Annotated in this window: 53 protein-coding genes, 1 other RNA gene and 1 pseudogene (1 of these 55 running past the window's edge); 38 read left to right on the top strand and 17 right to left on the bottom strand. The window is 70.6% G+C overall.

The annotated features are described in order from the left end of the window. Window positions 1-434, top strand: partial view of a sulfite exporter TauE/SafE family protein gene (locus FIF60_RS10370; protein WP_158639160.1) — the 3' portion only. It extends 310 nt beyond the left edge of the window; only the last 434 of its 744 coding nucleotides appear in the window; its start codon lies beyond the left edge, outside the window; it ends in the stop codon at window positions 432-434. Window positions 435-707: 273 nt separating this feature from the next. Here FIF60_RS10370 and FIF60_RS10365 read toward each other — a convergent pair whose 3' ends face one another. Beyond that, window positions 708-1484 carry a DUF2189 domain-containing protein gene (locus FIF60_RS10365; RefSeq protein ID WP_144186001.1) on the bottom strand — a complete coding sequence of 259 codons (777 nt, stop codon included), beginning with the start codon at window positions 1482-1484 and terminating at the stop codon, window positions 708-710. Window positions 1485-1685: 201 nt separating this feature from the next. Between FIF60_RS10365 and ccoN the strand changes: the two genes are divergently transcribed. From ccoN to FIF60_RS10305, 12 genes are all read left to right on the top strand, one after another. Then, the gene (ccoN, locus tag FIF60_RS10360) at window positions 1686-3179 is read left to right on the top strand and encodes a cytochrome-c oxidase, cbb3-type subunit I (RefSeq protein ID WP_239451584.1); all 1494 of its coding nucleotides are present in this window, start codon (window positions 1686-1688) and stop codon (window positions 3177-3179) included. Window positions 3180-3194: 15 nt separating this feature from the next. Then, window positions 3195-3911, top strand: a complete 717-nt coding sequence (ccoO, locus tag FIF60_RS10355; protein WP_144186000.1) for a cytochrome-c oxidase, cbb3-type subunit II — start codon at window positions 3195-3197, stop codon at window positions 3909-3911. 10 nt (window positions 3912-3921) lie between these two features. Then, entirely contained in the window at window positions 3922-4095 is a 174-nt protein-coding gene (locus FIF60_RS10350; protein WP_144185999.1) for a cbb3-type cytochrome oxidase subunit 3, read from the top strand. Further along, a complete protein-coding gene (gene ccoP / locus FIF60_RS10345; protein WP_144185998.1) occupies window positions 4095-4964 on the top strand; it encodes a cytochrome-c oxidase, cbb3-type subunit III in 870 nt (289 codons plus the stop codon). The genes FIF60_RS10350 and ccoP overlap by 1 nt, the downstream gene beginning before the upstream one ends. An 18-nt stretch (window positions 4965-4982) precedes the next feature. Next, on the top strand, window positions 4983-6479 hold the full coding sequence (ccoG, locus tag FIF60_RS10340; RefSeq protein WP_144185997.1) for a cytochrome c oxidase accessory protein CcoG: 1497 nt from the start codon (window positions 4983-4985) through the stop codon (window positions 6477-6479). 8 nt (window positions 6480-6487) lie between these two features. Continuing rightward, window positions 6488-6976: a FixH family protein gene (locus FIF60_RS10335; protein WP_239451583.1), complete on the top strand. Its 489-nt coding sequence runs from the start codon at window positions 6488-6490 to the stop codon at window positions 6974-6976. Next, the gene (locus FIF60_RS10330) at window positions 6973-9336 is read left to right on the top strand and encodes a heavy metal translocating P-type ATPase (RefSeq protein ID WP_144185995.1); all 2364 of its coding nucleotides are present in this window, start codon (window positions 6973-6975) and stop codon (window positions 9334-9336) included. The genes FIF60_RS10335 and FIF60_RS10330 overlap by 4 nt, the downstream gene beginning before the upstream one ends. Beyond that, window positions 9324-9530, top strand: a complete 207-nt coding sequence (ccoS, locus tag FIF60_RS10325; protein ID WP_144185994.1) for a cbb3-type cytochrome oxidase assembly protein CcoS — start codon at window positions 9324-9326, stop codon at window positions 9528-9530. The genes FIF60_RS10330 and ccoS overlap by 13 nt, the downstream gene beginning before the upstream one ends. Continuing rightward, window positions 9527-9730, top strand: a complete 204-nt coding sequence (locus tag FIF60_RS10320) for a hypothetical protein (protein ID WP_144185993.1) — start codon at window positions 9527-9529, stop codon at window positions 9728-9730. The genes ccoS and FIF60_RS10320 overlap by 4 nt, the downstream gene beginning before the upstream one ends. A 113-nt stretch (window positions 9731-9843) precedes the next feature. After that, window positions 9844-10845: a TRAP transporter substrate-binding protein gene (locus FIF60_RS10315; RefSeq protein WP_144185992.1), complete on the top strand. Its 1002-nt coding sequence runs from the start codon at window positions 9844-9846 to the stop codon at window positions 10843-10845. A gap of 10 nt (window positions 10846-10855) precedes the next feature. Beyond that, window positions 10856-11386: a TRAP transporter small permease gene (locus tag FIF60_RS10310; RefSeq protein WP_204251162.1), complete on the top strand. Its 531-nt coding sequence runs from the start codon at window positions 10856-10858 to the stop codon at window positions 11384-11386. Between the two features lie 6 nt (window positions 11387-11392). Next, window positions 11393-12724, top strand: a complete 1332-nt coding sequence (locus tag FIF60_RS10305; RefSeq protein ID WP_144185991.1) for a TRAP transporter large permease — start codon at window positions 11393-11395, stop codon at window positions 12722-12724. A 42-nt stretch (window positions 12725-12766) separates the two neighbouring features. Here the strand turns inward: FIF60_RS10305 and FIF60_RS10300 are convergent, their stop codons facing one another. Beyond that, on the bottom strand, window positions 12767-13183 hold the full coding sequence (locus FIF60_RS10300) for a VOC family protein (RefSeq protein ID WP_144185990.1): 417 nt from the start codon (window positions 13181-13183) through the stop codon (window positions 12767-12769). Window positions 13184-13257: 74 nt separating this feature from the next. Here FIF60_RS10300 and FIF60_RS10295 point away from each other — a divergent pair, with 74 nt between their 5' ends. Both FIF60_RS10295 and FIF60_RS10290 read left to right on the top strand, forming a co-directional pair. Further along, entirely contained in the window at window positions 13258-14595 is a 1338-nt protein-coding gene (locus FIF60_RS10295) for a TAXI family TRAP transporter solute-binding subunit (RefSeq protein WP_144185989.1), read from the top strand. Between the two features lie 11 nt (window positions 14596-14606). Continuing rightward, window positions 14607-15290 (top strand): RraA family protein, encoded by a 684-nt coding sequence (locus tag FIF60_RS10290; RefSeq protein WP_144185988.1) that lies wholly within the window; start codon window positions 14607-14609, stop codon window positions 15288-15290. Window positions 15291-15333: 43 nt separating this feature from the next. On the opposite strand, the gene radC is transcribed toward FIF60_RS10290, so the two are convergent. Next, window positions 15334-15975 carry a RadC family protein gene (radC, locus tag FIF60_RS10285; protein ID WP_144185987.1) on the bottom strand — a complete coding sequence of 214 codons (642 nt, stop codon included), beginning with the start codon at window positions 15973-15975 and terminating at the stop codon, window positions 15334-15336. Window positions 15976-16539: 564 nt separating this feature from the next. Here radC and FIF60_RS10280 point away from each other — a divergent pair. After that, a complete protein-coding gene (locus tag FIF60_RS10280) occupies window positions 16540-17916 on the top strand; it encodes a TIGR03013 family XrtA/PEP-CTERM system glycosyltransferase (protein WP_144185986.1) in 1377 nt (458 codons plus the stop codon). 3 nt (window positions 17917-17919) lie between these two features. Here the strand turns inward: FIF60_RS10280 and FIF60_RS10275 are convergent, their stop codons facing one another. The 4 genes from FIF60_RS10275 to FIF60_RS10260 form a co-directional block, all read right to left on the bottom strand. Then, entirely contained in the window at window positions 17920-18606 is a 687-nt protein-coding gene (locus FIF60_RS10275) for a Crp/Fnr family transcriptional regulator (RefSeq protein WP_144185985.1), read from the bottom strand. Window positions 18607-18676: 70 nt separating this feature from the next. Next, on the bottom strand, window positions 18677-20050 hold the full coding sequence (locus tag FIF60_RS10270; protein ID WP_144185984.1) for a TRAP transporter large permease: 1374 nt from the start codon (window positions 20048-20050) through the stop codon (window positions 18677-18679). A 21-nt stretch (window positions 20051-20071) separates the two neighbouring features. Beyond that, window positions 20072-20674 carry a TRAP transporter small permease subunit gene (locus FIF60_RS10265; protein WP_158639159.1) on the bottom strand — a complete coding sequence of 201 codons (603 nt, stop codon included), beginning with the start codon at window positions 20672-20674 and terminating at the stop codon, window positions 20072-20074. 46 nt (window positions 20675-20720) lie between these two features. Then, window positions 20721-21794, bottom strand: coding sequence for a TRAP transporter substrate-binding protein (locus tag FIF60_RS10260; RefSeq protein WP_144185982.1), 1074 nt, complete (start codon window positions 21792-21794; stop codon window positions 20721-20723). A gap of 151 nt (window positions 21795-21945) precedes the next feature. Here FIF60_RS10260 and FIF60_RS10255 point away from each other — a divergent pair, with 151 nt between their 5' ends. Continuing rightward, window positions 21946-22407: a YybH family protein gene (locus tag FIF60_RS10255; RefSeq protein ID WP_144185981.1), complete on the top strand. Its 462-nt coding sequence runs from the start codon at window positions 21946-21948 to the stop codon at window positions 22405-22407. Window positions 22408-22411: 4 nt separating this feature from the next. Here the strand turns inward: FIF60_RS10255 and FIF60_RS10250 are convergent, their stop codons facing one another. Next, complete coding sequence (locus FIF60_RS10250; RefSeq protein ID WP_144185980.1) at window positions 22412-24019, bottom strand: thiamine pyrophosphate-binding protein; 1608 nt, start codon at window positions 24017-24019, stop codon at window positions 22412-22414. A gap of 186 nt (window positions 24020-24205) precedes the next feature. Here FIF60_RS10250 and mscL point away from each other — a divergent pair, with 186 nt between their 5' ends. The 4 genes from mscL (at window position 24206) to FIF60_RS10230 (ending at window position 33172) form a co-directional block, all read left to right on the top strand. Continuing rightward, window positions 24206-24667, top strand: a complete 462-nt coding sequence (gene mscL / locus FIF60_RS10245) for a large conductance mechanosensitive channel protein MscL (RefSeq protein WP_144185979.1) — start codon at window positions 24206-24208, stop codon at window positions 24665-24667. A gap of 102 nt (window positions 24668-24769) precedes the next feature. Then, entirely contained in the window at window positions 24770-29926 is a 5157-nt protein-coding gene (locus tag FIF60_RS10240) for an alpha-2-macroglobulin family protein (protein ID WP_144185978.1), read from the top strand. A gap of 4 nt (window positions 29927-29930) precedes the next feature. Then, the gene (pbpC, locus tag FIF60_RS10235) at window positions 29931-31898 is read left to right on the top strand and encodes a penicillin-binding protein 1C (protein ID WP_144185977.1); all 1968 of its coding nucleotides are present in this window, start codon (window positions 29931-29933) and stop codon (window positions 31896-31898) included. Then, complete coding sequence (locus tag FIF60_RS10230) at window positions 31811-33172, top strand: patatin-like phospholipase family protein (RefSeq protein ID WP_144185976.1); 1362 nt, start codon at window positions 31811-31813, stop codon at window positions 33170-33172. The genes pbpC and FIF60_RS10230 overlap by 88 nt, the downstream gene beginning before the upstream one ends. A 10-nt stretch (window positions 33173-33182) precedes the next feature. Here the strand turns inward: FIF60_RS10230 and FIF60_RS10225 are convergent, their stop codons facing one another. Further along, a complete protein-coding gene (locus tag FIF60_RS10225; protein ID WP_158639158.1) occupies window positions 33183-37550 on the bottom strand; it encodes a DUF3320 domain-containing protein in 4368 nt (1455 codons plus the stop codon). Between the two features lie 423 nt (window positions 37551-37973). On the opposite strand from FIF60_RS10225, the gene recA reads away from it, so the two are divergent. Further along, complete coding sequence (gene recA, locus FIF60_RS10220) at window positions 37974-39008, top strand: recombinase RecA (protein ID WP_144185974.1); 1035 nt, start codon at window positions 37974-37976, stop codon at window positions 39006-39008. A 5-nt stretch (window positions 39009-39013) separates the two neighbouring features. Then, window positions 39014-39763 (top strand): type I methionyl aminopeptidase, encoded by a 750-nt coding sequence (map, locus tag FIF60_RS10215; protein WP_144185973.1) that lies wholly within the window; start codon window positions 39014-39016, stop codon window positions 39761-39763. A gap of 59 nt (window positions 39764-39822) precedes the next feature. Here the strand turns inward: map and FIF60_RS10210 are convergent, their stop codons facing one another. From FIF60_RS10210 to FIF60_RS10200, 3 genes are read right to left on the bottom strand one after another with little or no spacing between them, the layout of a single operon-like run. Continuing rightward, window positions 39823-40530, bottom strand: a complete 708-nt coding sequence (locus FIF60_RS10210) for a lysophospholipid acyltransferase family protein (protein WP_239451582.1) — start codon at window positions 40528-40530, stop codon at window positions 39823-39825. Beyond that, a complete protein-coding gene (locus FIF60_RS10205) occupies window positions 40527-41504 on the bottom strand; it encodes a phosphatidate cytidylyltransferase (RefSeq protein ID WP_239451581.1) in 978 nt (325 codons plus the stop codon). The genes FIF60_RS10210 and FIF60_RS10205 overlap by 4 nt, the downstream gene beginning before the upstream one ends. Then, window positions 41501-42145, bottom strand: a complete 645-nt coding sequence (locus FIF60_RS10200) for a CDP-alcohol phosphatidyltransferase family protein (RefSeq protein WP_144185971.1) — start codon at window positions 42143-42145, stop codon at window positions 41501-41503. Before FIF60_RS10200 ends, FIF60_RS10205 begins: the two co-directional genes overlap by 4 nt. A gap of 226 nt (window positions 42146-42371) precedes the next feature. On the opposite strand from FIF60_RS10200, the gene alaS reads away from it, so the two are divergent. Further along, window positions 42372-45023, top strand: coding sequence for an alanine--tRNA ligase (gene alaS / locus FIF60_RS10195; protein ID WP_144185970.1), 2652 nt, complete (start codon window positions 42372-42374; stop codon window positions 45021-45023). Window positions 45024-45026: 3 nt separating this feature from the next. On the opposite strand, the gene FIF60_RS10190 is transcribed toward alaS, so the two are convergent. The 5 genes from FIF60_RS10190 to FIF60_RS21565 form a co-directional block, all read right to left on the bottom strand. Further along, window positions 45027-45578 (bottom strand): hypothetical protein, encoded by a 552-nt coding sequence (locus FIF60_RS10190; RefSeq protein WP_144185969.1) that lies wholly within the window; start codon window positions 45576-45578, stop codon window positions 45027-45029. Continuing rightward, complete coding sequence (locus FIF60_RS10185) at window positions 45575-46120, bottom strand: hypothetical protein (RefSeq protein ID WP_144185968.1); 546 nt, start codon at window positions 46118-46120, stop codon at window positions 45575-45577. Before FIF60_RS10185 ends, FIF60_RS10190 begins: the two co-directional genes overlap by 4 nt. After that, window positions 46117-46785 (bottom strand): thiamine phosphate synthase, encoded by a 669-nt coding sequence (gene thiE, locus FIF60_RS10180; RefSeq protein ID WP_144185967.1) that lies wholly within the window; start codon window positions 46783-46785, stop codon window positions 46117-46119. Before thiE ends, FIF60_RS10185 begins: the two co-directional genes overlap by 4 nt. Window positions 46786-46788: 3 nt before the next feature. Next, entirely contained in the window at window positions 46789-47709 is a 921-nt protein-coding gene (locus tag FIF60_RS10175; RefSeq protein ID WP_144185966.1) for a class I fructose-bisphosphate aldolase, read from the bottom strand. A 64-nt stretch (window positions 47710-47773) separates the two neighbouring features. Beyond that, window positions 47774-48214: a hypothetical protein gene (locus FIF60_RS21565; protein ID WP_158639157.1), complete on the bottom strand. Its 441-nt coding sequence runs from the start codon at window positions 48212-48214 to the stop codon at window positions 47774-47776. A 29-nt stretch (window positions 48215-48243) separates the two neighbouring features. On the opposite strand from FIF60_RS21565, the gene FIF60_RS10165 reads away from it, so the two are divergent. The 14 genes and pseudogenes from FIF60_RS10165 to FIF60_RS10100 form a co-directional block, all read left to right on the top strand. Continuing rightward, the gene (locus tag FIF60_RS10165) at window positions 48244-48459 is read left to right on the top strand and encodes a hypothetical protein (RefSeq protein WP_144185964.1); all 216 of its coding nucleotides are present in this window, start codon (window positions 48244-48246) and stop codon (window positions 48457-48459) included. 33 nt (window positions 48460-48492) lie between these two features. Then, window positions 48493-48810 carry a cell division protein ZapA gene (locus FIF60_RS10160; protein ID WP_144185963.1) on the top strand — a complete coding sequence of 106 codons (318 nt, stop codon included), beginning with the start codon at window positions 48493-48495 and terminating at the stop codon, window positions 48808-48810. 7 nt (window positions 48811-48817) lie between these two features. Next, window positions 48818-48973, top strand: a non-coding RNA gene (ssrS, locus tag FIF60_RS10155) — 6S RNA. A gap of 8 nt (window positions 48974-48981) precedes the next feature. After that, window positions 48982-49575: a 5-formyltetrahydrofolate cyclo-ligase gene (locus FIF60_RS10150; RefSeq protein WP_204251161.1), complete on the top strand. Its 594-nt coding sequence runs from the start codon at window positions 48982-48984 to the stop codon at window positions 49573-49575. Then, complete coding sequence (locus FIF60_RS10145; RefSeq protein ID WP_144185962.1) at window positions 49572-50384, top strand: TIGR00282 family metallophosphoesterase; 813 nt, start codon at window positions 49572-49574, stop codon at window positions 50382-50384. The genes FIF60_RS10150 and FIF60_RS10145 overlap by 4 nt, the downstream gene beginning before the upstream one ends. A 354-nt stretch (window positions 50385-50738) precedes the next feature. Further along, window positions 50739-51161, top strand: a complete 423-nt coding sequence (locus FIF60_RS10140) for a type II toxin-antitoxin system VapC family toxin (protein WP_144185961.1) — start codon at window positions 50739-50741, stop codon at window positions 51159-51161. 125 nt (window positions 51162-51286) lie between these two features. Beyond that, the gene (locus FIF60_RS10135; protein ID WP_144185960.1) at window positions 51287-52036 is read left to right on the top strand and encodes a YebC/PmpR family DNA-binding transcriptional regulator; all 750 of its coding nucleotides are present in this window, start codon (window positions 51287-51289) and stop codon (window positions 52034-52036) included. Between the two features lie 5 nt (window positions 52037-52041). After that, the gene (gene ruvC, locus FIF60_RS10130; RefSeq protein WP_144185959.1) at window positions 52042-52539 is read left to right on the top strand and encodes a crossover junction endodeoxyribonuclease RuvC; all 498 of its coding nucleotides are present in this window, start codon (window positions 52042-52044) and stop codon (window positions 52537-52539) included. After that, window positions 52536-53150 (top strand): Holliday junction branch migration protein RuvA, encoded by a 615-nt coding sequence (gene ruvA, locus FIF60_RS10125; protein ID WP_144185958.1) that lies wholly within the window; start codon window positions 52536-52538, stop codon window positions 53148-53150. Before ruvC ends, ruvA begins: the two co-directional genes overlap by 4 nt. Window positions 53151-53153: 3 nt before the next feature. Continuing rightward, the gene (gene ruvB / locus FIF60_RS10120; RefSeq protein WP_144185957.1) at window positions 53154-54188 is read left to right on the top strand and encodes a Holliday junction branch migration DNA helicase RuvB; all 1035 of its coding nucleotides are present in this window, start codon (window positions 53154-53156) and stop codon (window positions 54186-54188) included. A gap of 2 nt (window positions 54189-54190) precedes the next feature. Continuing rightward, complete coding sequence (ybgC, locus tag FIF60_RS10115) at window positions 54191-54628, top strand: tol-pal system-associated acyl-CoA thioesterase (RefSeq protein ID WP_144185956.1); 438 nt, start codon at window positions 54191-54193, stop codon at window positions 54626-54628. Window positions 54629-54646: 18 nt separating this feature from the next. Then, window positions 54647-55372: a protein TolQ gene (gene tolQ, locus FIF60_RS10110; protein WP_144185955.1), complete on the top strand. Its 726-nt coding sequence runs from the start codon at window positions 54647-54649 to the stop codon at window positions 55370-55372. A 1-nt stretch (window position 55373) separates the two neighbouring features. Further along, entirely contained in the window at window positions 55374-55865 is a 492-nt protein-coding gene (tolR, locus tag FIF60_RS10105; protein WP_144185954.1) for a protein TolR, read from the top strand. A 24-nt stretch (window positions 55866-55889) separates the two neighbouring features. After that, window positions 55890-56174: pseudogene (locus FIF60_RS10100) on the top strand (hypothetical protein); the annotation flags it as partial.

The raw sequence follows: 56174 nt of genomic DNA, 5'->3' as shown, positions 1-56174 counted from the left end.
CGGTCCTGCTGGGCTTCGGCGCGCTCGTGATGCTCGCGCAGGCCTTCGGACATGCCGTGCCGTTTCTCTCGCGCGTCGGCGTGTCGATGCCTGCCGGCGTCGTCGATGCCGTGATCCGGCGCGCCGCACCGCTTCTGTCCGACCCGCGGCCGCTGCATCGCTTCGGCCTCGGCGTGCTGCTCGGCTTCCTTCCCTGCGGCCTTCTCTATGGCGCGCTCGCGGCAGCGGCCGCGTCAGGCTCGGCGCTAGGCGGCGCGCTCGGAATGGCGGCCTTCGCGGCCGGAACCGTTCCGGCGCTGATCGGCGTCGGGCTCGCCGGCGCGTTCTTCGGGAGGCGCTTCGGCCCTGCGCTTCGGCTCGTCGCCGTGCCGCTCCTGCTTCTGAACGCTGCGGTGCTCGCCGCGCTGGCGCTGCGCGCGGCGCGGATCGCCTGACCGTTCGGCAAACAGGGGGCGAGGGTGGGCGCATCACCGTCGCCCGCGACGGCATCGCGCGCGACCATCTCACCACCACGGGAATCCCCGCCCATGCCGGCGCCTATAATGCGAAAGACCGCAGCGCGATGTCCTTGGCATCCTCCCGCGCGATGGGCTCGGCGTGATCGGCGAGGGGCGCCGAGCACCTTCGTCTGTGCCTGGTGCCCCCGCACGCGCCTCTGAGTTCGCCTCTACGAGACGCTCGGCCCCGACCTTCTGCCCGGCCGATCCTTACTCGACGAGATCCTTGTAGGCATGCCAGGTGGCGTGGCCGATCAGCGGCATCGTCACCGCAAGGCCGAGGAAGAGCGGGATCAGCCCGAAGGCGGTGAACGCAACGATCAGCCCGGCCCAGAGCGTCATCGCAGGCCAGTTCTCCCTCACCGCCGTGAACGATGTCGCCACCGCCGTGAACACGTTCACGTCCCGGTCGAGCAGCATGGGGATGGAGATGGCAGAGATCGCGAACACGATCGCTGCGAACGCCGCGCCCACCGCCGTGCCGACGGCCCAGAACGGGATCGCCTGCGGCGCCATCAGCTTCAGGACGATGCTCTCCCAGGTCGGGTTGAAGCCGATGCCGAAGAACACCGCGAAGATCAGCAGCGCGACGCGGATCCAGCCGAGATGGAACAGGCCGAGGATCACGCCCATGAAGGAAAGCTGCGTCGCGTTGCGCTTGTAGGCCGCGAAGGCGTGGCCGAGGCTGACGGGCTCGCGCGCCGCAAGCCGCCTGCTCGTCTCGTAGAGGCCGACGGCGAGAAGCGGGGCGGTGAAGAAGAAGCCGGCCGAGAGCGGCAGAACCAGCCAGAACACGCCGACCTGAACGAGCACGAGAAGCAGGAGGTAGGTCAGCGCCACCATCAGCGCGCCATAGGCAAGACTCACGGACGGGGCTGCGAGCACGTCGCGCCAGCCCGCGGCAAGCCAAGTCCAGGGACGGTCCACCGCGACGCGCCTGATCCGCGGCGTTGCGTCGGCGAAAACCGGGACGGCGTCATCTGTCATGCGCATCCACCCATCTCATTCCCGCATGGCCGGCGCGCGGACCGCTCGTCCCGCCTCCCGCATGCTTCGGCCATCTCTGCACCGGTCGGCGTCACCGCACCTTGATTCATATCAATGCTGCGGCGCGGCAGCCCGCGCACCCTCCGCACCGTCTGGAGTGCCAGAGGGGCGGCCGTCGCCGCCCAGACTGTCGGAGGGACCATGTCGGGTGACGTCGCAGCAGCGGTCACGGGAGAGGGGACGCTGAGCCACGCGCGAACGCGCGCCCCCGCCTACGTCGAGGATGTCGTGCGCGCCTTCATGGTCGCGACCATCTTCTGGGGCGTCGTCGGCTTCCTGATGGGAACGCTGATCGCCTGGCAGCTCGCCTTCCCGCTGCTCAATCTCGATCTCGAGTACACGACCTTCGGCAGGCTCCGCCCGGTGCACACCTCGGCGGTAATCTTCGCCTTCGGCGGCAACGCGCTGATCGGCACGAGCCTGCATGTCGTGCAGCGCACCTGTCGGGCGCGGCTGTTCGGCGGGCCCGAGGCGGGGTGGTTCCTGTTCTTCGGCTACCAGACCTTCATCGTTCTCGCCGCGCTCGGCTACGTCATGGGCGTGACCTCGAGCAAGGAATACGCCGAGCCCGAGTGGTTCGTTGACCTGTTCCTGACCCTCGTCTGGGTCGTTTACCTCGTCGTGTTCATGGGCACGCTCATGAAGCGGCAGGAGCCGCACATCTTCGTCGCCAACTGGTTCTACCTCGCCTTCATCATCACCATCGCGATGCTGCACATCGGCAACAACCTGCAGCTTCCGGTGAGCTTCGGCGGATCGAAGAGCTATCTCGTTCCGGCCGGCGTGCAGGATGCGATGATCCAGTGGTGGTACGGCCACAACGCGGTGGGCTTCTTCCTGACGGCGGGCTTCCTCGGGATGATGTACTACTTCATCCCCAAGCAGGCTGACCGGCCGATCTACTCCTACCGGCTGTCGATCGTGCATTTCTGGTCGCTGATCTTCCTCTACATCTGGGCCGGCCCGCACCACCTGCACTACACAGCCCTGCCCGACTGGGCACAGACGCTCGGGATGATCTTCAGCGTGATGCTGTGGATGCCGTCCTGGGGCGGCATGATCAACGGCATCATGACGCTCTCGGGCGCGTGGGACAAACTGCGCACCGACCCAGGGCTCCGCTTCTCCGTCACCGCCGTCGCCTTCTACGGCATGAGCACCTTCGAGGGGCCGGTGATGAGCGTGAAGGCGGTGAACGCGCTTAGCCACTACACCGACTGGACGATCGGCCACGTGCATTCGGGCGCGATGGGCTGGGTGGGCTTCATCACCTTCGGCGCGCTCTACTACCTCGTGCCGGTGCTGTGGAAGCGGGAGAGGCTCTACTCGACGAAGCTCGTCGCCTGGCATTTCTGGATCGCGACGCTCGGCATCGTCCTCTACATCAGCGCGATGTGGGTCTCGGGCGTCATGCAGGGGCTCATGTGGCGCGCCTATGACGAGCTCGGCTTCCTGCAGTACTCGTTCATCGAAACGGTCGCGGCGATGCACCCCTACTACGTGATCCGCGCGATGGGCGGGGTGCTCTACCTCACCGGGGCGCTGATCATGGTCTACAACCTCTGGAAGACGGCGACGGGCGCCGAGCCCCGCCTCGCCGCACGGCCCGCACTGACCGCTCAGGCGGCGGAGTGAGGGGAGGAACGCGCCATGCGCCATGAAGTCATCGAAAAGAACGTCATCCTGCTCGCGGTGCTCACGCTGATCACCGTCTCGATCGGCGGGCTCGTGCAGATCGTACCGCTGTTCACGATCGAAACGACCATCGAGCGCGTCGAGGGCATCCGCCCCTACACGCCGCTCGAGCTCGCGGGGCGGAACATCTACGTGCGCGAGGGCTGCTACACCTGCCACAGTCAGCAGGTCCGCCCGTTCCGCGACGAGCTCGAACGCTACGGCCACTACTCGCTCGCAGCCGAGAGCATGTATGACAGGCCCTTCCAGTGGGGCTCGAAGCGCACGGGGCCTGACCTCGCGCGGGTCGGCGGCAAGTACAGCAATGAGTGGCAGCTTCAGCACCTGGTCGACCCCCGCTCGGTCGTGCCGGAGAGCATCATGCCGCCCTATGCCTTCCTGCAGAGGCCGCTGCGCTCGGCCGACATCGCCGACCATCTGCGCACGCTGAAGGCGCTCGGCGTTCCCTACTCCGACGAGATGATCGCCAATGCCATGGCCGATCTCCGCGCCCAGGCAAACCCCGACGCGGACGGCGCCGGCCTCGCGGCGCGGTATCCGAAGGCGGCGCAGGCCTCGTTCGACGGCAACCCGGCCGTGGTGACCGAGATGGATGCGCTGATCGCCTACCTGCAGATGCTCGGCACGCTCGTCGACTTCGCCGACGTCACACCCGAGCAGCTCAGGCAGTAGGAGAGGCGCGATGGACTGGCTCGCAGCCAATTACCCGCTTCTAAAACAGATCTGGGTCGTCTGGTTCCTCGCACTGTTCGCGGGCATCGTCTTCTGGGCGTTCCGCCCCTCGAACAAGGCGCGCTTCGAAGCGCGGGGACGCATCCCGCTCGACGACGACCGTGACGGGAGAGAGGCACGCTGATGCCGACGAAGATCGAGAAGGACGCCGTCACTGGCAAGATGACCACCGGTCATGAGTGGGACGGCATCAAGGAACTCAACACGCCGCTGCCCAAATGGTGGCTCTACATTCTCTACGGCACCATCGCCTGGTCGGTGCTGTGGGCAATCCTCTACCCCTCCTTCCCTGGGTTGTCCGGCCACTTCCGTGGCATCCTGGGGTGGTCGATGCGAAGCGAGATCACCGAGCAGATGGCCGCGGCGCGTGCCGAGCAGGCGCCGTTCCTCGACCGCATCCGTGCCGCGAGCCTCGAGCAGGTACGCAACGACCCCGAGCTGCTCGCCTATGCGATGGCCGGCGGTCGCGTCGCCTTTGCCGACAACTGCGCCGGCTGCCACGGCGCGGGCGGGCAGGGCGCGCGCGGCGGCTTCCCGGCCCTGGTTGATGACGACTGGATCTGGGGCGGCAGCCTCGAGGCCATCCAGCAGACGATCGTTCACGGAATCCGCAACACCCAGGACGCCGACGCGCGCCTGAGCCAGATGCCCGCCTATGCCGGCGTGCTGACACGGCCGCAGATCAACGACGTGGCCGAGCATGTGCTCTCGCTCTCAGGCCGCTCGACCGATGCCGCGGCGGCCGGGCGTGGCGCGGCGGTCTACGCCGAGAACTGCGTCGCCTGTCACGGCGAGAGGGGCGAGGGGGTGCGCGATGTCGGCGGGCCTGCGCTCGCCGATGCGATCTGGCTCTACGGCGGAACGAAGGCCGAGGTCGTCGCGCAGATCACGAACCCGCGCATGGGCGTGATGCCGGCCTGGGGCGGCCGCCTCGACGAGGCGACCATCCGCATGCTCACCGTCTACGTCCACACGCTCGGCGGCGGAGAGTAGCGCAGGCGGACGATGCAGATGGACGCGCCCACGAAGGCGAAGCCGACGCCGGCGCAGGCGAGCCAGCCTGCCTCGCTCTACGCTGCGCATGTGAAGGTGTATCCCGCGCGCGTGCAGGGGCGCTTTCGCTACGCCAAGTGGGTGTTCCTCGTCGTCGCGCTCGGCATCTACTACGGGCTGCCCTGGCTGCGCTGGGACAGGCCCGGCGATGCGCCGGACCAGTTCGTTCTGATCGATCTCGCCGGGCGGCGGTTCTATCTCGGGCCGATCGCGATCTGGCAGGACGAGCTCTACTTCGTCACCGGCCTGCTGATCATCGCGGCCGTCGCGCTCTTCCTCGTCACCTCGCTGTTTGGCCGCGTCTGGTGCGGCTATGCCTGCCCGCAGACCGTGTGGACCGACCTCTATCTCTGGGTCGAGCGCCGCATCGAGGGTGACCGGAATGCGCGCATGCGGCTGGACCAGGGGCACCGCAACGGCGCCTACTGGCGCAGGAAGGTTCTCAAGCACGCCGCCTGGATCGTCATCGCCGCGGCGACCGGCGGGGCGTTCGTACTCTATTTCGGTGACGCGCCGACGATGCTTGCCGACATCGTCACCGGCCAGGCGGGAAGCTGGACGTACTCGTTCCTCGGTATCCTCACCTTCACCACCTACGCGCTGGCCGGCTGGGCGCGCGAGCAGGTGTGCACCTACATGTGCCCCTGGCCGCGCTTCCAGGGCGCGATGCTCGATGAGAACAGCCTCATCGTCACCTACCGCACCTGGCGTGGGGAGCCGCGCGGCAAGCACAAGCAGGGCGAAAGCTGGGAAGGCCAGGGCGACTGTGTCGACTGCCGCCAATGCGTGAATGTCTGCCCCACCGGCATCGACATCCGCGACGGGCAGCAGCTCGAATGCATCGGCTGCGGCCTCTGCATCGATGCCTGCGACGCGATCATGGACAAGGTGGGCCGGCCGCGCGGCCTGATCGCGCTTGATACGCTCGCGCACATGCAGAAGGCCGAGACCGCCTGCGCCGCGCTTCCTCCCGGCCCGGCGCGGCAGCTCGCCGGCGATACCGCGACGGCGGACAGGCGCATCATCCGCCCGCGCACGCTCATCTATGCCGGCGTGCTCGCTGCCGTCTGCCTCGTGATGCTCGCGGCGTTCCTGATGCGCAGCACAACCGAGCTCGCCGTGCTGCGTGACCGCGCGCCTGTCTACATCCTGCTGGCGGATGGCTCGGTGCGGAACGCCTTCACGGTGAAGGTGTGGAACAAGGGCTACGAGGAGCCGCACTACGCGCTTGGCGTCGAGGGGCTCCCGGGCGCGGCCGTCGCGGTGGTTGGCGCCCCGCAGGAGGCTGCGACGATCGCCACGCGGGCCGATGGCGTCGCGACGAACCGCGTGCATGTCACCGCGCCGGCGGGTGCGCGGCTGCCGGAGAGCACCCGGCTCCGCTTCGTCCTGACCGATGAGAATGGGCAGGAGGTCGTGTCGCATGACAGCGTCTTCCTCGCCCCGAAGCGATGAGGAAAGCGATGGCCGCCGGGCGATACGACCGATGGATTCCATGGACCTTCGTCGGCGGCATGGCGCTCGTCATCGTCGTCAACGCCGTGATGGTGTGGTTCGCGCTCTCCACCTTCACCGGAACGACCGTCGACCGTGCCTATGAGCGCGGACGCCTCTACAATACCGTGCTTGCCGAAGCCGAGCGCCAGGCGCGCTTCGGCTGGCGCTTCTCGCTGAGATGGGAGCCGAAGCCCGGCGAGCCGCTCGAGGGCCGTTTCGTTCTCGATGCTGCGGGGCCGGACGGTGCGGGCCTCGACAGGCTCGCGCTTGAGGCCGCCATGGTCCGCCCGCTCGAGGCGCCGGAGCCCGTTCCGCTCGGCTTCACCCAGATCGGTCCCGGGCGTTATGCCGCCACGGTGGTGTTGCCGCGGCCGGGCCAGTGGGAGGTGCGGCTTGCCGCGCAACGCGGCGAAGACGGGCCCGTCGAACACCGGCAGAGGATCGTCGCACGATGACGGCACTCGGCCGCGTCGTCGCCGAAGCGCCGCGTCAGTCGGGCGGGGCGTGCGCGCATTGCGGCGCGGCACTTCCCGCCGGTGCGGCGCGGTTCTGCTGCGCGGGCTGCGAGGCGGCGCACGGCCTTGTCGAGGGGCTCGGGCTTGCCGCGTTCTATGCCAAGGCCGAGCGCAGCGCCCCGCGGCCCGACCCGGATGCCCCGCGCCACGATCTCGCCGCCCGCGCGGTGGCGGACGGCAAGGGCGGGCACGAGATCGCCCTGCTCGTCGGCGGCATTTCCTGCGCCGCCTGCGCCTGGCTGATCGAGCAGGTGCTCGCGCGCGAACCGGACGTGACCTGGGCGCGCCAGTCGCTCGCGACGCGCAGGCTCGTCATTCGCTGGAATGGCCCTGCCGCACGGGCCGACGCGTTCGGCGCGCGTCTCGCAGCGCTCGGCTTCACGGCGGCACCCTTCGATCCATCCTGCCTCGCCTCGCGCGACGACGACGAGTCGCGCCGGCTGCTCCTCTCCATGGGGGTCGCAGCCTTCGCGTCGATGAACGTGATGCTCGTCTCCGTCGCTGTCTGGACGGGACATGGCAGCGGCGACATGGGGCCGGCGACGCGAGACCTGATGCACTGGCTCGCCGCATTGATCGGCCTTCCCGCCATCCTCTGGTGCGGGCTTCCGTTCTACCGCTCGGCGCTCTCCGCCCTGCGGTCGGGGCGGACCAACATGGATGTGCCGATCAGCCTCGGCGTCCTGCTCACAGCAGCGATGAGCCTTTCGGAAACGATCCGGGGCGGGCCCTACACCTATTTCGACAGCGCCGTCTCGCTCGTGTTCCTCCTGCTCGTCGGCCGGTTCCTCGACAGGCGGATGCGGGCGCGCGCACGCCGTGCCGCGAGCCAGCTCCTGGTGCTGAACCGAGCCCCCGTCTCGGTGATCGGAGAGGACGGTTTGGCGAGGCCACGCGCGCCGGATGCGGTCCGCATCGGTGAGCGCGTTCTCGTCTCGGCCGGGGAACGCATCGGCGTCGATGGCGTCGTCGCCTCCGGGCGGTCGGAGGTCGATCCGTCGCTCGTCACCGGAGAGAGCATCCCGCGCGCCGTCGCCGCCGGTGCGGAGGTGCAGGCGGGAACGCTGAACCTCGCCGCGCCGATTACCGTGACCGTCACCGCCTCGGGCGAAGGCACGGTGCTTGCCGCGATCGTGCGCATGATGGAAGCGGCGGAGCAGGGGCGCGGGCGGCACCGCGCCCTGTCTGACCGTGTGGCTGGCTGGTACACGCCCGTCGTCCACACGCTCGCCGCCGCCACCTTCCTGCTCTGGTGGGGCTGGTTCGGGATCCCCTGGCAGCCGGCTCTGGTCAACGCCGTCGCCGTCCTCATCATCACCTGCCCCTGCGCGCTCGGCATTGCCGTGCCCGCGGTGCAGGTCGCGGCGTCGGGGCTCCTGTTGCGCGGTGGCGTGCTCGTCGCCTCCGGCTCTGCGCTCGAGCGGCTCGCCGAGGCAGACAGCGCGGTGCTCGACAAGACCGGCACACTCACCCGCGGCCGCCCGACGCTTCTTGCCGGCTCCTGGACGGAGGCAGACCTTGCCGAGGCTGGCGCGCTGGCCGCCGCGAGCCGCCATCCGCTCGCCCGCGCGCTCGCCGCGGTGGCCGGCGTCGCGGCAGCGGACGATGTGATCGAGCACCCCGGCGAGGGCCTGTCGCGCGCGGGCGGAACGATCCGCCTCGGCAGCGCGGCCTTCGCCGGTGCCGAGCCTGGCGAAGGGATGGAACTGTTCCTGACCCGACCCGGGCTTGCCCCGGTCGCCTTCCGGTTCGCCGACGCGCCGCGCGCTGATGCGGCAGAGGCGGTCGCCGCGCTCGAGGGGCAGGGACTTCCCGTGTCACTTCTGTCGGGCGACCGGCGCGACGCCGTCGAACAGGCGGCACGTGCCGCAGGCATCGGCACGTGGCAGGCCGAAGCCTCCCCTGCTGCCAAGGTCGCAAGGCTTGCCGCGCTTCGGGGAGAGGGAAAGCGCGTCCTGATGGTGGGCGACGGGCTGAACGATGCCCCGGCGCTTGCCGCGGCGCATGTCTCCGCCTCGCCGGCGAGCGGCGCCGACATCGCCCAGGCCTCGGCCGATCTTGTATGGCAGGGCGAGCGGCTTGCCGCCGTGCCCTGGGCCGTCTCCGTCGCGCGGCGGGCTCAGGCGCTGGTGCGGCAGAACATCGCGATCTCGCTCGCCTATAACGTCGTCGCCGTGCCGCTCGCGGTCGCCGGCCTCGTCACGCCGGCGATCGCCGCGGCGGCGATGGCCGCGTCCTCGATCACGGTCGTGCTGAACGCGCTCAGGGTCGAGCGGGGAGGGGCGGCATGGATGCGCTGATCCTGCTCATCCCCCTCTCGCTGATCCTCGGCGGCCTTGCGCTCGCGGCCTTCCTCTGGACGATGCGCAGCGGGCAGTACGAGGATCTCGACGCGGCGGCGCATCGCATCCTGTTCGACGATGACCGCGCGGAGCCGGGCGAGGTGCACCCGCCGAGGCCGCTTCGCGCCACAGACAAGGAGACCCAGCCATGAACCCATCCTCGGTCGTGTTCGGCACGATCGGCATCCTGCTCGCCCTGACCGGCCTGCTCATGGCGGCAAACGCGAAGGACAGCGGCTTTTACGTGGCCGGGCTGATCCTGTTCGTTGCCTTCGTGCTGTTCCTGTTCACCCTGGTGAAGCGGCACTTCGACACGGCCGATGCCGGGCGGGGCGAAGACGAGCGGCACTGACAGGCCCCCCGCCATGGCCGGGCGCGGTGCCCCTTGCGTTCGGCCCCTCTTTTCTGTGACATGCGCCTGAACGGGGCGTTCGCGCCCGCAACAACGTTTGGGGGCTTCAAGAGATGAATCGCCGCTCGCTTATGCTGGGCGCCGCCGGTGCTGGCGTCGCCGCCTCGCTTCCCTCCCTTGCCTCGGCCCAGGGCGCGCGCTGGCAGTTCGCCACCCCCTATCCCGACGGCAACTTCCACACCCAGAACATCCGCGAGTTCGTCAAGGACGTCGAGGGCGCGGCGAGCGGCTTCAACATCGTCGTGCACTCCAACGCCTCGCTTCTTCGCATGCCGGAGATCAAGCGCGGCGTGCAGACGGGCCAGGTGCAGATGGGCGAGATCCTGCTCTCTGCCTACGGCAACGAGGACCCGATGTTCGAGGTCGACGGCATTCCCATGCTCGTCACCAGCTTCACCGAGGCGCGCGTGCTGAACGGGCTGCAGCGGCCCTACGTGCAGGCGCGGCTCGCCCGGCAGGGCATCACGCTCCTCTACATGGTTCCCTGGCCCCAGTCCGGCTTCTACACCAACACGCCGCTCGCCACGCTCGAGGGGCTGCGCGGCACCAAGTTCCGCACCTTCAACGCCGCGACGCAGCGCTTCGCCACCCTCGTCGGCGCGACGCCGACGCTCGTCCAGGTGGCCGAGCTTGCCCAGGCCTTCGCCACCGGCGTCGTAAACGCGATGGTCACCTCTGCCGCGACCGGCGTCGACAGCCAGGCCTGGGATTACGTGAAGCATTTCGTTCCCGTCGGCTTCACGCGCACGAAGAACGCGGTGTTCTGTTCGACGCGCGCGCTGAACGCGCTTCCCGCCGCCACCCAGCAGGCCATCCGCGGCGCGGCCGAGCGGGCCGAGCAGCGCGGCTGGGACCTCGCCGAGGCGGAAGAGCGCGCGCGCCAGCAGCAGCTGGCAGACCGCGGCATGACGGTGGCCGACCCGCCTCCCGCCACGCTGATGGAGGGGCTTCGGAAGGTCGGCGACACGATGATCGAGGAGTGGGTGCAGAAGGCCGGCGCCGACGGCAAGAAGCTCGTCGAGGACTATCGCGCCGCCATCGGCCGCCAGGCCTGACCGCGCCTCGGTGCTGCGCCGCGCGCTCGACGCCCTCTATCTTCTGAGCGGGATCGCGGGCGCGCTGGCGCTGCTCGCGATCGGCCTGCTCATCCTCGTGCAGGTCGTGCTGCGCCAGGTCGGCGGCATGGTGCCTGGCGGAGATGACATCACGGCCTTCGCCATGGCGGCGTGCGCCATGCTGCCGCTCGCGTATGCCTTCCGCCACGGTGCGCATATCCGCGTCGATCTCGTGATCGGCCGGCTGCGTGGTGCGGCGCGCACCGTGATGGAAGGCCTCGCCCTCGCGCTCGCGGCGATGATGGCGCTGCTCTTCGCGTGGGCCTCTGTCGACCTCGTGTCTGACAGCATCGCGTTCGAGGAGGTGGCGCAGGGCATCCTCGCCGTCCCGCTCTGGATCCCGCAGAGCTTCATGGCGGCGGGTGCGGTTGTGTTCGCCATCGCCCTGCTCGACGACCTCGCGGTGCTGCTCGCCGGCGGCACGCCGAGCTATCGTCGGAGCGGCGGAAGCACCATCGACAAGGCGGCCGAGGAGCTCTGACCGCCGATGGAGATCGCGCACACCGAAGCGGGCCTGATGCTTCTCGCCACGCTGTTCTTCTTCCTCGGCCTCGGGGTGTGGATCGGCTTCTCGCTGATGCTGACGGGGCTCGTCGGCATCGTCGTCCTGCCCGCCCTGTTCCCGGCCTTCAACGCCTTCCCCGTCGAGAAGGTGCTGGGCACCGCGATCTGGCAGGCCATGGCGTCCTGGACGCTCGCCGCGCTGCCGCTGTTCATCTGGATGGGCGAGATCCTGTTCCGGACGAAACTGTCGGAGGACATGTTCCGTGGCCTCGCCCCGTGGGTCGAGCGCCTGCCCGGGCGGCTGATGCATGTGAACGTGATCGGCTGCGGCATCTTCGCCGCCGTCTCCGGCTCCTCGGCCGCAACGGCCGCGACGGTCGGCAAGATGAGCCTGCCGGCGCTACTCGAGCGCGGCTACCACAAGCCGCTGGCGATCGGCTCGCTCGCAGGATCCGGCACGCTCGGCCTGCTCATCCCGCCCTCGATCATCATGATCGTCTATGGCGTCGCGGCGGAGGTCTCGATCGTCCGGCTGTTCATCGCCGGCGTGCTGCCCGGGCTGATGCTGATTGCGCTGTTCTCGGGCTACATCGCGATCTGGTCGATGCTGAACCCGGGCAAGACGCCGCCGCCAGGGCCGCGAATCCCGTTCCGCCAGAAGATCGCCGACAGCGGCGCGCTGATCCCCGTCGTCCTGCTGATCCTCGCCGTCATCGGCTCGATCTATGGCGGCATCGCAACGGCGACCGAAGCGGCTGCGATGGGAGTCGTCGGCTCGCTCATCCTGTCGGCCTGGGGCAGGACGCTGACCTGGACGACCTTCCGCGAGAGCCTGATGGGCGCGGTGCGCCTCTCCTGCATGATCAACTTCATCCTCGCGGGGGCTGCGTTCCTCACCCAGGCGATGGCGTATTCGCGCATCCCCTCGGCGATGGCGGCCTGGGTCGGGGCACAGGGGTTCCACCCCTACATGATCATCCTGATGCTCACCCTCATCTACATCGTGCTGGGCTGCTTCATCGACGGCGTGAGCATGATCGTCCTGACCGTGACGGTCGTGCTGCCGATCATCCAGGGAACGGGGTTCGATCTTCTCTGGTTCGGCATCTTCATCGTCATCGTCGTCGAGATGGCGCAGATCACGCCGCCGGTCGGCTTCAACCTGTTCGTGCTTCAGGGACTGACGGGGGAGAACATCTTCACGGTCGCGAAGAACACGCTGCCATTCTTCCTGCTGATGTGCACCGCTGTCGCGCTCGTCACCGTGTTCCCCGGCATCGCCACCTGGCTTCCCTCTACCATGTTCGCGAACTGAGCGACCGTTCGGTACGACGTCTCGAAGGCTCGCGCGACGCGTTCAGCCGGCGGGGCTCGGCCAGTCGGGCCTGTCGAAGCGCTGGATCTCGAGCGTGTAGCCGGCCGGGTCGTGGAAGAAGAAGTGGTAGACGCGATACTGCTCGCTCGAGGCAGGCGCGTTCGGGATCGCCACGCCATTTTCCTTCAGCTTCTCGTACCAGGCATCCACAGCATCGGTGACGAAGGTGAACACCACGCCGCCGACGACGCGCGGATTGTCCGATGCGCGTGGCGCGCGGGCGCGGCAGATTCCCAGGAAGGCGCGGCTGCCGGGAGCGGCCTCGTAGATCCTGCAGCTTCCCTGGTCCTGGACGAGGGCGAGGCCCATCACCTCCTCGTAGAAGCGCCAGGAGGCTTCGGTGTCCTCGGCATAGAGGAAGGTCACCTGCTGGGAGAGGGCGGGACGGTCTTGTGTCATGCCTGGACTCTAGGCGATCGGCAGCGACGGGGCCACTCGCGCGGGCGCGCCGATCCGGCCTAACCTGCCGGACCATGTGGACTGCCGTCCGTGCCGCGCTGAAGGTCTATGGGATCGTTCTCGTGCTGCTCGTCGCCGCGGGGCTCGTCGGCTGGCAGTTCGTCGCGCCGCCGCCGCCGCGCGACATTACCATCGCCGCTGGGCCGGAGGGCGGCACCTACCTCGCCACCGCGAAGCGCTGGGCGGCGCTGCTCTCCCGCCACGGCATCGAGGCCCGCGTGCTGACGACCCGGGGCTCGGCGGAGAATCTCGATCTCGTCGACGCCGGGCCGCCGCGCGCGGACATCGCCATCGTCCAGGGCGGCGTCGGCGGCGAGGAGCTCCATCCCAAGCTCACGAGCCTCGGCGCGATCGCCTACGAGGCGGTCTGGGTGTTCCATCGCGCCGGGCAGTCCGCCACCCGGCTTGCGGAACTTGCCGGCGCGCGAGTCGCCATCGGTCCTGAAGGCAGCGGCACGCGCGTCCTGGCGATGCAGCTCATCGAAGGCTCCGGGGCGAGCGGCGTCGAGGCGCTGCCGCTTGCCGGCATGGATGCGGCGCAGGCGCTCGCTGCAGGCGAGATCGATGCGGCCGTGTTCGTCGCCGCCACGCCGACGCCGGCGATCCTCTCGCTGCTGCGCGACCCCGCCGTTGCGCTGCTCGACTTCTCCGCCCGTGCGCAGGCCTATCGCACCGCTTTCCCCTTCCTGACCGACGTGCCGCTTCCCGCCGGCAGCGCGAGCCTGAGCGAGGACCTGCCTGGCGAGCCGGTGACGCTGCTCGCGCCCGTGGTGCAGGTCGTTGCGCGCGACGGCATCCACCCGCAGATCGTGACGCTGCTTCTCGAGGTGCTGACGGAGACCCAGCGCGCGCGGCAGTTCTTCGCACCCGCCGGAACCTTCCCCGCCTCCGGCCCGACAGACTGGCCGCTGCACGACGACGCCGAACGGCACTACCGCTTCGGGCCGGGCATCCTGCATCGCTACCTGCCGTTCTGGGTCGCGGTGACGATCGAGCGCACCTGGGTGCTGATCATCCCGCTGCTGACGATCCTGATCCCGCTGTCGCGCATCGCCCCGCCTCTGTTCCGCTGGCAGATCGAGCGCAAGATCTATCGCTGGTATCGCGATGTGCGTACGGTCGAGCATGCGTTCGAGGAGGGCGAGGCTGCTCGCGAAACGCTCCTCTACCGGCTCGATCGCGTCGCCGATCGCGTCTCGTCGACGCATGTGCCGCTGAGCTACGCACGCGCGCTTTATGACCTTCGCCAGCACATCGAGTTCGTGCGCGGGCGCATCGCCGGGACGGACGGGAGCGAGCCCGTGGAACCGGGCCTTCCCGTTGAGACGCCGAGGCACCAGGCGAGAGAGTGAGGAGAGGCGACATGGTGGAGGCCCCGACACTGACGATCCGGCGCGATTGGCCGCGCCCCTCGGAAAGCGAGTGGGCCGCGTTCCGCGATGCGCCCACCGGCTGGGTGGCGGATGCGCAGGCGAGGCGCGGCGCGATCGACCACCGCATTCGCTGCGTGACGAAAACGGCGCACATCCTCGGCGCCGCCCTGCCCGTCTGGTCGCGCGGGCAGGACAACCTGGCCCCCTATGCGGCGCTTGCCTATGCGAAGCCGGGCGACGTTCTGGTCCTTGCGACGGGGGCGTGCGAGGCGGCCGCGGTCGCGGGCGACATCCTCCTCGGCATGGCGCGGAACGCCGGCATCGGGGGCTTCGTCACCGACGGGATCGTGCGCGACATCCCCGGGCTCGACATGCTCGGCATGGCCGTGTTCGCGCGCGGTGTCTCGCCCAACTCGCCGCAGAAGGACGGCCCCGGAACGATCGGGCTTCCCATCGTTCTTGGCGGCGTCGCGGTCGGGCCAGGCGACCTCGTCGTGGCGGATGGCGACGGCGTCGTGATCGTTCCGCGCGAGACGATCGGCATGGTGGCGGCCGCGCTTGCTGAGGTGCGCGAGAAGGAAACGAAGATGGACGCTGCGGTGGCTGGCGGGGCCAAGGTTCCAGCTTGGCTGGAGGCGCGGCTCGCGCGTCCCGACATCGCCTTCGTCGACTGAGCGTTTCCGGAACGTGCCGCCTGCTGGGTGGGGCGCTGTCGCGCTACAGTAGCCCCTCCGCGCGGAAGCTGAGCCACCGTCCGTTGCCGATGATCAGGTGGTCGTGCAGCGTCACGGAGAGGACGGAGGCGGCCTCCTTCACCATTCGCGTCATCTCGATGTCCGCGCGGCTCGGGCTCGGGTCGCCCGAGGGGTGGTTGTGCACAAGAATGATGGCGGTGGCGTGGAGCTCGAGCGCGCGCTTGACCACCTCGCGCGGATAGACCGGCGTGTGGTTGACCGTGCCGCGCGCCTGCGCCTCGTCGGCGATCAGGCGGTTGCGGCTGTCGAGGAAGAGGATGCGGAACAGCTCCGTCTTCTCCCGCGCCATCGCCGCGGTGAGGTAGGCGATTAGCTTGTCCCAGGTGTTCAGGACGGGCTGCTCGAGCACTTCTGCGCGGGCGAGCCTGAGCGCCGCGGCCTCGACGAGCTTGATGGCCGAGACGGAGTGGACGCCAAGGCCCCGTGTGTCGAGCAGCGCCTGCTGGGGGGCGGACAGGACGTTGGCGAAGCTGCCGAAACGGTTGATCAGCGCCTTGGCGAGCGGCTTCGTGTCTCCCTTCGGCATGGCGAAGAAGAGCAGCATCTCGAGCAGCTCGTAATCGGCGAGCGAGTCCGAGCCGCGCTCGAGAAGCTTCTCGCGCATCCGCCCCCGGTGCCCGTGCGGGCCGGTGGAGGCAAAGACCGGCGCGTCGCCGGCATGGTGACACCGGCGTCCGGAAATGGCGTTAGTCGGATTGGGCGATCGGTGCCGTTGGCCAACGGTGCCGTGCCGCGCACGGGAAGAGGCGCGGCGCTCGCCTGTTCGGCGAAGCCGCGCGGACCGTCTGGCTCGACTGTTTTCGCTGTCGAGCGTCGGAGTTTGTTCAGTGGCCACACGGCCGCCGATTTCCTGGCACAGTGTCGGTCGATCTGCCGCATACGGTAGCAGTATGAGGAACGTCACTCTACCTTAAGTTTTGGCTTGGTATATGCAATCGTACCTTGGCTGTGTGGTGGGGAGCTTTCACACTTGAGGCATCGAGACGAGGAGGGCACATCGACCCTGGCTTCCTCGCTTGCCGGCGATGCCGAGCGGGAGTCCGTGGCCGAAACCCCTGTGCACCTCCAGGCGGAACCGCCCCCCCAGGCGCGGCAGCGATCCCGGAAGGACGTCCCAAGCCAGACCGACGCCAGCGGGCCAACGCCTGAAATCCGCCTGGCCGGGCTGATGCTGCGCGCAGGGCCCGTGCTTCTCCTGGCAGACATGCTGGCCGCCGCGCTCGCCTGGCCGCTTGCCGTCTGGCTCGTGGACGAGGCGATCCCCGCCCATGCCCAGCCTGGTCTTCTGCCGCTCCTTGCCTATCCGGCCGCCTTCATCCTCTTCCTCTACGCGCTCGGCCTCTATCGCCGCGAGGCGATGATCGAGCCGCGCCACGCGATCGGGCGCATCCCGCTGGCCGCCGGCCTCGGTGCGGCGACGGGCTTCGTCTCCGCGGCCGTCCTGCCTGAGCCGTTCGGCGCGCCCGGCGCGGCAGCCCTGTTCGGCGCGGCCGTGCTCGCCTTCACTGCCTCCGCGATTGTCGCGCGCGGGGCCTTCTACTTCGCTCTGAAGCGCGGCGCCTTCCGCCGCAGGCTGCTGGTGATCGGCGCAGGCAAGCGCGCGTGGGACATGGTGTGGCTGCTCCGCAACGAGGGCCGCTCGATCGGGCTCGACCTCGCCTTCGTCCACGACCCCCGGATGGGCGAGATCGACCAGCGTCTTGCCGCGGAGAATGCCGGGCGCATCTTCGACGCAGCCGAAGGCTTCCTCGCGATCGCGCGGCGCTTCCGCGCAGAGCAGATCGTCGTCGCCCCCGATGAGCGGCGCGGAATGCCCATGACCGAGCTTCTCTCCTGCCGCACCGCCGGGTTCCCCGTGCGTGAGTACCATCGCTTCCTCGAGGCCGAGATCGGGCGGATCGACCTCAAGCGGCTCGATATCGGCTCGCTCCTCTACGCGGACGGCTTCACCTACTCGGCGATCGACCTGGCCCTGAAGCGGCTTCTCGACATCGTCGCCTCCGCGCTGATGCTGTTCGTCACCGCCCCGTTCCTCGGCGTCGCGGCGCTCGCGGTGAAGCTCGAGGATGGCGGGCCCGTCCTCTACCGACAGGAGCGGGTGACGCGCGGCGGGCGGATCTTCCGCATCATGAAGCTCAGGACGATGACGACCGATGCGGAGCGCGGCGGCGCCGTGTGGGCCGCGAAGAAGGACCCGCGCATCACGCGCATCGGCCGCTTCCTCCGCCGCACCCGGCTCGACGAGCTGCCGCAGCTCGTCAATGTCCTGCGCGGCGACATGTCCTTCGTCGGGCCGCGGCCGGAGCGTCCTGAGTTCACCTGCGAGCTCGCCCGCGAGCTGCCCCTCTACAACGAGCGGCATCTCGTTCGCGCCGGCCTCACCGGCTGGGCGCAGGTGAACTACCCCTATGGCGCCTCGCTGGACGATGCGCGGTCGAAGCTCTCCTACGATCTCTACTACGTGAAGAACTTCTCCGTGCTGTTCGACGTGCTGATCATCCTGCAGACGCTTCGCGTGGTGCTCTGGCCCGGCGGCGTCCGCTGAGGCTCACCCGCTGCGCGAGGCCTGCGCGCCTTCGAGAAGCCTGCGGTCGAGGATCGCGATCGAGGAGCCGGCGGCGGAGATCGCGCCGGCCGCCTCCAGCGCCGCGAGGGCGCGTGAGAAGCTTTCCGGGGTCATCCCGAGGTTCCGCGCGAGCATCGCCTTCGGCGCGGCAAGCTTGATCGCCGTCCCCTGCGTCCCGCGTGCGCTCTCTGCGAGCCAGCGGGCCACGCGGGTACGGCTGTCGTGCAGCTTCAGGTCCTTCATCTGGCCGATCAGCGCGCACCATTGCCGCGACAGCAGCGTCAGCATCAGCCGGGCCAGCGAGGCATCGGCCGCGAGCGCAGTGCGCACGGCGGCCGGGTCGAGCGTCAGTACGCGGGACGGCATGGTGGCGACCGCGCCGACAGGGGAGGGAAGCCCGAGAAGGTTCGATGGCACGGCGACGACATCGCCTTCGCCGAGAAGCGTGATGACCGTCGAGTGCCCGCCTTCGCCGCTCGCCGTCAGCGCGACACGGCCCTCGAGCACGAGATGCACCGGGGCGGGGGCGGCGCCCTCGGTCAGCAGTGCCGTGCCCTTGGGCACGTGGGTGGTGTGGCTGCCCGCGAGAAGCAGCCCGAGCCCGCGCTCATCCACCCCGTCGAGGTAGGGGATCGTGCGGGTCCTGAGGAGAGCTTGATCCTCCGCCATGCCCGCATCGGTAGAGGATCGTGCCGGGGCGTGCGTTGATGCGGATCAACCCGGCCCTTTCGGGCCAGGGCTACCGGGCAGCCCCGCCATAGACCTCCCTCGGCAGCCAGAGGGCAAGTTCGGGGAACTCGAACACCAGGAACACGCAGAGAAGCTGGATCGCGACGAAGGGAAGGATGCCGAGGTAGATGTCCCGGGTGCTGACCTCCTTCGGCACCACGCCCTTGAGATAGAAGAGGCTGAACCCGACAGGCGGGGTGAGGAAGGAGGTCTGGAGCATCACCGCGAACACGACCACGAACCACACGGGGTCGAAGCCGAGCGCCTTCACCACCGGCGCCACGAGCGGCAGGAAGATCAGGCTGATCTCGAGCCAGTCGAGGAAGAAGCCTGCGACGAAGGCGATGCCGAGGATGACGATGATGATCCCCTCGGGCCCGAACGGCAGCGAGCGGAGCATGTGCGCGATGAACTCGTCGCCGCCGAGGTTGCGCATCACCAGGGCGAAGGCCGAGGCGCCGAGGAAGATCGCCATGATAAACGCGGTGGTCGCGGCCGTCTCGTAGGACACGTCCTTGATGCAGCGCCAGTCGAGCCGGCGATTCCAGGCCGCGAGCAGCATCGCCCCGAACGCGCCGACGCCCGAGGCCTCGGTCGCGGTCGCGATGCCGAAGAAGATCGTGCCGAGCACGGCGAGGATCAGCGCCGCGGGCGCTGCCATCGAGAGAAGCGCATCGAGCACGATGCGCGCCGTCATCGGTGGCGCATCCGCCGGCGGCGGGCCCATGCCGGGGAAAAGATGCGTCACCACGATGACGTAGAGCATGTAGAGCACGCCGAGCAGAAGCCCCGGGATCATCGCGCCCATGAACAGGTCGCCCACGCTCATGGCAAGCTGGTCGGCCATGATGACGAGCATGATCGAGGGCGGGATCAGGATCCCGAGCGTGCCGGACGCGGCGATCACCCCGGCCGCGAGGCGCTTGGAGTAGGAATAGGCCAGCATCAGCGGCATCGACAGCGTCGCGAGCAGCACCACCGAGGCGCCGACGATGCCCGTCGAGGCCGCAAGCAGGATGCCGATGCAGCATACCGCGATGGCGAGTCCGCCCTGCAGGCTGCCGAAAAGACGCGTGAAGGACTGCATCAGCCGGTCGGCCACGCCGGACCGGTCGAGCATCAGCCCCATGAACACGAACATCGGCAGGGCGACGAGCACCGAGTTCTGCATCTGCGACCATATTCGGTCGACGATGACGGAGAACCGCGCCCAGCTCGTCAGCAGGTAGGTGTCGAGGTCGGCATACTCGCTGCCGTAGATCGCGATGACGACGAACCAGAACGACACGCCGGCGAGCACCCAGGCGATGGGGTAGCCGGTGAAGATCAGAAGGATGAAGCTCGCGAGCAGGATGATGACGAGAAGCTCGTAGGTTTCGAGCATGGTGTGGGGTCCCTCGCCGCGTCAGGCGGCGCGCTGGCGGAAGAGGAAGTTCGCCACGCGCAACAGCCGCGCGAGCGCTGCGGCGAGCAGGAGCAGGAACGAGACGATCATGAAGCTCTTGATGATCCAGCGCCCCCCAAGCCCCCCCGGCGAAGGCGAGACCTCGTTGAGCGTGATCGAGCGCTCGACGAAGGGAGCGGCATGGATCAGCACGAACACGCAGAAGGGGATCAGGAACAGCAGTGTGCCGAGGAACTCGATCCACGCCTTGCGGCGAAGCGGAAAGTGCTCGGCCAGCACGTCGATCCGCACATGGTTGCCGCGCACCATCGCGAAGGGAATCGCGACGAGGAACCCCGCGGCGTAGAGGTGCCACTGGAGTTCCGTCAGCGCCGTTCCCGGGTTCGAGCCGAAAATCATCGCCATCACCCGCGTGATCGGCGGGGCGTAGCGCTCGAGCACGCCGACCATGATCACCAGCACGAGCAGAAGCCAGGCGAAGGCGAAGATCTTGCCGACGAGCAGCACGGCACGCTCGATCGCATCGGCGGCGGGGCAGGGGGGAAGCCCCGCGAGATATCCTTTTGCCTCGGCGCCCTCTTGCAGTCCGACGAACTGCGTCACGGCCTCCCCCCTTTTCCCTCGGCCGCCCGGGCGTCGCCGGCGCGGCTCAGCGGATCGGCCAGTCGCGCGGGAGGTAGCCGAGCTGCTTCCAGGCCTGATGTTCGTCCTGGAACTTCCGCATGCTGTCGAGAACGCGCTTGAAGTCGGCATCGCGCGCGGCCTGCTCGTCGAGCACCGCGTTGGTCGCTTCCTGCAGCCGCTTCAGCACGTCCTCCGGCAGCCGCGCGACGGTCACGCCCTCTGCCTTGAACTTGGCGAGAACAGCGCCCTGCAGTGCCTCGGCGCGCGCCATCGCGAAGGCGACGCCGGCCTGGCAGGCGGTCTCGATCATCGCCTTGGTGGGCTCCTGCAGCTTGTCCCACACGCCCTTGTTCACATAGAGGAACTGGTTCGTGGTCGGCTGGTGGAAGCCGGGAAGGTGCAGGAACTTCGCCACGCGCTGGAAGCCGAGCTGCTCGTCGACCGTCGGCAGGCTGAACTCGGTTCCGTCGAGCACGCCGCGCTCGAGCGCTTGGTAGAGCTCGGGGCCCGGAATGAGCTGCACCGAGGCGCCGACGCGCTCCCAGATGCGCCCGCCGAGGCCCGCGGCACGGAAGCGCAGGCCGCGCACCTGGTCGAGATTGGTGATCTGCTGGCGGAACCAGCCTGCCCCCTCCGGTGCGATCGCGCCGCAGAAGATCGGAACGATGTTGTGGCGCGCGTAGATCTCGAGCAGCATGTCCTTGCCGCCATGGAACCAATACCAGGCGGAGAATTCGAGCGCCTCCATCCCGAACGGCGTGGCGCCGTAGAGCGCCGAGGACGGCACCTTGCCGATCTCGTAGCCCATCCAGGAATAGCCGGCGTCGACCTTACCTTCGCTCACCGCGTCGAACACGCCGAGAGCCGGAATGACCGAGCCCGGCTCCTGCACGATGAAGTTGATGCGCCCGCCGGACATCCGGTTGAGCTGCTGCGCGACGTAGGGAAGCGTGTCGCCCAGCGCGGTGAGGTTCGATCCGAACGCGATCGGCACGCCCCAGCGCACGCGTTCCTGCGCGCCGGCCGGCGCAGCGGCAAGCGTGGCCGCGACGATGGCAGCGGCGCCGATGCCCCTCACCGCCCGTGACAGATGGACCATTCGCCCGTCCTCCCTGGTTATTTGGGTGTACCGATTAGTGGCACGGCCGCTCGCGGCGCCGCAATGACCACCTTCCTGTCGCGCGGGCTTTGCCGCGGAGCCTCTGGCTGTCATCGTCCCACCCCTCGAAGAGGCGGATGGAGAACCGGGCATGGCGGAAGAGCGTGTGGCGGCGGAGGCGGACCTCGCGGGGGTGAAGGCGTGGTTCGCCGAGCTCGCCCGCCACGTCGAGGCGGTGGACTATGCCGCAGCGCGCCACCTGTTCGCGCCCGACCTGATCGCCTTCGGCACCTTCACCGACTTCATCGATGGCCGCGATGGTGCCGAAGGCGAGCAGTGGCGGAACGTCTGGGGAACGATCGACGGCTTCGCCTGGCGGCTCGACGGCGTGCGCGCGCTCGTCTCGCCCGACCGGCTGTTCGCCGTCGGCATGGGCGTTTGGGATTCGACCGGCTACCGCGAGGACGGCACGAGGTTCGACCGCCGCGGCCGCGCGACCGTTTCGTTTCGCCGCGACCGCCCGGGAGACCCCTGGGTCGCGACGCACACGCATATGTCGCTCTTCCGCGGCACGCCGGACCGGTCCTACGGCACCAAGCCCGCGCGATCCTGACCGGTCATCCGCGGATGGCGGCGATCTGCGCGGGATAGGCCGAGGGGTCGATCCGCACGTCGATCACGCTCGGGCCATCCTGAGCGAAGGCCTCGTCGAGCGCCGCGCGATAGGACTCGGCCGTCTCCACCGTGGCGCCCCGGCAGCCGAGGCCGCGCGCCACCTCCGCGAAGCCGGGATGCGCCCAGCCGAGGCTCTCGTCCGGCACCGGCCTGCCTGCCTTCTTGAGCTCGATCAAGCTCAGCCGCCCGTCATTGAACACGACGACGACGATGGGCAGCCGGTTCTCGACCGCGGTCGCGATCTCGCCGAGGCACATCATCAGCCCGCCATCGCCGGTGAAGGCGACCGTTCGCCGCCCCGGCTCGGCAAGCGCGGCGCCGATCGCCGCCGGAAGCGCGAAGCCCATCGTGGCGAGCCCATTCGAGATCAGCAGGTCATTCGGTTCGCGCGCCGGCCAGAAGCTCGTGGCGCTGAACATGTGCGCACCGGCATCGACCGTCACGCGCGGGTTGATCGAGGCGGCGCGTGCCGCGTCTGCTGCGATCGTGACGACCTCCGAAGGCGCCGGGCGCGGTCCGTTCGCCCGCGTGGCAAGCGCACCGCGCCAGGCCGACACCGAGGCGGCGATCCTGCCGGGGGACCACTCCGAGGGTCGTGCTTCGGGGGCGAGCGCGGCAAGGCTTGCCCCGACATCGCCGATCAGGTCCGCGGCCGGGGTGACGTAGTGCGGGCTGCGCGGGAAGCGCGCGATGTCGATGACCGGCGCGGGGTATCGCCACCGCTGCGGGATGAACTCCACCGGGTCGGCGCCCGCGAGCAGGATCAGGTCTGCCTCGGCGAGAAGTGCTGCCTCGGCGGCCCCGCCGGTGAACACGCCCGCGAACAGCCCGTCCGCGTCGCCAACGACGCCCTTTGCCTTGTAGGTGACGAACACCGGTGCGCCGAGGGCGCGCGCGAGCGTCCGGAGCTCCGGCGCCGCGTCACGCGCCTCGAGGCCGGCGATGATGGCGGGCCGTTGCGCCCCAGAAAGAAGACGGCGTGCCTGCTCAACCGCCTCGCGGGGCGGCGCGGCTGTCGGCGGCGTGGTGATCGCGGCCGGGGCGGCCTGCACCCTGGTCGCCTCGTCAGTGATCTCGAGAAGTGCTGGGCCGCGGCAGGGGCCTTCCATCGCCGCGGCGAGCCGGGCGAGGCAGGTCGCGGCGTCCGGCCCTTCCGCGATGGCCCGGCCGCGCACCAGCGGCGCGGCGATCGCGCCATGGTCGATCACCTGGTGGGTCACGTAGCGGCGCTGGCCGGGCGTGAATCCGTCCGACACCAGGAGGACCGGGCAACGGTCGAGGTCGGCATGGGCGAGACCGGTGACGGAGGCCGCGACGCCGGGCCCGCGCGTGACCAGCACGACAGAGGGACGCCCCGAGACCTCCGCGGCGGCGGCGGCCATGAACATCGCCCCGCTCTCCTGCCGCGCCAGCGTGAAGGCAATGCCCTGCCGCTCGGCCGCGACGATGAGATCGAGGCTTGAGCCGCCGCCCGGCATGCCGAACATCCGCCGCACCCCGAGCGAGGCAAGACCCGCGGCAATGGCATCGGCGGCCGTTGTCGTCTGCAATTGACCAAATCTCCCTGGTGCAGCGGTTGGCCGCGACCATAGCGTTCCCGGCCGCTTCGGGACATCGGCGTTGCCGCAGGGCAGGGCGGAGCGCCGGGGCGGAGCGCGTGCTTGCCGGGCCCGCCGCCCACGGTCTTAACTTGCCCCCAGGCCATCATGCCGGAACAAGAACATCGGGAGAGGGAAATGCAGACTCCCTTGCAGCACCTGCCGTCGCAGCCAGCCTGGGTGAAGGAGTTCAAGGCCTTCATCATGCGCGGCAACGTGATCGACCTCGCCGTCGGCATCATCATCGGGGCGGCGTTCACGGCGATCGTCGGCTCGCTCGTCACCGACATCTTCAACCCGCTCCTTGGCATGCTGTTGGGCGGGATCGACTTCTCCAACCTCTTCATCGTGCTCTCGGGCGAGCGCCAGGCGACGCTGGAGGCAACGCGCGAGGGTGGTGCGGCGGTCATCGCCATCGGCGTGTTCATCAACGCCTGCATCAATTTCATCATCGTCGGCTTCGCGATCTTCTGGCTGATCAAGGTGCTGTCGCGCTTCAAGGAGAAGCAGCCCGACGCACCGCCGCCGGGGCCGACGACCAGCGAGGTGCTTCTGGCGGAAATCCGCGATCTCCTGAAGTCGCGCACGCCACAGCCCTAGGCAGCGCGGGGCAAGCGGGGCGGCGGCGGTGGACGCCGCCTCCCCGCCTCTGCAATCCTTTGCCTCCCAGCACCTTCCGGGTGCCGAACGAGGATGCGTGCCATGCGGAGCCTCCAGCAAGCCGGGCGCCTTGCGCGCCGCCTCGTGCTCGCCTTCCTCGTTCTGCCCCCGCTTCTTGCCGCCCCTGCCGCCGCCTTCGAGATCCCGGGCCTGCAGCGCGATTCCGATGCCTACGCGCAGAGCCTGCGGCCGGCAGCGCCGCCGACCGCCCAGGGCCGCGAGGCGGCCGACCGCCGGGTGGCCGAGGCCGCGGCGCGAAACGACTGGGCCGCTCTCATTCCCGCCCTCGAGGCGCGCATCGCTCTTGGCCAGGCGGGGGAGGCGCTCTGGCTCCGGCTCGCCGAGGCCTGGCAGCGTCGCAGCCCGCCCGATGGCGACCGCGCGCTGCAGGCGGCGTGGCAGGCCTTCATGGACGTTCCCGCCGGCGCGCCGGAAATCCCCTCGCTGCTGCGCATCTCCGATATCCTCGCCACCACGCTGAACCGCCCGGGCCTCGCGGCCGATGCGATGGCGGCCGTGCTCGAACGCGACCCCGGAAACGAAGCGCACCGGCAACGCCTCGCCGCCCTTCGCCGCGCGGCCGGCCTCACCGTCCGGCGCATCGCCGCCGAGCCGGAGAGCGACCCGCCGCGCGCCTGCATCGAGTTCGCCGGCGTTCTCTCGCCGCGGCGCGATGTCGTTTGGGCAGACTGGGTGCGCGCCGACGGTGTGCCCGCGGCTTCCGTCACCCGCGAGGAGCAGCGCCTCTGCGTCGCGGGCCTCGCGCATGGCCGCACCTGGCGCATCACGCTCCGTCAGGGCCTGCCTGGCGAGGACGACGTGCGGCTCGCTCGCGACGTGACGCTCGAGATCGCGATGCCGGACCGCGCGCCGCGCGTCATCCTGCAGTCTGGCGCCTTCATCCTGCCGCGCGGCGATGCCCCGCGCATGACCGTCGGCACCGTCAATCTCTCCGCCGTGGCGCTCAAGCTGTACCGGGTGGGCGAGCGCAATCTCGGCCTCGAGCTTGGGCCCGACGGGCGCGTCCTGAAGCCACTCGGCACCTGGGCGGCGAACGAACTGGCGGAAGGCCGCGGCACGCTCGTCTGGGAAGGCACGCTGAGCATTCCGTCCTGGCAGCGCAACGTCGCCGCGCGCACCACGCTCGACCTTGCCCCGATGCTCGGCAACGCCGCGCCTGGGCTGTTCGCGCTCACCGCGACCGCGGGCGACGGAACGCCCGTCCAGCGCTGGGGCGAGCTCGCAACGCAGTGGCTCGTGGTGACCGATATCGGCCTCACCGCGCTGCGCGGCGCCGATGGCGTGACGGTGCTTGCCCGCGGCCTGGGTGATCCGCGGCCGCTCGAGGGCCTGCGCGTGGCCTTGATCTCGCGCGCCAATGACGAGCTCGCCGCCGTGGCGACCGATGCGGACGGCGTGGCCCGCTTTCCCGCGCCGCTGACACGCGGCCGTGGCGGCGCTGCGCCGAGCCACGTCGTCGCCCGCGCGGAGGGGGGCGACCTTGCCTTTCTCGACCTCGCGCTCGCGGCGTTCGATCTCTCCGATCGCGGCGTCGAAGGCCGGCCGCATCCCGGCCCGCTCGATGCCTGGGCGTGGACCGAGCGCGGCATCTACCGCGCGGGCGAGACGGTGAACCTGCTCGCCCTTCTCCGCACCGGCGCGGGCGCGGTGGCGGACGTTCCCGTCACGGTCCGACTCCGGCGCCCGAACGGAACGATCGCGTCCGAGACGGTTCCGCAGCGCGGGCCCGGCGGGGCGATCCATCTCGCCCTGCCGCTCGCCGCCGGCGCGCCGCAGGGCGGCTGGACGATCGAGCTTCTGGCCGATCCTGCCGCGACGCCGATCGGCCGCGCGTCGTTCCGCGTCGAGGATTTCGTGCCCGATCGCCTCGCGGTCGAGCTTGCCGCGCCCGGGGCTCTCATCCCCGGCATGCCGCTGTCCGTGCCGGTCACCGCGCGTTTCCTCTACGGCGCGCCGGCCTCGGGGCTCGCGGCGAGCGGCGAGCTTCTCGTAGTGCCTGACCCGAACCCCTTCCCCGCGCTGGCAGGGTGGCGCTTCGGGCTCGTGGAGGACGCGCCGGAGCCGCTTCGGACGGATGTCGCGATCCCCGATACCGACTCCGCGGGGCGGACGGCCGCGCCGGTATTGCTGCCGCGCGCGCCCGACACGACGCGCCCTTTGCGCGCGACGCTTTCTGTCGCCGTCACCGAACCGGGCGGCCGGCCGACGCGCACGACCGTCGACTTCCCCGTGCGCAGCCAAGGCCCCTTCATCGGCATCCGGCCGCTGTTCGAGGGCGGCGCGGTTGCCGCCAACACCGAGGCTGGGTTCGAGGTTGCCGCCTTCGACGCCGAGGGAAGGCCTGTCGCCGCGCCGCGGCTCAGGCTGCGGCTCGTGCGCGAGCGCCCGGACTGGCGGATCGTTCTCCGCGAGCGCATCGCCCGCTATGAGACGGTATGGCGCGACGAGCCGGTTCAGGCGACCGAGCTCGCCGTCACGCCAGGCGTGCCGGCGCGCTTCGCTGCGACGCTCGACTGGGGCCGCTATCGCATCGAGGTATCGGACGCCGACAGCCTTGCCGCCACCTCCGTGCGGTTCCGGGCGGGCTTCGTTCCCTCCGCCGGCGCGGGCGATACGCCAGACCTTCTCGATGTGGCAGCGGATCGTTCCCTGTATGCACCGGGCGACGCCGCACGCGTGCGCATCGCCGCCCCCTTTGCCGGGCGCGCCACCCTCACCGTTCTGACCGACCGTGTTCACCTGATCCGCACGCTCGAGGTGCCGGAAGGTGGCGTGACGATCGAGGTTCCCGTCGATGCCGCCTGGGGGCCCGGCGCCTATGCGGCGGTGACACTGTTGCGCGGGCGGGCCGAGGCGGGTACCGGCCCCGTCCGGGCGCTCGGCCTTGCCTGGCTTGGGCTAGACCCTGCGCCGCGCACGCTGCCCGTCGCCATCGAGGCGCCGGACCTTCTGCGCCCGCGCGCCGACGCGACCATCACCGTTCGCGCGGCGCCCGGCGCTCAGGTCGCGCTCGCTGCGGTGGACGAGGGGATCCTTCGCCTCACCGGCCACGCCTCGCCAGACCCTGTCGCGCATTTCACCGGCAAGCGCCGGCTCGGCATCGATATCCGCGACGATTACGGGCGGCTGATCGCGCCGGCGGAGGGAGAAACAGGATTGCTCCGCCAGGGCGGCGACGAGGAGGGTGGCGGGGCTGGCCTGCCTGCGATTCCCCTGCGCATCGCCTCGCTCTTCGCAGGCCCCGTCGAGGCCGGCGCGGACGGCACCGCCCGGTTCCCGTTCTCCATTCCGGATGTGAACACATCGCTCCGCCTCATGGCTGTGGCGTGGGATGCTGCGCGAAGCGGTGCGGCGGCCTCGAGCGTTCCCGTTCGCGACCCGCTTGTTGCCGAACCAGCGCTGCCGCGCTTCCTCGCGCCGGGAGACGAGGCGCGGCTGCTCGTGTCGCTGCACAATGTGGAGCTGCCCGCAGGCGAGGTGCGCCTCTCCTTCGCATCGACCGGGCCTGTCGCGATCGACGGGGGAACGCAGACCGTCACGCTCGCCGAGGGCGGGCGCGGCCGAGCGCTGTTCACCCTGCGCGGGACAGGCGCGGGCGTCTCGGAGGTCAGCCTCCGCGCGGAGGGTCCCGCCGGCTTCTCCGCGACGCGCGTCTTTCCCCTCACCGTGCGCACGGCGCGACCCGCCGTCACCACCGTGTCGCGGCGCGAGCTTCCGCCTGGGCAGACGCTGACGGTGCCAGCCAACGCACTCGGCGCCTACCTCCCGGGAACGGGCCGCGTCACCCTGTCGGTCAACAGCGCCGCGCCGTTCGATGCCGCCGCGCTGATCCGCGCGCTCGAGGCCTGGCCCTATGCGTGCCTCGAACAGGTTGTCAGCGCCGGCCTGCCTCTGGTCTTCCTCGAGGATGAGGCGGTTGTCGGCGCCGATCGCGTCGCGCGCCTACAGGCGACGATCGGCGCGGTGCTCGAGAAGCAGCGCTATGACGGCAGCTTCGGCCTCTGGAGCGCGAACGATGCGCCGGAACCGTGGCTGACCGCCTACGCCACCGAGTTCCTTCTCCGTGCAAAGCGCGCCGGCGCGACGGTGCCGGACGCGCCGCTCGACGCCGCGCTGCGCTACCTTGCCGGAACGACGGAGGACAGCGCGCGCAGGCCCTGGCAGAGGGCTGCGCAGGCCTATGCGCTCTACGCTCTCGCGCTCGCCGGCCAGCCGCGCCCCGGCGCGATGCGGGTGATGGCGGACCAGGGTGCCGCGCTCCTGCCGTCGCCGCTCGCGCGCGCGCAGCTCGGCGCGGCGCTCCTTCTGTCGGGCGATCGCGCGCGTGGCGAGGCGCTGCTGCGCGACGCCGCGGAGAACCCGGCGCGGGACTGGTCGAGCGAGGATTACGGCTCCACCATCCGCGACGCATCGGCCATGATCGTGCTCGCGCGTGAGACGGGCGCGGTGACCGACCGCGTCGCCGCGCTGCTCGACCGGCTGCCTGCCGATGCGGTGCAGCCCGCGCGCACCTCGACGCAGGAGCAGGCCTGGGCGGTCGCCGCCGCCGCGCTTCTCGGGCGCGACGGCCAGCCCGCAGCCGTGACGATCGACGGCACCGAGCGTCCGCCAGCGCCGATCATCGCCGTCACGCGCGACGCGACATCGCTTCCCGTGGCGCTGCGCAACATCGGCACGCGCCCGATCTGGCCGGGTGTCGCGACGATGGGCATTCCCGCCCAGCCGCCGCCAGCAGCGCGCGACGGGCTCGTGATCCGTCGCAACTTCTTCCGACGCGACGGCACGCCGCTCAACCTCGACCAGCTTCGCCAGAACGAGGTGTTCGTGCTCGTGCTCGAGGGGAGGGCGGAGACGCGCATCGCGCACCAGGCCCTGCTCGTGCACGGCCTGCCTGCGGGGTGGGAGCCGGAAGCGGTTCGCCTCGGCCCGGGCGAGGTTCCCGCCTTCCCCTGGCTCGGCGAGTTGACGCGCCCGGTCTACGCCTCGGCGCGGGATGACAGGCTCGTCGCGCAGATCGACCTGACTGAGCGCGAGCCGGCGTTCAAGCTCGCTTTCCTTGTCCGCGCCGTTACCCCGGGGCGGTTTGAGCTGCCGGGCGCCATCCTCACCGACATGTACAAGCCGCGCTTCTTCGCCCGGCAGACGACCGGGCGCATCAGCATCGCGCCGGCCGAGTAGGCCGATGCGTCGGCGCTTCCTCGCCGCCGCGGCCGGGCTTGCCGGTGTGCTTGTCGCGGCCATGGCCGCCGATCGCGCCTTCCCGCCCGACCTGTCGCGGCTCGAAACGGTTTCAGCCGAGCTGCATGACCGGGAGGGCAGGCTGATGGCGGCAAGCCCCGCGCCCGGCGGCGTATGGCGGCTTCGCACCAGCGTCGATGACGTGCCGCCGCTCTTCGTCGAGCTGCTTCTCGCGCGCGAGGACAGGCGCTTCCGCTCCCATGCCGGTATCGACCCCGCAGCGATCGTCCGTGCAGCTGGCCAGGCGGTGGTGAACGGGCGCGTCGTTTCGGGTGCGAGCACCATCACCATGCAGGTGGCGCGGCTGCTCGAGCCGCGGCCGCGCACGCTGGCCGCGAAGCTCGCCGAGATGGCGCGGGCGGTGCAGCTCGAGGCGCGCTTCGGCAAGGACGAGATCCTCGCCATGTGGCTCACCCTCGCGCCGTTCGGGGGAAACCTCGAGGGCGTGCGGGCAGCCTCGCTTGCCCTGTTCGCGAAACCTCCCATGGCGCTCGACCCGGCGGAACTCGCGCTGCTCGTGGCACTCCCGCAGCGCCCCTCCGCGCTGCGGCCTGACCGGTTTCCCGACCCGGCGGGTGCGGCGCGCGCGCGTGTGCTGCGTGACGCCGTTGCCGCCGGCGTTCTGGCCGATACCGAGGCTCGCGAGCTCGGCGCCGCGCCGCTCGGCGCCGCGCGTCACGCACTGCCGAGACACGCGCGCCATCTCGCGTCCGCCGCCGGCGAGGGCGTGACCGCGACGACGCTGTCCCTGCCGCTCCAGGCCGCGCTGGAACGCCTTGCCGATGGCATCGCCGAGGACCTTCCCGACCAGGCGAACCTCGCCATCCTGGTGATGGAGAACGACACGCGTGCCCTCGTCGCTGCCTATGGCGGAGCGGCGGGCGAGCGGCGCGCCGGCGCGCTCGACCTTACCCGCGCGGTGCGCTCGCCAGGCTCGTCGCTGAAGCCTGCCCTGGTTGCGCAGGCTCTTGCCCTCGGCCTCGTCCGGCCGGAGACGCGCATCGCAGACCTGCCGCGACGCTTCGCCGACTATGCGCCGGAGAACTTCGATCGCGGCTTCGCCGGAGACGTGACGGTGGCGCAGGCACTCGTGCGCTCGCTCAACCTTCCCGCGGTCGCGCTGGCCGATGCGGTCCGGCCGGTCGCGTTCCTCTCCTCGCTGAAGGCGGCCGGCATTCTCGCGCGCCTGCCGCCAGGAGCATCGCCCTCGCTTCCTGTCGCGCTCGGCGGGCTTGGGCTCACGCTGCACGATCTCGCCGCACTCTATGGCGCGATCGCAACGGATGGGTCGGTCGCGCAGCCGGTCTGGCGGGATGGCGAGGCGCCGATCCGCCGCCCCTTCGTCGGCGCGGCGGAGGCTGGCGCAGTGCGCGCGATGCTTGCCGCAGCGCAGCCGCCGCCTGGCATCGCGCCGGAACGAGCGCCGCGCATCGCCTGGAAGAGCGGCACCTCCTGGGGCAACCGGGATGCCTGGGCCGTCGGCGTCAGCGCAACCCACACGGTTGCCGTGTGGCTCGGGCGGCCTGACGGCACGCCGATGCCCGGGATCACCGGGCGCGTCACCGCGGGGCCTGTCCTGTTCTCGGTGTTCGGTCTTCTGCCCGATGCCGGGCCGCTGCCTGCCGCGCCGCCTCTTGCGCCCGCGCCTGCGCTCGCGCGTCTGGGTGCCGGCACGGCCGATCGCTTGCGGCTCGTCTTTCCGCCGCCCAACGCCGCGCTCGGGGAGGGGGACGTCACGCTCCGCGCCTCCGGCGGGCAAAGACCCTTGACATGGCTCATAGACGGACAACCGATCCTATCGGACCGTCATCGCCGCGAAACGAGATGGACCCCGCTGGGCCCCGGCTTCTATCGTGTGACGGTGATCGACGCCGATGGGACGGCGGCGGCGACCGAATTGCGCATCCGATGACAATCGAGACAGGCAAGGGCAAGGGGACAGAAATGGCACTGACGGGTGGGCGGGACTCCAGCCGCCGCGGCTTGCTGCTTGGCGGCGCGTCGCTGTCTGCGACGGCTTTTCTTGGAGCGTGCGCCACGCCCATCCGGCAACCCGCCGTTCCACGTGATCTGACCAAGCGCGCAACCGTGCTCGGCCTTCCCAACGAGCGGTTCTTCTATCTGACGGATGTCGTAGAGATCAATGCCGAGTTCGAGGCCGCGGCGGCGCGCCAAGGTGGGCGTCTCGGTGCGCGAGGCGGGCCGCAGCCGGTCTCGAACTTCCTAGCGATCTCGGGCGGCGGCGAGAACGGCGCGTTTGGCGCGGGCCTGCTGAACGGGTGGAGCGAGACCGGCAGGCGGCCGGTGTTCGATCTCGTCACCGGCGTCAGCACCGGTGCGCTGACCGCCCCCTTCGCGTATCTCGGTCCCGAGTACGATCCGCAGCTCCGCAGCGTGTATACCGACATCACGCTCAGCGACGTCGCCATCTCGCGTGGCCTGATCAGCGGTGCTCTCGCCGATGCGTTTGCCGACACGACGCCATTGCTCGCAACGATCACCAAGTATCTCGACGAGAAGATGCTCGCCGGCATTGCTGCCGCCTACGACGCCGGCCGTGTCCTCCTGATCGGCACCACCAACCTCGATGCGCAGAAGCCGGTCGTGTGGAACATCGGTGCGATTGCCAAGAGCGGGCATCCGCGCGCAGCGGAGCTTATCCGCAAGGTCCTGCTCGCCTCGGCCGCGATTCCCGGCGCCTTCCCGCCCGTGATGATCGACGTAACCGTGGACGGAGAGCCGCACCAGGAGATGCATGTCGATGGCGGCGCCTTCGCGCAGGCGTTCCTCTACCCCCCGGCGCTCGGGGAGTTGCGCCGGGCGCGACGACAGCGCGGCGAGCGGGTCCGTGAAGTCAACGCGTGGATCATCCGCAACGCGCGCCTCGACCCTGACTGGGCGGTGGTCCAGCGGCGCACCTTCGGCGTCGCCAGCCGTGCGATCTCGACGATGATCTATGTGAGCGGCTTCAATGATGTGCTGCGTCTCTACATGCGCTCACAGGCGGACGGTCTCGATTTCAACCTCGCCTTCATCGGCTCGGATTTCGACATGCAGCCGCCCGCGCCGTTCGACCAGACGTTCATGCGCGCCCTCTTCGACTATGGGCTCGCGCAGGGGCGAAGGGGCGGTGGCTGGGTGAAGCGTCCACCGATCGCCTCGATCGACCCTCAGGCACCGGTCTGACCCCGTTCGGCTAGGCAGCCGAGACCAGCCCGGCTTCCTCGCGTACCTGACCTTCGCCCTCGAGCAATGCGAGTTGCGCGGCGAGCGCACCGTACCCGCTTGCGCCGATGCCGAGCAGTCGCGCCGCCCCTTCGATGACGCGCTGGCGCGCGACCGCGCCGCCGCTCGCCTCGAGCGTGGCGAGAATCGCCGAGCGCAGCTCCGCAGGCGCGATCCAGGCAGGGCTTCGCCAGGCTTCTGGCAGGCCGGAACGGTCTCTCGGCGAAACGGTCTGCGCATCCTCCGCCCGCCAGAACTCTCCTTCCTGCACGAGGCCAGCGAGCTCCTTCGAAAGCCGCAGCGCCTGCACCACCGCGGCACGCTCCTTCGGCGAGGGTGCCTCGATGGCCCAGAGGGACGCCGCGCGCGCGATCACCGCGTCGGCGTGGATCGGCCCCTCGACGCGCACGATCTCCTCGACCACGGTGCCAAGCCGCGCGAAGGGAACCTCAGCGAGTGGCGTGTCGCGCGGAACCTCCGGAGACGCAACGACATAGGGCGTGGCGAGCGGCCCCGGCGTACGCTCCTTCGGCGCCTCCTCGGCCGGTGCGGCGGTCGCGCCCGCCAGTGCGGCAAGCCGTGCGGCCTCCGCATCGGGCCGCACGAGCCAATCCGCCGCCCAGCTCCGCGCGAGACGCCAGCCCATCATCGCCAGCGCGCTCTCCTGCAGCCTGTCGCGGTCGCGGGCCGAGCGGGCGGAAGCGTAGAAGGCACCGTCCGTGAGAATGCCGAGGCCATAGCCCTCACCGGAGGGCTCGCGCACCGCGACATCCACGAACAGGCCGGCAAGCCCGACGCGGCGCGCGACCGAGAGCCCCGCACCTTCGAGCGCGCCCGCGATCGCATCCGACAGCGCGGCATCGTCGTCGCTTCCCGCGGCAGTCGTGCCGTCGGGCGCGGCGGCGTAGGCGAGGAAGCGCTTGAGCACGGCGGGGCCCCGGCCTGAGGCGCGCGCGAGATCGATGTCGTCCGCCCTCAGGCCGGAGAACACCACCGAGCGCTTCTTCGCGCGCGTGATGAGCACGTTGAGCCGCCTCTCGCCGCCCTCGGCCGAGAGCGGGCCGAACCGCATCGCGAGCCGCCCCTCGCCGTCGCGCGCATAGCCGACGCTGATGAACATCGCATCGCGTTCGTCGCCCTGCACGTTCTCGAGGTTCTTCACGAAGAACGGCTCCGCCGGATGGGCAGCGAAGAACTGCTCGACCGACGGGTCGGCGCGCCGCTTGGCATCCACCGCATCGAGAATCGCATCGCGCTGGCGCACGCTGAACGCGGCGACGCCGAGCGTGTCGCCGGGCGTGTCGCGCGCATGCGCGATCACCGCCTCGGCCACCGCATCGGCCTCGGCGATGTTCGTGCCGGTCCCGCCGCTGTCGAAGCTGCCCGCGACGTGGGCGAGCGACAGGCCGAGCCCCTTGCCGCGCGGGCGCGGCGAGGGGATGACGAGAAGCCGCTTCTCGTAGAACTCCTCGTTCGAGACGGCGATGAGGCTTTCGTGGCGCGAGCGGTAGTGCCAGCGCAGCATCTGCGTCGGCCAGCCGCGGGCGTTGCACAGCGAGAGGATGCTCTCCACATCCGCCGCCTGCACCTCATCCGACGCGTCCTCCTCCTCGCCGTTCTCCCCGGTCATGCGGGCGAAGAAGCGGGTGGGCGGCATCTGCCTGTCGTCGCCGACGATGACCATCTGGTGCGAGCGCGCGACGGCGCCGAAGGCATCGGCCGGTTCCACCTGGCTTGCCTCGTCGATGACCAGGAGATCGAAGGCGATGGCACCGGGGCTCAGGAACTCCGCCACGGCGAGCGGGCTCATCATGAAGACGGGCTTGATCGCCTGGATCGCGTTCGGTGCGCGCGAGAGCAGGGTCCGGATCGGCATGTGCCCACGCTTCTTGGCGAGCTCGCCGCGGATCACGGCCATCTCGCGCAAGCTGTCCGGCCCCTCGGCGATGCGAAGCCGCGCGGCATGGGCGAAGCCGGCCTCCGCCCGGGCGAGGCCGAGCCGCGCCTTGTCCGCCTCGCGGAACTCCTCGACGAGGCGGGAGAAGGCTGGCCCGTCGAACGCGGCGAGCGAGGGGTTGGCGCGCATCGCCGCGGCGAGAAGGCTTTCCGCCAGCGCGCGGCGGAAGCGGGAAGGCGCCTCTTCCGGCGCGATCGACCCGTCGGCGAGACGATCGGTGAACGATCCGATGCCGCTTTCCGCAGCTTCCCGCGCGAGCCTTGCCCAGCCGAGCCAGTCGGCCAGCGCGCCCTGCGGGGCGGCGGCCCACAGGCCCAGCCGCTCGACGAGGGCTGCGATGGGTGCATCGTCCGACCCGAAGGCGGCCGTCAGGTCGAGCGCGAGGTCGCCCAGCAGAGGGTCGAGCGCGTCCGTGCATGCGCCGAGCGCAGCGGCGAGGTACTGCTCCTCGGCTGCGTCGGGCGTTGTTGTCGCGGCATCGGGGTGCGCGGCGAGCACACGCTGCCCCTCGCAAAGCGTGTCGATCAGCGTCGAGGCGTCGGCCGGCAACGCGCCGCCGCACAGCGCTTCCATCCGCGCCCGTGCCTCGCGGTAGGAGGAGGAGAAGCTCGAGAAGAACCCCCCGCCGGCGGCGAGCGGCGCGCGCAGCGCCTCGAGGTCAGGGGCCTGCCAGGCCGCGTTCGTGAGGCCCGGCGCCAGCGCCATGGCGCGCGCGCGGATCGTTGCGAACTCGGCTGCCGCACGCAGCGTAGCGAGCCGCCGCGCGGCCTGGCTCCGTGTCGCCGCACCAGTGGCAGAGAGCGCGCCGAGCGCCCTCAGTGCTGCGGGGATGCGCGCGGCAATCCTGTCTGCCTCGGTTGGCGCGAGCGCGCGTGCCGTCACGCCGCGCCAGGGGTGGCGCGCGGGCGGGCCGATGCGGCGGATGGTCGCTGCCATCTCGCGGACGAGCCGTGTGGTTGCTGCGACCTTTTCCGCGTTCCAGGACGCGGCATCGAGCCTGCCCTCGGGGGCCGCGACGCCCGCGGCCTTGAGCCGCGCCGCCTCGCCGATCGCTCGGAAGGCCGTCCAGCCCGTCTCGCCGATCGGCGCATGCATCGCGGCAGCGTGCCGGTTCAGCCGACCGCGCAACGACCCGAGCGGCGTGACGACGGCCGACCGATCGGGTTCGCGCGCGCGGGGGGCCTTCAGCGTCGTGTCGAGGTCGGCGAGCAGCGCGCGCCGGTTCGCCGTGTCGCCGTGCAGCGCAAGGCAGGCCGCGCCGAGCCCGACGCCGGCGAGCCGCCGCTGCACCACTTCGAGCGCGGCGAGCTTCTCGGCCACGAACAGCACCGTCTTGCCGTCGATCACCGCCTGCGCGATCAGGTTCGTGATCACCTGGCTCTTGCCGGTACCCGGCGGGCCCTGGATCACCAGCGATGCGCCGCGCCGCACCGCCTCGGAGGCCAGCGTCTGGCTGCCGTCGCTGTCGAGGACGAAGTCGAGCTTCTCGACGGTGATGAGGGCGTCGATCTCTGTGTCGTCCGGGAACGTTTCGGCTGCGGGCGGGGGCGTCGCCCCGGCCAGGGCGGAGAGAAGCGGGTGCGCGTCCGGCCGCCACGGCTCGGGCCAGGCATCGGCGTCGAGGTCGCGGTACATCAGGAACTTGGCGAAGGAGAACAGGCCGACGGCGATCGCGTCACGCTCCACCGCGAAGCCTGGCTGGCCTTCGACCGCTTCGGCCACCGCATCGAGCCAGGAGGAGAGGGTCGCCCAGGCCGCGTCGTCCCGCTCGTCGAGCTCGGGGAACGCGGGAAGGCGTATGCCGAAGGTGTCGGCAAGGAAGGCCGCGAGCGTCAGGTTGCCGCCGACCTCGCCCTCGTCCCACGCAAGCCGGAACGGATCGCGCGCCGTGCCGCGCTTCAGCGTCGCGGGCACCATGACGAGTGGGGCGCCGCGTTCCATCTCCGGGGCCTTCGGGTCGCGCCAGAGAAGCTGGCCGAGCGCGGCGGAGAGGATGTTCACGCCCTGCTCCTCGCGCACCGAGCGGCTGTCGCGTTCGAGGCGCGTCAGCACGCGCGCGAGCGCCTCCTCCGTCAGAGGCGCGGAGAGCACCTTGTCGTCCGGGTCCGGCTCGGCCAGGCGCGGGGCGGCGGCAACGGCACGGCGGCGCTTCGGCGCGGCCTCACCCTCCGCGGCCGGTACGGAGGCGACGGAGGGGGCGAAGCCCAGGACGGCTCGGTCGGTGACCAGGAGGCGGAAGACGGCTTCCGACCGTCCGCCCGCGATCGGCACGACACCGGTGCTGCGCCCGGGGCGGGGGAGGGAGAGGAGCCGGTTGCGAGTCGAGAAGTCCAGCAGGCCGCGCCGTGCCGCAAGAAGTGCCTGCCGTACCGGTTCTGCCATGCCGTTCCCTCCGCGTCGTGCGCCGAGTCTGCCCGCGCAGGCGGGCGGGTGGGAAGGGCGGGAAAAGGAAGGGTGGGAAGGCCGGGAAAAGGAAAGGGCTCGCCGGAAGGGCGAGCCCGAGTGGCAGTCTGTTCTTCTGCCGCGTCGGCGTGGCGGGGATAGCCAAGCCGTTCCGCAACGTCGCGGGCTGATGTGCGGGAGCCCGACTGCGCCATCGAACGCCGCCGGCGCCCCGCGCGCATTGCGGTGGATCAACCTCCGATTGCTTTCGCTTCGCGGCGCCGCGCTGTACGAACGAACAGTGAACATGGGGCGGATGGCCGAGTTAGGCGGCTCGCCTCCCCGTATGCTAGAAATGCGCGAGAATCGGCCGGGTGCGGCAACCTGGCGGCGAAAGACCGGAAGCGAGACGAGGCCCCCGACATGGACAAGAACAAGGCGCTCGACCAGGCCCTGCAACAGATCGAGCGCGCCTTCGGCAAGGGCTCGGTCATGCGCATGGGTGGCAAGGACCAGCATGAGCCGATCGAGGTGATCCCGACGGGCTCGCTCGGGCTCGACCTCGCGCTCGGCATCGGCGGCCTGCCGCGGGGGCGCATCATCGAGATCTACGGCCCGGAAAGCTCGGGCAAGACCACCCTCGCGCTCCATTGCGTAGCCGAGGCGCAGAAGCGTGGCGGTACCTGCGCCTTCATCGACGCCGAGCATGCGCTCGACCCCGTCTATGCACGCAAGCTCGGCTGCGACGTCGATAACCTGCTGATCAGCCAGCCAGACAGCGGCGAGCAGGCGCTCGAGATCGCCGATACGCTGGTACGCTCGGGAGCCGTGGATGTGCTGGTGGTCGACAGCGTCGCCGCGCTCGTTCCCCGGGCAGAGCTCGAGGGCGAGATGGGCGACAGCCATGTCGGCCTGCATGCGCGGCTGATGAGCCAGGCGCTGCGCAAGCTCACCGGCTCGGTCTCGCGCTCGAAGACCATCCTGATCTTCCTGAACCAGATCCGCCTCAAGATCGGCGTGATGTTCGGCAACCCCGAGACGACGACCGGCGGCAACGCGCTGAAATTCTACGCCTCCGTTCGCATGGAGATCCGCCGCATCGGCGCGATCAAGGACCGCGAGGAGGTCGTCGGCAACCAGACGCGCGTGAAGGTGGTGAAGAACAAGATGGCGCCGCCGTTCCGGCAGGTGGAGTTCGACATCACCTACGGCGAGGGCATCTCGAAGACGGGCGAGCTCGTCGACCTCGGCGTGAAGGCGGGCATCGTCGAGAAGTCGGGTGCGTGGTTCAGCTTCGACAGCCAGCGCATCGGCCAGGGCCGCGAGAACGCCAAGGGCTTCCTCAAGGAGAACCCTGCGGTGGCGCAGAAGATCGAGGAGCGCATCCGCGGCCAGGCCGGCGCCGTGGCCGACAGCCTGATGGCAGAGGGCGGAGAGGACGCCGAGGCCGCCGAGTAGGCCTCGTGACCGTCGGCACCGACGACGAGCTCGAGGCGCTGCGCGAGATCGGCGCGATCGTCGCGCGCACGCTCCGGCTGATGGCCGTCTCGCTCGAGCCGGGGATGACGACGCGCGAGCTCGATGCGATCGGCGCGGCCGAGCTTGCCTGCCATGGCGCACGGCCTGCCCCTGCTCTCGCGTATGGCTTTCCAGGGGCGACCTGCATCAGCGTCGCGCCGGCCATCGCGCATGGCGTGCCGGGCGAGCGGCGGCTGCGCCCGGGTGACCTTGTGAATATCGACGTCTCGGCCGAGAAGGGTGGGTTCTTCGCCGATACGGGCGCCTCCTACGCGCTTCCGCCGGTCCGGCCTGCCGACAGGGCTCTGATCGCTGCCGCGCATGCGGCGACGACGGCCGGGGTGATGGCCGTGCGCGCGGGCGCGCCATTGCGGGCAATCGGTGCGGCGGTGGAGGCCGAGGCGCGACGCCGGCGCGTCGGTCTCGTGCGCAACCTCGCAAGCCACGGTACGGGGCGTGCTTTGCACGAGGACCCGGAGGCGATTCCGACCTGGCACGAGCCGCGCGAGCGCCGGCGCATCGGCTCAGGGATGGTGTTCACCATCGAGCCCTTCGTCTCGACCGGTGCCCGCCATGCCGAGGAGGCGGGCGATGGCTGGACGCTGGCGCTGCCGGCGCCGCACCGGGCGGCGCAGGTCGAGCACACGGTGGTGGCGACGGCAAACGGCGCGATCGTTCTGACGCTGCCTCGCTGAGGTCAGGGCTCGGGAAGCGGCGTGACGGCTCGGTCGCGGAAGCGCGGCCGTGCCTCGCCTCAGGCGAGGGAGCGGACGGCGGCCTCGCAGCGTCGCGCAACCTCCTCCCACCCCTCGCGCGATGACGGCGCCGCGTCGAAGGTGAGCGACGGGCCGATCGTGAGCCGGAGCCGGCCGGGCCGTGGCAGCCGCCGATGGGTCGGCCAGGCGGCGAAAGCGCCATCGAGCCGGCAGGGAACGACCGGTACCGGCGTCCCGGCGACGAGGGCGCCGATTCCTGGCTGGAACGTCGCCATCACCCCGTTCCGCGACCGCGTTCCCTCGGGGAAGAGAATGTAGACAAGACGATCCTCGAGCAGGCGCTCACGCAGGGCTACGATCTCGCCCGCCCGCGTTCGCCTGCGCCATATCGGCAGCGCATTGACCGTGTAGGCGGCGAAGGCGGATGCGAGGGGCGATCTGAAGAAGGTGTCACCGGCCGCGAGAGCATGCGCCCGCCGTGCCGCGTCTCCGCGCAGGGCAGCCGACAGCGAGAGCGCATCGAGGTGACTGGCGTGGTTGGCGATCAGGACGAAGGGTGGAGCCGGAAGGTTTTCCCGGCCCTGCACCGTCAATCGGTGGAATGCCGCGAGATAGGCGCGAAGCAGCGCCCGCCAGGCGGCGCCGATCACGAGGCTGCCCAGGCCCCGTTCCCGCGACAGGCTCTGGAGGCGTGCTGCCGGGGCAAGCGCGTGATCGCGTGCCGTGCGGAGATGGAACTCCATCATCCCCCCGTGATCAGGCGCGTCGGTGCGCCGAGGCCGAAGCCGACGAAGTAGGCGATGATGTGGAAGGCGGCCGGCGCCACGAGCAGCAGCGAGTTGAACCGGTCGAGCACGCCCCCGTGTCCTGGGATGATCGTTCCCATGTCCTTGATGCCGATGTCGCGCTTCATCGAGGACAGCATCAGGTCGCCCGCCTGCGCGGCGACCCCGATGACGAGCCCGAGCGCAAGCAGCCAATGGGGCTGCCCAAGCGCGGTGCCGGCGAAGATCGACCGCGAGATGCCCGCGACGAGGAGCGTCGTCACCGCAAGCGCCCCGAGGGCGCCGGAGACGGACTTGTTGGGGCTCGTCGCGGGCAGGAGCTTCGGTCCGCCGATCACCTTGCCGAAGGTGAACGCCGCGACATCCGAAAGCGCCGCGGTCATCAGCAGCAGGAGAAGGATCGGCCGGTACCCCGGATCGTTCGCCATGAATGAGAGGTGGGCGAGGCCTGCGCCGAACAGCATGTAGGCGAGGAGGCCGAGCGCCGTGCGCTGGACGTAGCCTGCCGGGCGGTCGAGCGGAATGGTGCCGACGCCGATGACGCCGACCGTGAGCGGCCAAAGCGCGACGAAGAACCCGTACCAATGGTCGAGCGCGGCGAAGTTTACGGCGAGGATGCCGAGGACGACGAGCGCGGCGGTCAGCGGCTCGCGGAACAGCCCGGTGGCGCGGTCGAACTCGCGCAGGCAGGCGAGGCCGAGCAGCGTGACGGCGCCGATCACCCACTCCCGCCCGAGCAGGACCGGGCCCATCATCAGCGGCAGCAGGACGCACCAGGAACCGAGCCTGAGCCACAGTTCCCGGCGCAGCTCCGGGCTGCCGCGCCCGGCGAGCGTCATCGCACCGATGGTCGCGCCTGCGGCCGCGAGCGCGGCCGCGGTCGCGCCGACGATGCCGACGGTGACCGGATGGTCGAAGGCGGCCGCGAGCGTCACGACGACGCCTCCAGCGCCGAGGCGGCGCGGACGAGGCGTCGTCCGGCGGTCAGGAGGGCGCCGAGCGCGATCAGCACCAGGGCCGCCCAGGCGAGCGACGCGTCCGGCGACCATGCCGAGGGCGCAAGGCCGCACCACAGGGCAAGGGCCGTCACCACGGCCATGCGCTGCTGCTTCGCCATCGGCCCCGAGAAGTCCGAAGGTGCTCCGGCAGCCCGGGCCGCGGTGCGCACATAGGCCGTCATCATTGCCGCCAGGGCTGCGGCAAGGCCGAAGGCGACATCGTCGGCCGCCACGCCGAGCCCGACCAGGACGGCCGTGTCGGAGATGCGATCCGGCACCACGTTGAACAGCTCCCCCCTCGCCGATGCGATGCCTCGCCCGACCGCCACCATGCCGTCGAAGAGATTGGCGGCAAGCCTCAGTTGCACGAGCAGCGCGCCTGCGACCCAGAGGGGGCCGGCCCAGTCCGGCCGCCAGGCGGTCGCCGCGAGGGCAAGGCCGGCGCCCAGCCCCGCGGCCATGCCGGCGAGGGAAATCCCGTTCGGCGATGCCCCGCGCGCGACGAGCCCGGCGGCGATGCGCTGGGTGAGGGCGAGGCTGCGCGCTGCGATGGGGCGGCGGTCGGCTTCGTTCTGCATCGGCGCACCATGGCTGCCAAATGTTTCATCGAGACGTCCGTGCCGCATACAACGGATACCTGGGCAGGGACCGTGGGCAGGGACCATGGGCAGGGGCCGGGAGCGCCGCTGGCCGCCCGATCGCGGGCACCGGACGCGGCGGTGCCTAGGAAAACCGCGCAGCCCCCGCTAGATACGCAGCACGCGACAGGCCCCGAGGGGCCAGGAAACGGAACCCGGTACACCCATGCCCTCCTCGAACGACATCCGCGCCACCTTCCTCGACTTCTTCGCGCGCAACGAGCACCAGGTGGTCGAAAGCTCCCCTCTCGTACCGCGCAACGACCCGACGCTGATGTTCACGAACGCCGGCATGGTGCAATTCAAGAACGTCTTCACAGGGCTCGAGCACCGGCCCTATGTGCGCGCGGCGACCTCGCAGAAATGCGTCCGCGCCGGGGGCAAGCACAACGACCTCGAGAACGTAGGCTTCACCGCCCGCCACCACACCTTCTTCGAGATGCTGGGGAATTTCTCCTTCGGCGACTACTTCAAGGAGCGCGCCATCGCGCTCGCCTGGGAGCTGATCACCAGGGATTACGGGCTCGCGAAGGAGAAGCTTCTCGTCACCGTCTACCACGAGGACGATGACGCCGCCGCCCTCTGGAAGGAGATTGCCGGGCTGCCCGACGAGCGCATCATCCGCATCGCCACCTCTGACAATTTCTGGGCAATGGGCGACACCGGCCCCTGCGGCCCGTGCTCGGAGATCTTCTACGACCACGGACCCTCCATCGCCGGCGGCCCGCCAGGCTCGGAGGACGCGGACGGCGACCGGTTCATCGAGATCTGGAACCTCGTCTTCATGCAGTACGAGGCGCTGCCCGACGGGCGGCGGATCGAGCTGCCCAAGCCCTCGATCGACACCGGCATGGGGCTCGAGCGGCTCGCCGCCATCCTGCAGGGCAAGCACGACAACTACGACACCGACACGCTGCGCGCGCTCATTCTCGCCTCGGCCGAGGCGACGCGCACCGACCCGGACGGGCCGCACCGCGTCAGCCACCGCGTGGTGGCCGATCATCTCCGCTCCTCCTGCTTCCTCGTGGCCGACGGCGTGCTGCCCTCGAACGAAGGGCGCGGCTACGTGCTGCGCCGGATCATGCGGCGCGCGATGCGGCATGCGCACCTGATGGGCGCGACCGAGCCTGTGCTGTACCGGCTCGTGCCCGCGCTGATCCGCCAGATGGGCGTCGCCTACCCCGAGCTCGGCCGCGCCGAGGCGCTGATCACCGAGACGCTGAGGACGGAGGAGACGCGCTTCCGCGCAATGCTCGAGCGCGGCCTCTCCCTGCTCGCCGAGGAGACGGGGAAGCTCGGCGCCGGCGTGCCGCTGCCCGGCCCCGTCGCCTTCAAGCTCTACGACACGTTCGGTTTTCCGCTCGACCTGACGCAGGACGCGCTGAAGGCGGAGAAGCGCGGCGTCGACGTCGCCGGCTTCGAGACGGCGATGGAGGAGCAGCGTGCCCGCGCCCGCGCCGCGTGGGCCGGCTCCGGCGAAGCGGCGACCGAGGCGGTGTGGTTCGACCTTCGCGAGAAGGCCGGCGCGACCGAGTTCCTCGGCTACACGGCCGAGGCTGCCGAAGGCGAGGTGCGGGCGATCGTCGTCAACGGCGCCCCGGTGGCCGAGGCGCGCGGCGGCGACGAGGTTGCGATCATCCTGAACCAGACGCCGTTCTACGGCGAGAGCGGTGGCCAGGTCGGCGATGCCGGAACGATCAGCACCGGCGACGGGCTCGTCATCGCCATCCGCGACACCCAGAAGAAGCTCGGCGACCTCTTCGTGCATCTCGGCACCGTCGAGCAGGGCGTGGTGAAGCTCGGCGATGCTGTGATCACGACGGTGGACGGCGCCCGCCGTTCCGCCATCCGCGCGCATCATTCTGCGACGCATCTCCTGCACGAGGCCCTCCGACGCAGGCTCGGCGGCCATGTCGCGCAGAAGGGTTCGCTCGTCGCGCCCGAGCGACTGCGATTCGACGTGAGCCATCCCAAGCCAATGGAACCGGCCGACATCGCCTGGGTCGAGGCGGAGGTGAACGCGCGGGTGCGCGAGAACGCGCCCGTCGTCACGCGGCTGATGACGCCCGACGAGGCGGTGAAGCAGGGCGCGATGGCGCTATTCGGCGAGAAGTATGGCGACGAGGTGCGCGTCGTCTCGATGGGCGCCGACCCCGACGCCACTGAGCGCGCGGGGCTCTACTCGGTCGAGCTCTGCGGCGGCACGCATGTTCGCGCGACGGGCGATATCGGCCTCTTCAAGATCATCGGCGAGGGTGCCGTCAGCGCAGGCGTGCGGCGCGTCGAGGCCGTCACGGGCGCGACGGCGCTGGCCTATATCGGCGAGACGGAGAAGAACCTCGCCCTCGCCGCAGCCGCGCTGAAGGCGCCGCCGGCGGAGGTGCCCGCGCGCATCGAGGCGCTGGTCGAGGAACGGCGGAGGCTCGAGCGCGAGGTGTCGGAGCTCAGGAAGAAGCTCGCCACCGGCGGCGCGGGTGCTGCGCCCGCCTTCGAGGAGGTGTCGGGGGTGAAGTTCGCCGGCCGCGTCGTCGAGGTACCGGCGCGCGACCTCAAGAGCCTGGCGGACGAGATCCGCAAGGGCATGGGCTCGGGCGTCGTCGCGCTCGTCTCGCCGATGGACGGCAAGGCCTCGATCGTCGTCTCCGTCTCGCCGGACCTGACCGCGCGGTTCAGCGCCGTCACGCTCGTCCAGGCCGCCTCGGCGGCGGTGGGCGGCAAGGGCGGCGGGGGGCGGGCCGACATGGCGCAGGCAGGCGGGCCGGATGCGGCGAAGGCCGAGGATGCGCTCGCCGCGGTGCGCGGTGCGCTCGCCGCGTGAGGGTCAGGGCAGGGCGATCCCCTCGAACACCCCGCGGAATTCAAGCCGGCGGGCCTGGAACTCCGCCTTCTCCGCGATGCAGCGGAGCGTGACGCGAAGCCGCGGCGTCTCGATCATGACGAGAAGGGCGCGGATCTCGAGCGCCCGGGCAGGCAGATCCGGCCGCGGCTTGCTGTCGAGCACCGCGGCGATGCCGGCGATCGCCCCGAGCCCCACCGAGCCGAGCTCGCGCACCTCGTAGAGCCCGCCCAGCGATGCCTCGACGAGGTCGAGATGCGTCGGGTGGGTGTTGCGGTCGTTGATCTGTTCCTGCGTCAGCCCGGCATATTGCGAGGAGGGCGTCGCGGTGACGCGGCAGCCTGTGTCGGTGTCGCCCGGGCCGCGGATGTCGAACACCGAACGGCGCGGGCCGGGCTGCGGCGGCACGAGGGTCGCCGTGTAGCCGGCCGGGGGCGTGACGGAAACGCCGGTCGCCTCGTCGCGGACGGTTTGCGCCGCTGCGGGAAGCGCGAGCGTGAGGAAGGCCGCCGCCAGGCCGGCCGCGCTGCGGTTCACGGCATCTCCAGGCCGCGGGCGACGGCCTCGAACTCCGGCAGCCTGTTCTGGAACTCCTCGCGCTCTGCGATGCAGGTGAAGGTCACGCGCTGGATCGGCGTATCGAAGAAGATCAGGAGCGTTCGTACGTCCATCGCACGCTCTGGCATCCCCGGCCGTGGCAGGAAGTCCCCGATCACGGCGAGGCCGATCACGTTGCCCTGGAGCACGGGGCTGACGGATAGCAGCTGATAGACCTGCGAGAGCTGGCCGATCATCGCCTGCTGGTACTGCGGCGCGGCGACGCGAAGGTTGAGCTGCTCCTGGCTCAACAGAGCATTCGCCGGCGCGGCGTTCACCGCGATCCTGCATCCCGTGTCGGACTCGCCCGGACGGCGTATGTCGAACACGGCCCGGCCCGGGGCTGCGGGGTCGGATGGCGGGGAGGCGGTCGCGGCATAGCCTTGCGGCGCCGTGATCGCGAGGCCCGAGGCGCCGTCGCGCAGTGTCTGGGCCGAGGCGGGAAGGGCCGCGAGAAGGAAGGCGGCTGCGAGAACTCTCATGCGGCTCCGATCGCCTCGTTCATGGCCCTGACGCCCGCGGCCGGGCCGTCGGGATGGTTCCACACAGCGGAGATGACGGCGAGGAAATCGGCACCCGCCCGCACGAGCGGCGCGCAGTTCTCCGCCGTGATGCCGCCGATCGCCACGCAGGGGATCTCCGTCACCTCCGACCAGAGGGTGAGGATCTCCGGGTCGGGGCGGTGCTTCGTCTCCTTCGTGCCGGTGGGGAAGAACGCGCCGAAGGCCACATAGTCCGCCCCCGCCTCTGCCGCTTCCATCGCCAGGTGCCGGCTGTCATGGCAGGTCGCGCCAAGCGTCAGGTCAGGGCCGAGCAGCCTGCGCGCCGCGGCAAGGTCGCCATCCTCGCGGCCGACATGGGCGCCGTCGCACCCCGTCTCCACGGCGAGGTCCGCGCGATCGTTCATCAGGAAGGCGACGCCCCTGTCCTGCGCCACGACGCGAAGCACCTCGGCCGCGCGGCGGATCGTGTCGTCGTCGGTTCCCTTGAGGCGAAGCTGCACGGCGGCGACGTCGCCCGCATCGAGGGCGCGGGCGAGCTCGTCGCGGAACGGCGCGATCTCGAAGCGCGGAGGCGTGATGAGATAGAGGCGGCAGGATTTCTCCTGCCGCCCCTTCTCACGCGCCGTCTGGACTGGTGTGGCCAAGGCTCAGAACTTGCCCTGGTAGATCTCGATGATCTTGCCGAGCATCTCGAGCGCCTTCTCGCGCGGCCGCTGGAAGGTGTTGCGGCCGATGATCGAGCCGTTGGCGCCGCCATCGCGGATCGCGCGCGTCTCTGCGTAGATGCCCTCGAGGTCCTTCGCCTCGCCGCCCGAGAACACCACGATGCGCTTGCCCGCGAAGCAGGACTGCACGACGTGCTCGACCCGCTTGGCCATCGTCGAGCCGTCGATCTTCTCCTTCTCGTAGACCTTCTTCGCCGCCTCGAGCGACAGCGGCTCCATCGGCGGCTTCACCTTGATGATGTGCGCGCCCATCAGCGCGGCCATATGGGCGGCATAGGCGCAGATGTCGAACGCCGTCTCGCCGACCTTGTCGAGCATCGGCCCGCGCGGATACGACCAGACCACCACGGCGAGGCCGACGCTCTTCGCCTCCTCGGCGAGCTCGCGCAGCTCCTCCATCATGCCGAACTGCTCCTCCGAGCCCGGATAGATGGTGAAGCCGATCGCGGCGCAGCCCAGCCGCAGCGCATCGCCGACGCTGCCGGTGACGGCCTGGTCCTTGATGGTGGAGAGGCTGTTGGAGCTGTTGACCTTCAGGATCGTCGGGATCGCGCCGGCGAAGGTGCCGGCCCCGGCCTCGATCATGCCGAGCGGGGCGGCGTAGGCCGAGAGGCCGGCGTCGATCGCGAGCTGGAAGTGGTAGTGCGGGTCATAGGCCGCGGGGTTCGGCGCGAAGCTGCGCGCGGGGCCATGCTCGAAGCCCTGGTCCACCGGCAGGATGACGAGCTTGCCCGTGCCGCCGAGCTTGCCCTCCATCAGGATGCGGGCAAGGTTGGCCTTCGTACCGGGATTGTCGCTCTCGTAGTGCGAGAGGATCTCCTTGACGCGGCGGGTGATGCGCATGGGGCCTCTGTCCTCCGTCTCGATCTCTATGGCGGCGGTTCCGTAGACGAAACCCGCCGGAAAGTCACTCCGGGGGCGCCAGCCACTGGGCGAGACGCCGCTCTGCGCCATACGCGCCCATGTCGAGCGCGGGCGGGGGAAACCGCAGGAACAGCGCTCCGCGAGCGGCGGCGATCGAGGCCAGCGCCGCCGCCTGGCCCGCCTCGCCCGAGAACACGATCCCGCCAGCGCCGAGCGCCAGCGCCTCCTGCGCGCGGCCGGCCAGGCTGCCGCAATCGAGCATGTCGGGCGCCGCTCCGCCGTCCTCGCGCGCCGCAGCAACCATCGCCACCCACCAGGCCGGGCCGAGAACCGTCACCGCCTCGGGGGGCGAGAGCAGAAGCGCGGGCCGCCCGAGCGCGAGCACGGCCCGCGCGTCCGTCAGGCCCCGCACGATCACGGCGGGGGGAAGCGCGGGCCTCGTCGATTGCCCTTCGGGGGGCGGATGACTAGCCTCTGTCGGCAAGCCCGATTCCCCTTCGATGGATCAGTCCCATGCCCGATGCAGCCGCCGCGCCGACCCTCGCCGATGCCGCCTCCGCGCTGGAGACCGCCGTCTCCCGCCTCGAGGATGTCGCCGAGGCGCTCGCGCACCGCGCCGCCGAGCGCGAGGCACCCGAGGCTGACCATGCCGCCGCGGCGATGGCCGAGGCCGCCCGCCGCCTCGATGCCGTGATCGCCCGGCTGCAGGGCGTGCTGGAGCAGGAATAGCGGCGGTCCGCCGGGGCAGGAGGAGCGAGGCGCATGGCGCAGGTGGTGCTGAAGATCAACGGCTACCCCTACACGCTCGGCTGCCCGGACGGGCAGGAGGCGAATCTCGAGGCCCTCGGCGCCGAGCTCGACGCGCGCGTCGCCTCGATCAAGGCGCAGGTCGGAAATCTCGGCGAATCCCGCCTCCTGGTGATGGCCGGAATCATGCTGGCCGACGAGCTGGCCGACCTCAAGCGCGAGGCGGGCGGGGCGGCGCCGAAGCCGGCGGTGGACGAGGCCGCAGCAGCCGATGCCCTGATCGGCCTTGCGCGCAGGCTCGAAGGCGTTGCCACGCGGCTCGCCCAGGCCTAGCTTGTTTCTGGGGCTGCCCGGTGCGTCAGGCACGTCATCCCCGGGGCCAATGTCTTCCCATTGGGAGCTGTCCCTGTCGCGGTCGTGGCCGCGGTACACGGTGCCCACCTGCGTAGCGCAGGCCTTGGGAGGATGAACAGCCAACGGCCAGGGCGGCTCCGCACGAGTTTCATGCACGACAGCGACAGGCTTCACGATGCGGCGCTCGTCGTCGCCGCCAAGCGCGAGGCGCGCCTGCGCGGGATGGCGGCGCGGGCGGAAGGGCAGCCGCTCGCGGGCCTTCGCCTCGCCGGGCACCTTCTCGCCGCGCTGACCCTGCCGCCGCGCGCCACCGTCGCCGGCTACTGGCCGTTGAAGGACGAGATCGACCCCCGCCCTTTGATGCTCGCCCTTGCCGGCCGGGGCCATGGGCTCGCCCTGCCTGTCGCGGGGCGTCGCGGCACGACCCTCGCGTTCCGCAGCTTCCGCTTCGGCGACGCGCTCCAACCTGGCCCGCTCGGCACCGCCCATCCCTATGCCGCTGCCGGAGAGGCGTCGCCGACCGTGCTTCTCGTCCCCCTGGTCGCCTTCGATGCCGCCGGCGGGCGCATCGGCCATGGCGCGGGGTACTATGACCGCACGCTCTCCGAGCTGCGGGAAACTGGCCCGGTTCTCGCGATCGGCATCGGCTATGCCGCGCAGCGCCAGCCCCGCGTGCCGACGGGCCCCTACGACGCCGCGCTCGACCTGGTGGCGACCGAGGCCGGTGTGATCATCCCCGAATGAGGCTCCTGTTCCTCGGCGACGTGGTGGGCCGTGCGGGACGCGATGCGGTGACGGCCGCGCTGCCCGGCCTCCGCGCCCGGCTGCGCACCGAGCTCGTGATCGTCAATGCCGAGAACGCCGCGCACGGCTTCGGCCTGACGCCGGAGATCGCCCGCGCGCTGTTCGCCGCCGGCGCCGACGTGCTGACGCTCGGCAACCATGCGTGGGACCGTCGCGAGATCATCCCCTACATCGAGGGCGAGGCCCGCCTTCTCCGCCCGCTGAACTACCCGCCCGGCACGCCGGGCCGGGGCGCGGGCGTGTTCGCGGCGGGCCAGAAGAAGGTCCTGGTCGCCAACGTGATGGGGCGGCTGTTCATGGAGGCGCTCGACTGCCCGTTCCAGGCCACCCGCACCCTGCTCGCCGCGCACGGGCTGGGGCGGACGGTGGACGCCGTGGTGATCGATTTCCACGCCGAGGCAAGCTCGGAGAAGCAGGCCTATGCGGCGAGCTTCGACGGGCAGGCGAGCCTGATCGTCGGCACGCATACGCATGTGCCGAGCGCCGATGCGCGCATCCTTCCCGGCGGCACGGCGTATCAGACCGATGCCGGCATGTGCGGCGACTATGACAGCGTGATCGGCATGCAGAAGGCGGGCTCGGTCTCGCGCTTTTGGAAGAAGCTCCCCGGCGAGCGGCTCGCGCCGGCCGAGGGCGAGGCGGCCGTGTGCGGCGTGTTCGTCGAGACCGATGACGCGACGGGCAGGGCGGTGCGCGTTGAAGCCCTGCGCCAGGGTGGCGGGCTTTCGCCCGCGATGCCGGAGGGATGATGTCCTGTTTTGAGCCTCTTGCCATTTCCGGATGGATTTCCGGAAAGGGTGATGAGGAGCTGTCGTGCCGCTCAAGACGAAATCGACCGGAAACGCCCTGGCCAAGCATCGCCAGCGCCTGCGCAACCGTGGCCTGCAGCGCCTCGAGCTCCAGGTGCGCGCTGAAGACGTTTCCCTCGTCCGGGCGGTGGCAGCCGCCTTGGCCGACGCCACGCGCGGCCAGGACGCCCGCACTTTGCTGCGCAGCCAATTTCTGTCGGTTCCCCACCGCAGCCTGAAGGACCTGCTGGCCAGCGCGCCTCTGGATGGCGTCGAACTAAAGCGGACGCGTGACTTCGGACGGCCGCTCGAGCTTTGTCCTGGCTCATCGATACCAACGTCATCTCGGAAATCCGCAAGGCGGAGCGCTGCCGCCCAGCCGTGGCCGCGTGGTGGAGCGCCGTGGAGGAGGGGGACCTGTTCCTGAGCGTGCTCACCCTGGGCGAGATCAGGAGAGGCATCGAGGCCGCGCGTCCGCGCGCCCCTGTGAAGGCCGGTGCGCTCGACGCCTGGCTTGCGCAGGTGGTCGAGGCCTTCGGCCAGCGCATTCTCGGCATCGATGCGGCCGTGGCCGAGGCATGGGGGCGCATGTCGTCCATAAGGCCTGTCCCCGTCGTCGATGCCCTTCTTGCCGCGACGGCGCTGGCGAATGGTCTCGTGCTGGTGACGTGCGACACGGCCGATGTTCAAGCATTGGGCGCGCTTGTGCTGAACCCTTTCGACACGGTCGCGCCGTGAAGTAGGAACCGGGCAGCGACGGCCAGCGGGCCAGCCCCCCGTTTCCATCCGCAGGCTGCGGCTGCTACAAGCCCGCCACCGAACCCGACCACGCGACTCGAAAGACGAGGCAGGAGGGCGGCGCCATGGCCGGCCACTCGCAGTTCAAGAACATCATGCACCGCAAGGGCGCGCAGGACGCCAAGCGGGCGCGGATCTTCGCCAAGATCATCCGCGAGATCACCGTCTCCGTCCGCGGCGGCTCGCCAGACCCGAACGCCAACCCCCGCCTGCGCGCCGCCCTCGTCGCCGCGCGCCAGGCGAACATGACGCGCGACACGATCGAGCGTGCGATCAAGAAGGCCTCTGGCGAGGCGGGAGGGGAGGACTACGTTGCCCGTCGCTACGAGGGCTATGGGCCCGGGGGCGTCGCCGTCATCGTCGAGGCGCTCACCGACAACCTCAACCGCACCGCCTCCGACATGCGGACGATCTTCTCCAAGCATGGCGGTGCGCTCGGCGAGACGAACTCCGTCGCCTTCATGTTCAACCGGCTCGGCGTCGTCCGCTACCCCGCCGCCGCGGCCGATGCCGAGACGATGCTCGAGGCCGCGATCGAGGCGGGGGCGGAGAACGTCGAGAGCGGCGAGGGGGGCCACGAGGTCACCTGCGGCGCGGACGACCTGTTCGCCGTGCAGTCGGCGCTCGCCGCACGCTTCGGCGACCCGGAGGAGGCAAGGCTCGAATGGCGCCCCACGACGACGGCTGCGGTCGACGAGGAGCAGGCGGCCTCGATCCTCAAGCTGATCGACGCGCTCGAGGACCATGACGACGTGCAGACGGTGTTCGCCAATTTCGAGGTGTCGGACGCCGTGCTCGCCAGGCTCTCGGCCTGAGCGCGATGCGCGTCATGGGCTTCGATCCCGGCCTCGGAACGACGGGCTGGGGCGTGATCGAGGCCGAGGGCAACCACCTGCGCCATGTCGCGGACGGGTTCGTGGAAACCGACACGGATGCGCCGCTGCCCGCACGACTGGCGGCCCTGCACGCCGCTCTGGCGGCACTGATCGCCTCCTGGCAGCCCGACGAGGCCGCCGTGGAGGAGACCTTCGTGAACCGCAACCCGGCTTCGACGCTGAAGCTCGGCCAGGCGCGCGGCGTGGTGCTTCTCGCCCCTGCGCTCGCCGGCATTCCGGTCGCGGAATACCAGGCGACTGCGGTGAAGCGCGCCGTGGTCGGGCAGGGCCACGCGGCGAAGCAGCAGGTGCAGGCGATGGTGCGCATGCTGCTTCCTGGAGCGGCGCCTGGTCGTGCGGATGCGGCCGATGCGCTCGCGGTCGCCATCTGCCACGCGCATCACCGCGCGACGGCCACGCGCATCGCGGCCTTCGCGCGATGATCGGCAAGCTTTCCGGACGCATCGACAGCGCGGGTGCGGACGGCGTCGTGATCGATGTCGGCGGCGTCGGCTATCTCGTCTCGGTCTCGGCGCGCACCCTCGCCTCCCTCCCTGCGCCGGGCGGCGCCTGCTCGCTCCTGGTCGAGACGATGGTCCGCGAGGACGCGATCACCCTCTACGGCTTCCTCGATGTGGCCGAGCGCGCCGCGTTCCGCACGCTTCTCACCGTCCAGGGTGTGGGGGCGAAGGTCGCGCTCGGGCTCCTCGGCACGCTGTCGCCCGGCCAGCTGGCCGCCGCGATCGCGGGCGGCGACCGCGCCGTGCTGTCCCGCGCCCCCGGCGTAGGCCCGCGGCTTGCGGCCCGTCTCGTCACCGAGCTCAAGGACAAGGCCGGCTTCGCCGACCCCATCGCCTTCGCGCCCGTCACCGCCGCCGCGCACGCCCCGCCAGCCGACCCGTTGCTCGCAGACGTGCTCTCCGCGCTCGCCAATCTCGGCTATCGCCGCGGCGAGGCAGAGCCGGCCGCAGCCGCCGCCCGCGCCGCCCAGGGCGAGGCGGCGACGGTCGAGACGGTGTTGACGGATGCGCTTCGCGCGCTGGCGAAGGCCTGAGCCGTGCAGGAGCGCATCACCGACCCCGGCCAGCGCGGAGATGATCTCGGCGAGGCGGCACTCCGCCCGACGCGGCTCGCCGAGTTCATCGGCCAGGCCCAGGCGAAGGCCAACCTCGCCGTATTCGTCGAGGCCGCCCGCGCGCGCGGCGAGGCGCTCGACCATGTGCTGCTGCATGGGCCGCCCGGCCTGGGCAAGACCACGCTCGCGCAGATCGTGGCGCGCGAGCTCGGCGTCGGCTTCCGTGCGACCTCCGGGCCCGTGATCCAGCGCTCGGGCGATCTCGCCGCGATCCTGACCAATCTCCAGCCGCGCGACGTCCTGTTCATCGACGAGATCCACCGCCTCCAGCCGGCGATCGAGGAGGTGCTCTACCCGGCGATGGAGGATTTCCGGCTCGACCTGATCATCGGCGAGGGGCCTGCGGCGCGCAGCGTGCGGATCGACCTTCCGCCCTTCACGCTTGTGGGCGCGACGACGCGCTCGGGCCTCGTCTCGACCCCGCTGCGCGACCGGTTCGGCATTCCGCTCAGGCTGATGTTCTACACCCCGGAGGAGCTGCTCGCGATCGTCCGCCGAGGGGCCGCGCTGCTCGACCTTGACCTCGCCGAGGATGGCGCGACCGAGATCGCGCGGCGCTCGCGTGGCACGCCACGGATCGCGGGACGGCTGCTCAGGCGGGTGCGCGATTTCACCACTGTGGCCGGCACCACGCGGGTCGATCGTTCGGCGGCGGACGCGGCACTGACGCGGCTCGAGGTCGACGCGCGCGGCCTCGACGCGATGGACCGGCGCTACCTGCGCCTGATCGCCGAGCGGCATGGCGGCGGGCCGGTCGGCGTCGAGACGCTTGCCGCGGCGCTTGCTGAGGCGCGCGACAGCCTCGAGGACGTGGTCGAGCCCTACCTGATCCAGGAGGGGTTCGTCCTGCGCACGCCGCGCGGCCGCGTGCTCGGCGATGCAGGGTGGCGGCATCTCGGGCTTGTGCCCCCGGCCGGCCTGCAACCCGACCTGCTGCGCGGCGGCGAGGCCGAATAGCGGTGGAGCCCGAAGCCCACCGCTTCCAGTTGCGCGTGTATTTCGAGGACACGGATGCCGGGGGTGTCGTCTATCACGCCTCATATCTGCGTTTCGCGGAGCGGGCGAGGACCGAATACCTGCGGGATCTTGGCCTCCCCCACCAGCAATTGATCGCCCGCGACGGGCTGATCTTTGTCGTCAAGTCGCTCTCGGTCGAGTATCACCGCCCGGCGCGACTCGACGATTCGCTGGTGGTGGCGACGCGGGTGAGCCGGCTGGGCGGTGCCTCGCTCGACCTCGCGCAGGGGGTGTTCAGGTCCGGGGAGAGTGGCGAGGAGGCGGTGGCCTCGCTCGCCGTCGGGTTGGTGTGCGTCCGGGCGGCGACGCTGCGGCCCGAGCGCATCCCCGCCGCCTTGCGGGGGCTTCTCGGCCCCCATCGCGGCAGAGGCTCTGGCTGAGAAGGCGGAAGGGACACGATGGATCGTGCGGTTGAAGCGGCGGGCCTCGCGGGGGATGCGGCGGCCAGCCTGTCACTCTGGAGCCTGTTCCTGCAGGCCGACATCGTCGTCAAGGCGGTGATGATCGGGCTGCTGCTCGCCTCCGTCTGGGTCTGGGCGATCATCTTCGACAAGACCGTCACGCTCCGCCGCGCCAATGCCCGCGCCGCGGCGTTCGAGGACCGGTTCTGGTCTGGCGTGAACCTCGAGGACCTCTACCGCGAGGCGGGCGAGAACCCGCGCCACCCGATGGAGGCCGTGTTCTCGGCCGCGATGCGCGAGTGGAACCGTTCCGCCTCCCGCCTTGTCAGCGCCTCGGAGGGCAGCCGGGTGGCGATCCGCGAACGCGTGGAGCGGGCGATGGCCATCACCACGCAGCGGGAGATGGAGCGGCTCGAGAAGTGGATGGTGTTCCTCGCCTCCGTCGGCTCGGCCGCACCCTTCATCGGACTGTTCGGCACGGTCTGGGGCATAATGAACAGCTTCACCGCGATCGCTGCGATGAAGAACACCAACCTCACCGTCGTCGCGCCGGGCATCGCCGAGGCGCTGTTCGCGACCGCGATCGGCCTCGTCGCTGCCATTCCGGCCGTGCTCGCCTACAACAAGATCTCGACCGACCTCGCCCGGTTCGCCGCGCGCCTTGAGGGCTTCGCGGGCGAGTTCGGCGCGATCCTGTCGCGCCAGACAGACGAGAGGGTCTGAGATGGCCGCGGGGATGATCGGCAATGGCGGTGGCCGCAAGGGCCGCTACCGGCCGATGGCCGAGATCAACGTCACGCCGCTGGTCGATGTGATGCTGGTGCTGCTGATCATCTTCATGGTCGCGGCCCCCCTGCTGACCGTCGGCGTGCAGGTGGACCTGCCGCGCACCTCGGCTAACCCCATCGCGAACCCCGACGAGCCGCTCGTCGTCTCGGTCCGCGCCGATGGCGGCATCATCCTGCAGGAGACGCCGATCGAGATGGCCGACCTGATCCCCCGCCTCCAGGCGATCGCGGCGAACCGCAACCGGGAGGAGACGCGCGTCTTCGTGCGCGGCGACAGGGCAGCGAATTACGGGCGGATCGCCGAGACGCTGTCCGCCATCCAGCAGGGCGGCTTCACCCGCGTCGCGCTGCAGATGGACCAGGCGACAGGCACGCCGCAGCAGCGGCCGGCGCAACCCGCGCCCGCCCAGCGGCCGCAGGGGCGCTGAGCCGGAGCGCTGCGAGGCAGGGCGATGCCGCGCGAGGACGACCAGATCGACCCCGCCCGCGAGGACCGGGAAGGCATGCGCCGCGGCATTTTGTTCTCCGGCGCGCTGCACGTGCTCGTCGTCTTCGCAGTTCTCGTCGGCGTGCAGTCCTCCAAGCAGTTCGAGGAGCCGCCGGAGCAGGGCGTTCCCGTCGAGTTCGAGGTCGCCGCCGGGCCGACGGCGGCGGCAGAGACGCCGACCCCGCCCGCGCGCGAGCCGACCCGCGAGGCGCCGACCGAGGCGCCCGAGCCCTCGCCCGCGCCACCCGCG

The sequence above is a fragment of the Elioraea rosea genome, from assembly GCF_007644105.1.
GTDB lineage: Bacteria > Pseudomonadota > Alphaproteobacteria > Acetobacterales > Acetobacteraceae > Elioraea_A > Elioraea_A rosea.
The sequence above is the reverse complement of the archived record's forward strand: the minus strand, read 5'-3'. Positions and strand labels throughout refer to the sequence as shown.

Coding starts and splice junctions, on each gene's coding strand:
- FIF60_RS10255 (WP_144185981.1), top strand. CDS start 21,946: ATGGCGGAAGAGCGTGTGGCGGCGGAGGCGGACCTCGCGGGGGTGAAG.
- FIF60_RS10275 (WP_144185985.1), bottom strand. CDS start 18,606: ATGGCGGAGGATCAAGCTCTCCTCAGGACCCGCACGATCCCCTACCTC.
- mscL (WP_144185979.1), top strand. CDS start 24,206: ATGCAGACTCCCTTGCAGCACCTGCCGTCGCAGCCAGCCTGGGTGAAG.
- FIF60_RS10150 (WP_204251161.1), top strand. CDS start 48,982: ATGCACGACAGCGACAGGCTTCACGATGCGGCGCTCGTCGTCGCCGCC.
- FIF60_RS10230 (WP_144185976.1), top strand. CDS start 31,811: ATGGACCCCGCTGGGCCCCGGCTTCTATCGTGTGACGGTGATCGACGC.
- FIF60_RS10145 (WP_144185962.1), top strand. CDS start 49,572: ATGAGGCTCCTGTTCCTCGGCGACGTGGTGGGCCGTGCGGGACGCGAT.
- FIF60_RS10225 (WP_158639158.1), bottom strand. CDS start 37,550: ATGGCAGAACCGGTACGGCAGGCACTTCTTGCGGCACGGCGCGGCCTG.
- FIF60_RS10175 (WP_144185966.1), bottom strand. CDS start 47,709: ATGCGCATCACCCGCCGCGTCAAGGAGATCCTCTCGCACTACGAGAGC.
- pbpC (WP_144185977.1), top strand. CDS start 29,931: ATGCGTCGGCGCTTCCTCGCCGCCGCGGCCGGGCTTGCCGGTGTGCTT.
- ccoP (WP_144185998.1), top strand. CDS start 4,095: ATGCCGACGAAGATCGAGAAGGACGCCGTCACTGGCAAGATGACCACC.
- FIF60_RS10270 (WP_144185984.1), bottom strand. CDS start 20,050: ATGCTCGAAACCTACGAGCTTCTCGTCATCATCCTGCTCGCGAGCTTC.
- FIF60_RS10305 (WP_144185991.1), top strand. CDS start 11,393: ATGGAGATCGCGCACACCGAAGCGGGCCTGATGCTTCTCGCCACGCTG.
- FIF60_RS10135 (WP_144185960.1), top strand. CDS start 51,287: ATGGCCGGCCACTCGCAGTTCAAGAACATCATGCACCGCAAGGGCGCG.
- tolQ (WP_144185955.1), top strand. CDS start 54,647: ATGGATCGTGCGGTTGAAGCGGCGGGCCTCGCGGGGGATGCGGCGGCC.
- FIF60_RS10280 (WP_144185986.1), top strand. CDS start 16,540: ATGCTGCGCGCAGGGCCCGTGCTTCTCCTGGCAGACATGCTGGCCGCC.
- FIF60_RS10200 (WP_144185971.1), bottom strand. CDS start 42,145: ATGCAGAACGAAGCCGACCGCCGCCCCATCGCAGCGCGCAGCCTCGCC.
- FIF60_RS10185 (WP_144185968.1), bottom strand. CDS start 46,120: ATGAGAGTTCTCGCAGCCGCCTTCCTTCTCGCGGCCCTTCCCGCCTCG.
- alaS (WP_144185970.1), top strand. CDS start 42,372: ATGCCCTCCTCGAACGACATCCGCGCCACCTTCCTCGACTTCTTCGCG.
- ruvC (WP_144185959.1), top strand. CDS start 52,042: ATGCGCGTCATGGGCTTCGATCCCGGCCTCGGAACGACGGGCTGGGGC.
- FIF60_RS10315 (WP_144185992.1), top strand. CDS start 9,844: ATGAATCGCCGCTCGCTTATGCTGGGCGCCGCCGGTGCTGGCGTCGCC.
- FIF60_RS10210 (WP_239451582.1), bottom strand. CDS start 40,530: ATGATGGAGTTCCATCTCCGCACGGCACGCGATCACGCGCTTGCCCCG.
- FIF60_RS10300 (WP_144185990.1), bottom strand. CDS start 13,183: ATGACACAAGACCGTCCCGCCCTCTCCCAGCAGGTGACCTTCCTCTAT.
- ruvA (WP_144185958.1), top strand. CDS start 52,536: ATGATCGGCAAGCTTTCCGGACGCATCGACAGCGCGGGTGCGGACGGC.
- FIF60_RS10240 (WP_144185978.1), top strand. CDS start 24,770: ATGCGGAGCCTCCAGCAAGCCGGGCGCCTTGCGCGCCGCCTCGTGCTC.
- ccoG (WP_144185997.1), top strand. CDS start 4,983: ATGGACGCGCCCACGAAGGCGAAGCCGACGCCGGCGCAGGCGAGCCAG.
- ccoO (WP_144186000.1), top strand. CDS start 3,195: ATGCGCCATGAAGTCATCGAAAAGAACGTCATCCTGCTCGCGGTGCTC.
- radC (WP_144185987.1), bottom strand. CDS start 15,975: ATGCGCGAGAAGCTTCTCGAGCGCGGCTCGGACTCGCTCGCCGATTAC.
- FIF60_RS10290 (WP_144185988.1), top strand. CDS start 14,607: ATGGTGGAGGCCCCGACACTGACGATCCGGCGCGATTGGCCGCGCCCC.
- recA (WP_144185974.1), top strand. CDS start 37,974: ATGGACAAGAACAAGGCGCTCGACCAGGCCCTGCAACAGATCGAGCGC.
- FIF60_RS10320 (WP_144185993.1), top strand. CDS start 9,527: ATGAACCCATCCTCGGTCGTGTTCGGCACGATCGGCATCCTGCTCGCC.
- FIF60_RS10160 (WP_144185963.1), top strand. CDS start 48,493: ATGGCGCAGGTGGTGCTGAAGATCAACGGCTACCCCTACACGCTCGGC.
- ccoS (WP_144185994.1), top strand. CDS start 9,324: ATGGATGCGCTGATCCTGCTCATCCCCCTCTCGCTGATCCTCGGCGGC.
- tolR (WP_144185954.1), top strand. CDS start 55,374: ATGGCCGCGGGGATGATCGGCAATGGCGGTGGCCGCAAGGGCCGCTAC.
- FIF60_RS10335 (WP_239451583.1), top strand. CDS start 6,488: ATGGCCGCCGGGCGATACGACCGATGGATTCCATGGACCTTCGTCGGC.
- ccoN (WP_239451584.1), top strand. CDS start 1,686: ATGTCGGGTGACGTCGCAGCAGCGGTCACGGGAGAGGGGACGCTGAGC.
- FIF60_RS10295 (WP_144185989.1), top strand. CDS start 13,258: ATGTGGACTGCCGTCCGTGCCGCGCTGAAGGTCTATGGGATCGTTCTC.
- FIF60_RS10350 (WP_144185999.1), top strand. CDS start 3,922: ATGGACTGGCTCGCAGCCAATTACCCGCTTCTAAAACAGATCTGGGTC.
- FIF60_RS10330 (WP_144185995.1), top strand. CDS start 6,973: ATGACGGCACTCGGCCGCGTCGTCGCCGAAGCGCCGCGTCAGTCGGGC.
- FIF60_RS10365 (WP_144186001.1), bottom strand. CDS start 1,484: ATGACAGATGACGCCGTCCCGGTTTTCGCCGACGCAACGCCGCGGATC.
- FIF60_RS10260 (WP_144185982.1), bottom strand. CDS start 21,794: ATGGTCCATCTGTCACGGGCGGTGAGGGGCATCGGCGCCGCTGCCATC.
- FIF60_RS10165 (WP_144185964.1), top strand. CDS start 48,244: ATGCCCGATGCAGCCGCCGCGCCGACCCTCGCCGATGCCGCCTCCGCG.